General features: G+C 44.9%; 61 protein-coding genes (1 of these 61 only partly in view). 19 read left to right on the top strand and 42 right to left on the bottom strand.

Features of this window, described 5'->3' with window-relative positions; translation table 11 throughout:
• Window positions 1-926: 926 nt before the first annotated feature.
• On the bottom strand, window positions 927-1,826 hold the full coding sequence (locus tag R7O03_RS13895) for a LysR family transcriptional regulator (RefSeq protein ID WP_318131777.1): 900 nt from the start codon (window positions 1,824-1,826) through the stop codon (window positions 927-929).
• Between the two features lie 112 nt (window positions 1,827-1,938).
• Here R7O03_RS13895 and eamB point away from each other — a divergent pair, with 112 nt between their 5' ends.
• The 3 genes from eamB (at window position 1,939) to queC (ending at window position 3,897) form a co-directional block, all read left to right on the top strand.
• Complete coding sequence (gene eamB, locus R7O03_RS13890; protein WP_005388201.1) at window positions 1,939-2,523, top strand: cysteine/O-acetylserine transporter; 585 nt, start codon at window positions 1,939-1,941, stop codon at window positions 2,521-2,523.
• A 308-nt stretch (window positions 2,524-2,831) separates the two neighbouring features.
• A complete protein-coding gene (locus tag R7O03_RS13885) occupies window positions 2,832-3,173 on the top strand; it encodes a helix-turn-helix domain-containing protein (protein WP_025768136.1) in 342 nt (113 codons plus the stop codon).
• A gap of 67 nt (window positions 3,174-3,240) precedes the next feature.
• Window positions 3,241-3,897, top strand: a complete 657-nt coding sequence (gene queC / locus R7O03_RS13880; RefSeq protein ID WP_005377298.1) for a 7-cyano-7-deazaguanine synthase QueC — start codon at window positions 3,241-3,243, stop codon at window positions 3,895-3,897.
• Between the two features lie 310 nt (window positions 3,898-4,207).
• Here queC and queE read toward each other — a convergent pair whose 3' ends face one another.
• Window positions 4,208-4,858: a 7-carboxy-7-deazaguanine synthase QueE gene (queE, locus tag R7O03_RS13875; protein ID WP_318131776.1), complete on the bottom strand. Its 651-nt coding sequence runs from the start codon at window positions 4,856-4,858 to the stop codon at window positions 4,208-4,210.
• Between the two features lie 216 nt (window positions 4,859-5,074).
• Here queE and R7O03_RS13870 point away from each other — a divergent pair, with 216 nt between their 5' ends.
• Window positions 5,075-5,884: a Cof-type HAD-IIB family hydrolase gene (locus R7O03_RS13870; RefSeq protein ID WP_017821691.1), complete on the top strand. Its 810-nt coding sequence runs from the start codon at window positions 5,075-5,077 to the stop codon at window positions 5,882-5,884.
• Between the two features lie 160 nt (window positions 5,885-6,044).
• Here the strand turns inward: R7O03_RS13870 and R7O03_RS13865 are convergent, their stop codons facing one another.
• From R7O03_RS13865 to R7O03_RS13820, 10 genes are all read right to left on the bottom strand, one after another.
• Window positions 6,045-7,490, bottom strand: a complete 1,446-nt coding sequence (locus R7O03_RS13865) for a bifunctional NUDIX hydrolase/phosphatase PAP2 family protein (protein WP_005388193.1) — start codon at window positions 7,488-7,490, stop codon at window positions 6,045-6,047.
• A 385-nt stretch (window positions 7,491-7,875) separates the two neighbouring features.
• Window positions 7,876-9,207, bottom strand: a complete 1,332-nt coding sequence (locus R7O03_RS13860) for a trypsin-like serine protease (protein WP_031781180.1) — start codon at window positions 9,205-9,207, stop codon at window positions 7,876-7,878.
• Window positions 9,208-9,398: 191 nt separating this feature from the next.
• On the bottom strand, window positions 9,399-9,878 hold the full coding sequence (locus R7O03_RS13855; RefSeq protein WP_104975347.1) for a GNAT family N-acetyltransferase: 480 nt from the start codon (window positions 9,876-9,878) through the stop codon (window positions 9,399-9,401).
• 189 nt (window positions 9,879-10,067) lie between these two features.
• Window positions 10,068-11,945 (bottom strand): propionyl-CoA synthetase, encoded by a 1,878-nt coding sequence (locus R7O03_RS13850; RefSeq protein ID WP_318131775.1) that lies wholly within the window; start codon window positions 11,943-11,945, stop codon window positions 10,068-10,070.
• 77 nt (window positions 11,946-12,022) lie between these two features.
• Window positions 12,023-13,219, bottom strand: a complete 1,197-nt coding sequence (gene prpF, locus R7O03_RS13845) for a 2-methylaconitate cis-trans isomerase PrpF (protein WP_213904041.1) — start codon at window positions 13,217-13,219, stop codon at window positions 12,023-12,025.
• Between the two features lie 9 nt (window positions 13,220-13,228).
• Window positions 13,229-15,820, bottom strand: coding sequence for a Fe/S-dependent 2-methylisocitrate dehydratase AcnD (gene acnD / locus R7O03_RS13840; protein WP_318131774.1), 2,592 nt, complete (start codon window positions 15,818-15,820; stop codon window positions 13,229-13,231).
• A 156-nt stretch (window positions 15,821-15,976) separates the two neighbouring features.
• Window positions 15,977-17,119: a 2-methylcitrate synthase gene (gene prpC / locus R7O03_RS13835; protein ID WP_005377283.1), complete on the bottom strand. Its 1,143-nt coding sequence runs from the start codon at window positions 17,117-17,119 to the stop codon at window positions 15,977-15,979.
• Window positions 17,120-17,251: 132 nt separating this feature from the next.
• The gene (gene prpB / locus R7O03_RS13830) at window positions 17,252-18,148 is read right to left on the bottom strand and encodes a methylisocitrate lyase (RefSeq protein ID WP_172563240.1); all 897 of its coding nucleotides are present in this window, start codon (window positions 18,146-18,148) and stop codon (window positions 17,252-17,254) included.
• A gap of 12 nt (window positions 18,149-18,160) precedes the next feature.
• Window positions 18,161-18,874, bottom strand: coding sequence for a GntR family transcriptional regulator (locus tag R7O03_RS13825; protein ID WP_005377279.1), 714 nt, complete (start codon window positions 18,872-18,874; stop codon window positions 18,161-18,163).
• Between the two features lie 264 nt (window positions 18,875-19,138).
• On the bottom strand, window positions 19,139-19,537 hold the full coding sequence (locus R7O03_RS13820; RefSeq protein WP_017633774.1) for a GFA family protein: 399 nt from the start codon (window positions 19,535-19,537) through the stop codon (window positions 19,139-19,141).
• Window positions 19,538-19,802: 265 nt separating this feature from the next.
• Between R7O03_RS13820 and R7O03_RS13815 the strand changes: the two genes are divergently transcribed.
• The 5 genes from R7O03_RS13815 to R7O03_RS13795 all read left to right on the top strand — a co-directional run bounded on the left by R7O03_RS13815 (window position 19,803) and on the right by R7O03_RS13795 (window position 24,700).
• Window positions 19,803-20,774: a tripartite tricarboxylate transporter substrate binding protein gene (locus R7O03_RS13815; RefSeq protein ID WP_005388181.1), complete on the top strand. Its 972-nt coding sequence runs from the start codon at window positions 19,803-19,805 to the stop codon at window positions 20,772-20,774.
• A gap of 238 nt (window positions 20,775-21,012) precedes the next feature.
• A complete protein-coding gene (locus tag R7O03_RS13810) occupies window positions 21,013-21,507 on the top strand; it encodes a tripartite tricarboxylate transporter TctB family protein (RefSeq protein WP_005388179.1) in 495 nt (164 codons plus the stop codon).
• Between the two features lie 19 nt (window positions 21,508-21,526).
• Window positions 21,527-23,053 (top strand): tripartite tricarboxylate transporter permease, encoded by a 1,527-nt coding sequence (locus R7O03_RS13805; RefSeq protein WP_318131773.1) that lies wholly within the window; start codon window positions 21,527-21,529, stop codon window positions 23,051-23,053.
• Window positions 23,054-23,332: 279 nt separating this feature from the next.
• On the top strand, window positions 23,333-23,848 hold the full coding sequence (locus R7O03_RS13800; RefSeq protein ID WP_149192504.1) for an adenylate kinase: 516 nt from the start codon (window positions 23,333-23,335) through the stop codon (window positions 23,846-23,848).
• 81 nt (window positions 23,849-23,929) lie between these two features.
• Window positions 23,930-24,700, top strand: coding sequence for a sulfite exporter TauE/SafE family protein (locus R7O03_RS13795; RefSeq protein ID WP_005388172.1), 771 nt, complete (start codon window positions 23,930-23,932; stop codon window positions 24,698-24,700).
• A 293-nt stretch (window positions 24,701-24,993) separates the two neighbouring features.
• Here the strand turns inward: R7O03_RS13795 and R7O03_RS13790 are convergent, their stop codons facing one another.
• The 13 genes from R7O03_RS13790 to sctW all read right to left on the bottom strand — a co-directional run bounded on the left by R7O03_RS13790 (window position 24,994) and on the right by sctW (window position 35,833).
• Complete coding sequence (locus tag R7O03_RS13790) at window positions 24,994-25,965, bottom strand: TAXI family TRAP transporter solute-binding subunit (RefSeq protein WP_005388171.1); 972 nt, start codon at window positions 25,963-25,965, stop codon at window positions 24,994-24,996.
• 205 nt (window positions 25,966-26,170) lie between these two features.
• Window positions 26,171-27,175: a type III secretion system translocon subunit VopD gene (gene vopD, locus R7O03_RS13785; protein WP_213973406.1), complete on the bottom strand. Its 1,005-nt coding sequence runs from the start codon at window positions 27,173-27,175 to the stop codon at window positions 26,171-26,173.
• A 10-nt stretch (window positions 27,176-27,185) separates the two neighbouring features.
• The gene (gene vopB, locus R7O03_RS13780) at window positions 27,186-28,385 is read right to left on the bottom strand and encodes a type III secretion system translocon subunit VopB (RefSeq protein ID WP_149192505.1); all 1,200 of its coding nucleotides are present in this window, start codon (window positions 28,383-28,385) and stop codon (window positions 27,186-27,188) included.
• Window positions 28,386-28,392: 7 nt separating this feature from the next.
• On the bottom strand, window positions 28,393-28,878 hold the full coding sequence (vcrH, locus tag R7O03_RS13775; RefSeq protein WP_005377258.1) for a SycD/LcrH family type III secretion system chaperone VcrH: 486 nt from the start codon (window positions 28,876-28,878) through the stop codon (window positions 28,393-28,395).
• Window positions 28,879-28,890: 12 nt separating this feature from the next.
• The gene (locus R7O03_RS13770) at window positions 28,891-30,714 is read right to left on the bottom strand and encodes a virulence-associated V antigen (RefSeq protein WP_154204546.1); all 1,824 of its coding nucleotides are present in this window, start codon (window positions 30,712-30,714) and stop codon (window positions 28,891-28,893) included.
• A 10-nt stretch (window positions 30,715-30,724) separates the two neighbouring features.
• Window positions 30,725-31,009 (bottom strand): LcrG family type III secretion system chaperone, encoded by a 285-nt coding sequence (locus tag R7O03_RS13765; RefSeq protein ID WP_005395092.1) that lies wholly within the window; start codon window positions 31,007-31,009, stop codon window positions 30,725-30,727.
• Between the two features lie 60 nt (window positions 31,010-31,069).
• Entirely contained in the window at window positions 31,070-31,483 is a 414-nt protein-coding gene (locus R7O03_RS13760; protein WP_054575029.1) for an LcrR family type III secretion system chaperone, read from the bottom strand.
• Window positions 31,483-33,609 (bottom strand): SctV family type III secretion system export apparatus subunit VcrD, encoded by a 2,127-nt coding sequence (vcrD, locus tag R7O03_RS13755; protein ID WP_086013006.1) that lies wholly within the window; start codon window positions 33,607-33,609, stop codon window positions 31,483-31,485. Before vcrD ends, R7O03_RS13760 begins: the two co-directional genes overlap by 1 nt.
• Window positions 33,593-33,934, bottom strand: a complete 342-nt coding sequence (gene vscY / locus R7O03_RS13750) for a type III secretion system chaperone VscY (RefSeq protein ID WP_158156522.1) — start codon at window positions 33,932-33,934, stop codon at window positions 33,593-33,595. Before vscY ends, vcrD begins: the two co-directional genes overlap by 17 nt.
• 5 nt (window positions 33,935-33,939) lie before the next feature.
• Window positions 33,940-34,317, bottom strand: coding sequence for a type III secretion system protein VscX (gene vscX, locus R7O03_RS13745; RefSeq protein ID WP_064368455.1), 378 nt, complete (start codon window positions 34,315-34,317; stop codon window positions 33,940-33,942).
• Window positions 34,314-34,688 (bottom strand): type III secretion chaperone SycN, encoded by a 375-nt coding sequence (gene sycN, locus R7O03_RS13740; RefSeq protein ID WP_005388159.1) that lies wholly within the window; start codon window positions 34,686-34,688, stop codon window positions 34,314-34,316. The genes vscX and sycN overlap by 4 nt, the downstream gene beginning before the upstream one ends.
• On the bottom strand, window positions 34,675-34,959 hold the full coding sequence (locus R7O03_RS13735) for a TyeA family type III secretion system gatekeeper subunit (RefSeq protein WP_005377239.1): 285 nt from the start codon (window positions 34,957-34,959) through the stop codon (window positions 34,675-34,677). The genes sycN and R7O03_RS13735 overlap by 14 nt, the downstream gene beginning before the upstream one ends.
• A complete protein-coding gene (sctW, locus tag R7O03_RS13730; RefSeq protein ID WP_005388156.1) occupies window positions 34,940-35,833 on the bottom strand; it encodes a type III secretion system gatekeeper subunit SctW in 894 nt (297 codons plus the stop codon). Before sctW ends, R7O03_RS13735 begins: the two co-directional genes overlap by 20 nt.
• A 185-nt stretch (window positions 35,834-36,018) precedes the next feature.
• Here sctW and vscN point away from each other — a divergent pair, with 185 nt between their 5' ends.
• From vscN to R7O03_RS13680, 10 genes are all read left to right on the top strand, one after another.
• Complete coding sequence (gene vscN, locus R7O03_RS13725; RefSeq protein ID WP_086046788.1) at window positions 36,019-37,341, top strand: SctN family type III secretion system ATPase VscN; 1,323 nt, start codon at window positions 36,019-36,021, stop codon at window positions 37,339-37,341.
• Window positions 37,338-37,799, top strand: a complete 462-nt coding sequence (locus tag R7O03_RS13720) for a type III secretion protein (protein ID WP_042523778.1) — start codon at window positions 37,338-37,340, stop codon at window positions 37,797-37,799. The genes vscN and R7O03_RS13720 overlap by 4 nt, the downstream gene beginning before the upstream one ends.
• A gap of 9 nt (window positions 37,800-37,808) precedes the next feature.
• The gene (locus tag R7O03_RS13715; RefSeq protein WP_086046789.1) at window positions 37,809-39,020 is read left to right on the top strand and encodes a type III secretion system needle length determinant; all 1,212 of its coding nucleotides are present in this window, start codon (window positions 37,809-37,811) and stop codon (window positions 39,018-39,020) included.
• Window positions 39,017-39,985, top strand: coding sequence for a SctQ family type III secretion system cytoplasmic ring protein VscQ (vscQ, locus tag R7O03_RS13710; RefSeq protein ID WP_086046790.1), 969 nt, complete (start codon window positions 39,017-39,019; stop codon window positions 39,983-39,985). The genes R7O03_RS13715 and vscQ overlap by 4 nt, the downstream gene beginning before the upstream one ends.
• Window positions 39,982-40,632 (top strand): SctR family type III secretion system export apparatus subunit VscR, encoded by a 651-nt coding sequence (vscR, locus tag R7O03_RS13705; protein WP_005377232.1) that lies wholly within the window; start codon window positions 39,982-39,984, stop codon window positions 40,630-40,632. The genes vscQ and vscR overlap by 4 nt, the downstream gene beginning before the upstream one ends.
• 13 nt (window positions 40,633-40,645) lie before the next feature.
• Window positions 40,646-40,912 carry a SctS family type III secretion system export apparatus subunit VscS gene (gene vscS, locus R7O03_RS13700; RefSeq protein WP_005377227.1) on the top strand — a complete coding sequence of 89 codons (267 nt, stop codon included), beginning with the start codon at window positions 40,646-40,648 and terminating at the stop codon, window positions 40,910-40,912.
• Complete coding sequence (gene sctT / locus R7O03_RS13695) at window positions 40,909-41,694, top strand: type III secretion system export apparatus subunit SctT (protein ID WP_086046791.1); 786 nt, start codon at window positions 40,909-40,911, stop codon at window positions 41,692-41,694. Before vscS ends, sctT begins: the two co-directional genes overlap by 4 nt.
• 15 nt (window positions 41,695-41,709) lie before the next feature.
• Window positions 41,710-42,759, top strand: coding sequence for a SctU family type III secretion system export apparatus subunit VscU (gene vscU, locus R7O03_RS13690; protein WP_005387129.1), 1,050 nt, complete (start codon window positions 41,710-41,712; stop codon window positions 42,757-42,759).
• Window positions 42,760-42,861: 102 nt separating this feature from the next.
• On the top strand, window positions 42,862-43,572 hold the full coding sequence (locus R7O03_RS13685; RefSeq protein ID WP_158156528.1) for an AraC family transcriptional regulator: 711 nt from the start codon (window positions 42,862-42,864) through the stop codon (window positions 43,570-43,572).
• 106 nt (window positions 43,573-43,678) lie between these two features.
• Window positions 43,679-44,581, top strand: coding sequence for a DMT family transporter (locus R7O03_RS13680; RefSeq protein ID WP_373921550.1), 903 nt, complete (start codon window positions 43,679-43,681; stop codon window positions 44,579-44,581).
• An 89-nt stretch (window positions 44,582-44,670) separates the two neighbouring features.
• On the opposite strand, the gene R7O03_RS13675 is transcribed toward R7O03_RS13680, so the two are convergent.
• From R7O03_RS13675 to R7O03_RS13595, 17 genes are all read right to left on the bottom strand, one after another.
• The gene (locus R7O03_RS13675) at window positions 44,671-46,149 is read right to left on the bottom strand and encodes a hypothetical protein (RefSeq protein ID WP_005387135.1); all 1,479 of its coding nucleotides are present in this window, start codon (window positions 46,147-46,149) and stop codon (window positions 44,671-44,673) included.
• Window positions 46,150-46,158: 9 nt separating this feature from the next.
• Window positions 46,159-46,617 (bottom strand): CesT family type III secretion system chaperone, encoded by a 459-nt coding sequence (locus R7O03_RS13670; protein ID WP_158156532.1) that lies wholly within the window; start codon window positions 46,615-46,617, stop codon window positions 46,159-46,161.
• A gap of 230 nt (window positions 46,618-46,847) precedes the next feature.
• The gene (gene vopR, locus R7O03_RS13665) at window positions 46,848-47,825 is read right to left on the bottom strand and encodes a type III secretion system effector VopR (RefSeq protein WP_086046794.1); all 978 of its coding nucleotides are present in this window, start codon (window positions 47,823-47,825) and stop codon (window positions 46,848-46,850) included.
• Between the two features lie 10 nt (window positions 47,826-47,835).
• Complete coding sequence (locus tag R7O03_RS13660) at window positions 47,836-48,282, bottom strand: type III secretion system chaperone (RefSeq protein ID WP_250158388.1); 447 nt, start codon at window positions 48,280-48,282, stop codon at window positions 47,836-47,838.
• A 255-nt stretch (window positions 48,283-48,537) separates the two neighbouring features.
• Window positions 48,538-49,701 (bottom strand): VopS family T3SS effector adenosine monophosphate-protein transferase, encoded by a 1,164-nt coding sequence (locus R7O03_RS13655; protein ID WP_025768118.1) that lies wholly within the window; start codon window positions 49,699-49,701, stop codon window positions 48,538-48,540.
• Between the two features lie 3 nt (window positions 49,702-49,704).
• Complete coding sequence (locus R7O03_RS13650) at window positions 49,705-50,136, bottom strand: type III secretion system chaperone (RefSeq protein ID WP_158156536.1); 432 nt, start codon at window positions 50,134-50,136, stop codon at window positions 49,705-49,707.
• A gap of 182 nt (window positions 50,137-50,318) precedes the next feature.
• Complete coding sequence (locus tag R7O03_RS13645; RefSeq protein WP_005387146.1) at window positions 50,319-50,957, bottom strand: HrpE/YscL family type III secretion apparatus protein; 639 nt, start codon at window positions 50,955-50,957, stop codon at window positions 50,319-50,321.
• The gene (gene vscK / locus R7O03_RS13640; protein ID WP_115386029.1) at window positions 50,936-51,601 is read right to left on the bottom strand and encodes a SctK family type III secretion system sorting platform protein VscK; all 666 of its coding nucleotides are present in this window, start codon (window positions 51,599-51,601) and stop codon (window positions 50,936-50,938) included. Before vscK ends, R7O03_RS13645 begins: the two co-directional genes overlap by 22 nt.
• The gene (gene sctJ, locus R7O03_RS13635; protein WP_086012989.1) at window positions 51,594-52,340 is read right to left on the bottom strand and encodes a type III secretion system inner membrane ring lipoprotein SctJ; all 747 of its coding nucleotides are present in this window, start codon (window positions 52,338-52,340) and stop codon (window positions 51,594-51,596) included. The genes vscK and sctJ overlap by 8 nt, the downstream gene beginning before the upstream one ends.
• Complete coding sequence (gene sctI / locus R7O03_RS13630) at window positions 52,340-52,684, bottom strand: type III secretion system inner rod subunit SctI (RefSeq protein ID WP_005387149.1); 345 nt, start codon at window positions 52,682-52,684, stop codon at window positions 52,340-52,342. Before sctI ends, sctJ begins: the two co-directional genes overlap by 1 nt.
• Before the next feature lie 8 nt (window positions 52,685-52,692).
• Window positions 52,693-53,328 (bottom strand): YopR family T3SS polymerization control protein, encoded by a 636-nt coding sequence (locus tag R7O03_RS13625; protein WP_158156538.1) that lies wholly within the window; start codon window positions 53,326-53,328, stop codon window positions 52,693-52,695.
• The gene (locus R7O03_RS13620) at window positions 53,325-53,684 is read right to left on the bottom strand and encodes a YscG family type III secretion system chaperone (protein ID WP_005377200.1); all 360 of its coding nucleotides are present in this window, start codon (window positions 53,682-53,684) and stop codon (window positions 53,325-53,327) included. The genes R7O03_RS13625 and R7O03_RS13620 overlap by 4 nt, the downstream gene beginning before the upstream one ends.
• 3 nt (window positions 53,685-53,687) lie before the next feature.
• Window positions 53,688-53,936, bottom strand: coding sequence for a type III secretion system needle filament subunit SctF (sctF, locus tag R7O03_RS13615; protein WP_005377199.1), 249 nt, complete (start codon window positions 53,934-53,936; stop codon window positions 53,688-53,690).
• 18 nt (window positions 53,937-53,954) lie between these two features.
• Window positions 53,955-54,158 carry an EscE/YscE/SsaE family type III secretion system needle protein co-chaperone gene (locus R7O03_RS13610; protein ID WP_005377198.1) on the bottom strand — a complete coding sequence of 68 codons (204 nt, stop codon included), beginning with the start codon at window positions 54,156-54,158 and terminating at the stop codon, window positions 53,955-53,957.
• Window positions 54,145-55,446: a type III secretion system inner membrane ring subunit SctD gene (gene sctD / locus R7O03_RS13605; RefSeq protein ID WP_318131772.1), complete on the bottom strand. Its 1,302-nt coding sequence runs from the start codon at window positions 55,444-55,446 to the stop codon at window positions 54,145-54,147. The genes R7O03_RS13610 and sctD overlap by 14 nt, the downstream gene beginning before the upstream one ends.
• A 5-nt stretch (window positions 55,447-55,451) precedes the next feature.
• A complete protein-coding gene (gene sctC / locus R7O03_RS13600) occupies window positions 55,452-57,326 on the bottom strand; it encodes a type III secretion system outer membrane ring subunit SctC (RefSeq protein ID WP_065274579.1) in 1,875 nt (624 codons plus the stop codon).
• On the bottom strand, window positions 57,323-57,371 hold the final stretch of the coding sequence (locus R7O03_RS13595) for a YscB family type III secretion system chaperone (protein WP_053307002.1). The gene runs 380 nt beyond the window's last position; only the last 49 of its 429 coding nucleotides appear in the window; its start codon lies beyond the right edge, outside the window — the gene reads right to left on this strand; the stop codon is at window positions 57,323-57,325. Before R7O03_RS13595 ends, sctC begins: the two co-directional genes overlap by 4 nt.

Raw genomic sequence — 57,371 nt, 5'->3', positions numbered from 1 at the left:
ACAAAAGCACATCGGAGAACTCTCTTATAGAAATGACTCAAATAGCATTTGTGCTTTTTTCATCGTTAATGTGTTTGTATAAATCTAAGGAATATCTTGAACTCAAACACATATTAGTAATAATGTCTTCATTTTTTATGGTTATATTCGTTAGAGAAATGGACTACCACATAGAGCAGTATTTCTCTCACGGTTCATGGAAGTACCCTGCTTGGATTATAATAGTCTCGGTCTGTTATTTTTGTTTTAATAACATAGTTAACATAAAAAATGAGGTCAAACTTTTCATTTCTCATTCTAGCTTCACGACATTAACGATTGGCTTTTTCATTGTTTTCTTATTCTCACGCTTTGCAGGGTATGGTGATTTTTGGGTCGAGTTCATGGGGAACTCATACAATAGAGACGTGAAAAACTTGGTCGAAGAAAGCTTAGAGTTACTAGGTTACGCGATACTTTTAAACGGTGTTTTACTTATTAAAGTAGAAAACCACTAAGTATAAACAAAAGTTCAGAGCTTGTAGTTCAAGCTTTGAACTTTTTTTTGGTTAAAAAAAAGCAGCAAATATAATTTGCTGCAAATGATGAAAAAAACAATATGCGTAAGTTAACTTCCTAGCAATGGATGCGTTAACGAGTTAATAATAACGAACCGTAACAATTAAGTCTCGTTGAAAATAATCCATAAAGAATGGCATTTATTACACTGTTAATTATGTAACCTTATCTAATCTAGTTATCACACGCCGTCGTTTTTATATCTTATCTCTTTCTGTCAATAAATAGCTCTTCACATCAGATCTTATCTATCATCCAAAATTAGTCGACTGTAAAATAAAACACCAAAAATCAATTAATTAGAATCAACCACTTAAAAAATAAAAAGGAGTAAAAACGAAACTATGTCAGATAGAACATATTAAAGATCACCGACTCTGAGTAGAAAACCGTTCATACTCGTTACGCATACAATCAATAAAGACTTCCATCGCCGGCGTCACACACTTCCCAGCATGATAAGCGCAGAGTGGCTTGATCATCTGTGAAAATTCGGTGAACTCAAGCTCTTGTAAACTGCCCTCTTGCAACTCTTTTTCAACCGTAAAACGAGGTAAGTAAGAGATACCAATATTACTCTCAACGCAATTTTTGATCGTATTAATACTGCTAAGTTCGATCATGTTGTCGATGCTAATATCACGCTCTTGAATAATGCTCTCAAACATCTGTCGAAAAAGGCACTTAGGGCCATTGCTTATAAACCCTAAATCAATATGTTGCTCTCTCTTCTTTAAATCTAGCCCTTTTAAAAGCGGTGAAGCAACCAATACCAGTGGCTCCTGCTCAAACTCGTGCACCTTGAGTGTATCGTCATTACCTACTCGATAAAACACACCTAAATCAGCTTTATCCTCTATCAACTCATCTCGAATCTGATAGCAATTTTGTGATTGCAGAGAGAGTCTGACATTGGGCGCTCTGATCCTGAACTCTTTTAAAACATTAGCCATCTTATAAGCAAGTTGAGTCTCAGCAATCAGCACTTTCAATTCACCGGTCGGCTCCGAGTTTTCTTGCTTTGCTGTTCCCTCAATATTTTCCATCACTCGCGCCAGTTCATAGACGTAAGGCAGTATCTTTTCTCCTGCTTGAGTCAAAACCATCTTACGCCCTATTTTTTCGAACAGCTGCAAAGACAGATCTTGTTCCAACTGCTTGATTTGAAAGGTGACGGTTGATTGCGTGCAATAAAGCTTCTGTGACGCTTTTAGAAACGATCCTTCTTCAACAATAGCTTTAAAAGTAAGAAAGCGTTTTAGATTCATGACTAGACTCCACAACCAACAGTTCAATAAATTAAAAGTCTAAGTTTTAATTTATTCAATTTTTTAATCAATTGTAGCGAAGTATAGTGCAGTAAAAACAGGAGAGATAGAGATGACCGCCATCTACACCGCATTTTTTACTTACGTAATCATTACTTCAATTACACCAGGGCCAAACAACATTTTATCGCTCAGCATCGCGACGCAATATGGACTAAAACGCTCAACAAAAGTGATTTCGGGGATGTTTTGTGGCTATGTTGTTTTGATGCTACTTTGTGGCGCTTTCACGTATAACATGATCAGCCTCTTGCCCGTGATTACACCTTGGCTAACATGGATTGGAGCAGCTTATATTGTTTGGTTGGCTTGGGGGCTTGCTACGAGTGAGATCAAAACTTCATCGGATAATTCTAAAGGTATCAGTTTCTTAACAGGTTTCGGTTTGCAGTTCGTTAATGTGAAAATCATTCTTTATGGAATTACCTCTATTTCTACGTTCGTACTGCCCCACACTCAGAATATCTACTGGATCTTAGCGACTAGCCTCATTCTTGCTTTGATCGCACTCCTTAGCAACGTAGTCTGGGCCGTTGCAGGAAAGCTACTTCAATCGCAATTCCAGAGATATGGCAAAGTCATCAATATGAGCTTAGCAGCAGCTCTGATCTATTGTGCGACACAGTTATTTACTTAAGTATATAGTTGATCATCAAGAACAATATTGCTCTTCAACTTAGACGACTACGTTTATGTGAAGAGCAAGTTCTGCTCTACAAATCGCTGCGGTTTCTCGTGCCCTTACTCGCTCTTCCCGCTCCTCCATACGGCAGTTTTTGAAGAAGTAGATTCAACGTCACTTAATCAACCTAAAGAGACGAAATCTTGTTTAGCTATACATACACGGCCTTGGCGACCTCGGTAATAACTAAGTATTACTTAGTATACACAAATCAGAAAAACTAAGATAATCTTAGTCATCCAAGTCCTTCGTATGAACTTTAAGTGTTGTTTAATAACCCACTCCCAGCCCGCCTTAAGCATGCGCGTAAACAAGCGAATCTGTCCCAAAAAGCACTGGGCATCCGTATCGGCATGGATGATAGTTCTGCAAGTGCAAGGATGAATCAATACGAAAGGGAGCGCCATACTCCCGACGTAAAAACGCTCAAACTTATCGCAGATGAGCTAAACGTGCCTCTAAACTATTTTTTTTGTGAAGATGAAATCACCGCTGAACTTGCTGTTAATCTCCACAAGCTGTCAAATGATGACAAGCAAAGAGTGCTTGAGAGCACAGCCCAGTTGATTGCGGACGCAATCGCCACGAACAAGTCGAGTACGTAATAGGGATTAAACGCCTAAGAATACGTATCAATACCAAAGAATCAAAGAGCATAACTAAGGGTTCAACATGGCTACAACAAAAGCACTTGTGGTTTTTTCCGGTGGGCAGGACTCTACGACCTGCTTAATCGATGCATTAAATACATATGATGAAGTTCATGCTATAACGTTTGATTATGGCCAGCGTCATTCAGATGAAATAGATATCGCTATCGAATTAGGTAAGCAACTTAACATCAAAAGCCACAAAGTCCTGGATGTAAAATCAATTAATGAGTTAGCGATAAGCTCTCTGACAAGAGACAACATTCCGGTATCTAATGACTTAAGCGACGCTAACGTACCCAATACATTCGTTCCAGGGAGAAACATTCTCTTTCTTACTTACGCATGTATCCATGCTTACCAGCTTGGCATTCAAGACATCATTACGGGAGTCTGCGAAACAGACTTTAGTGGTTACCCTGACTGCCGAGACAACTTTATTCGCTCTCTAAATCTCTCTTGCAATTTAGGTATGGATAAAGCCTTCAACATTAAGACTCCTTTAATGTGGCTTACTAAAGCCGAGACCTGGGCTCTAGCTGATAAGCACAATATGTTGGAGTTTGTCCAAAACAATACTTTAACATGTTACAACGGAATCGTTGGTAAAGGCTGTGGTGAATGCCCAGCGTGCCTACTGCGACAAAGCGGCTTAGAAGAATACTTAGCGAGCAAATAGTCTTTGTTAGCGGTAATAGCGCTGGGATAAAACCTTTTGCGTTAGCTTCTAAACGTTTTATCTCAGCGTGAAACTCCAGCCAACAGAGCTTCATTTTGATGCCGCCAGATTGGTGGCATCAATTAAATGCGAAACGATTGTCGAACCAAAGATAGCACCACACCACAACAGCCAACACTTCTTAGCTTTTACAACGCTATAAATTGTTTAGATATATCGACAATGTTTCGATAGCAAAGCTACCAACGGCATTACTCGCGAAACCGGGATTAGATAGAAAAGCCACTTCGAATGATGACGAGCCTCTCGTCTAAGCAATACTCAAATATTTATGAGTTTGAACAGACAAACGCCAATTGCGGGCAATACACGTATCAATACACAATTGCGTAGCACGAGGCTTCTGGCTAATTGGTTGTAGTGCAATGATAGTCTCAGCCGCTACGTTCGCATTTGCTAAAAGGTCATCAAGGTGGTCGATGTCTTTCTGGGTGCCGACTGGATGCTTAATCTCATTTGCCCGCTCTAACGCGCTATTAAGCACTGGCAGTTTACCTTTCATTGCTACTTTTGGTGACAGTGTCACCCACGTATTTTCTGAAGTAATCACTTCTGATGTGCCACTGGTTTCAATTTGGCATTGGCACCCCATATCTTCAAACGCCTTTGTTAAAGGGCGCAGATCATAAATACAAGGCTCTCCACCAGTAATCACGATATGCTTAGCATTAAAGCCTTGCTGTTGATATTGCTCTACGATGTTCTCGGCAGATGCAACACACCACGTCGGAGAGTCTTCCGTTTTCACCAGAATATCGCCTATTTGACGTTGGTCATTCTCATCTGCATACCACGTTTGTTTGGTATCGCACCATGAGCAACCAACCGGACACTCTTGAAGCCGAACAAAAACAGCAGGGACTCCAGTGAAAACCCCTTCCCCTTGGATGGTTTCAAACATCTCATTTAGCTTATACAACGCAGAACTCACTCAACTCATAACATTTCGAGGCGAAGACCATAATGGACACGCGTGTCTAGGTCAATTTAAACCAAAAATTAATTGTTAAAATAGACCATTTTGTAGTTTCATAGCGTAATGAATATAGGTTTCTGGTTAACGTTAAACCAAGCCTTATTCACTGACAGCTCCCAAAAAACTTTAAGGTAAGAAATGATGTATAAACTGATCGCACTAGATATGGATGGCACGCTACTCAATAGTGATAAAGCCATTTCTGAAGAAAACAAACAAGCGATCGCAAAAGCTCGAGAAGCAGGCGTTACTGTCGTTCTCGCTTCTGGTCGCCCATTAGAAGGAATGCAAGACAAGCTCGACGAACTGAATATCCATTCCGATCGAGATTTTGTTCTTTACTACAACGGTTCGATGGTCAAGAACGTAGGCACAAACGACATCATCCACCAGCAAATCATAGATGGTAAAGCTGCAAAATTGGTGGCGCGAAAAGCCGAAGAGCTAGGTGCGTACGTCCATGCTTTTAGTCAAGTTCATGGTTTAATCACCAACGAACACAACCCTTACACCGATATTGAAGCAAAGATAAATGGCTTAAATGTCACCGAGATGAACTTCGAATCACTAGAAGACGATCATCCAATCATCAAAGCTATGATGGTTGCAGAGCCAAGCAAACTAACAGAAGTTATAGCAGCACTGCCAGCTGAAATGCGCGAAGCGTTTACGGTTGTTCAAAGCGCTCCGTTTTTCCTTGAGTTTCTTAACCCTGCGAGCAACAAAGGTATTGGTGTTGCCGCAATTGCCGAGTATCTGGGAATTAAACCTGAAGAAGTTATCTGTATGGGTGACGCAGAAAATGACCACCACATGCTGAAATACGCTGGCCTTGGTATCGCGATGGCAAATGCAATGGAAGAAACCAAGCAAATCGCTGACTACATTACGGCAAGTAATGATGAGCACGGTGTCGCTAAAGCTATAGAAAAGTTCGTGCTCAATGCATAGCCCTTTCCGCCATGTCTGTTGCGTTAAGCTTCTTACGTTTAACACCCCTAGCCGTCCAAGATAGGCAAGCGGCGTTGTTCGTAGACTAAACGTGTAAAAGCCTTGCTGTAATGCAAGGCTTTGTTTTTACTCAAATACTAATAGATAACAAATACAGCCATCAATCTAGCAACGTTTTGCTCGGTTGGTTTTCACAAGTCAGCTTCCTTGCAAGCAGCATAAATAACAACATTAATAATGGATAATGTAACGTCGACAAGACTAATGACCACAAACCGCTAAACGATACGATATTAGCCGAGTACAAATAGAGTTGATCAACAAGCAACAATGCCAGCGTTACAAAGATCATCTGCCGAGTATCTAAATGTGCTTTCGACTCTTTAAATGTCATGACCAACGCTGATGCAGTGATTAAAATTGCTAGCCAGCGACCAAACACAGGTAATGGCCAGATGACAGAGATGACCGATGTTGCCGCAGTCATAATGAACCAGACGCCTTTTGAGCTTAGAACTTTATCAACGTTCACATCTTGATTTGTCTCCAGTCGAAGAACATGCCAAGCCACCAAGCTGCCTAACAGCGCGCCAAATAACATATCTAAAATAAAGGCACTGCCGAGGAAAAACTTACCTAACACCACAGTAAGAGTGATGAACACGAAGACTGCCGTTGTTCCATTCAAACCAAAATACTGGGTTCTATGAAACAAGAACGTCAGCACACAAAACCACACAGCGATAGGCAAGCTAGGAAAACTAAAGCCAAAGCTGTGCGTTAACTCCATCATTGGTATATAGACATGTGGGCGCGGTAGCGAAAAGCCTTGTTGAGCGACAAGCACCATAAGCGACGTTGCACTAATTGCGAAAAAGAGTCGGTACACAAACCGGCTACCAAAGCGCATCATGGCTAAAGGAAATAGAAAGAGTAGTACCGTCGGTTCTGTCAGATCTATAACGAGTTTCGAGATCTGACTAGCTACCTCGTAACTCGTTTCTGACAACGCCCCTACCCAACTCTGTAAATCTATCAGCCACGCCAATTCAACCTGACGAAATGAAGGCGCGGATTCGATCAACTGAGTCACATAAGATACTGATTGCTTGGTAGCTTGATCAAAAAACTGAGTGGCTTGTGGCCATTGCTCAGGATAACGATATAAAGATGATGGTAATTCAGATGGGCTAAGCAACATCGCTGACGCAACTTCTACTCCATAATGAGGGGCAAACCAAATAGGCAGTTCATTTCCACCTAAAGAATTATTCATAGAAAAAGCGATAATGTCAGAGTCTGATATACAGTCGTAAAAAACCGCAGTGTCCGTTCTGCCAAGCTCCTCTCCAACCGTAACCACTATACCGGTTTCTTCCCACGTTTCTCGTTGAGCAGCAACTTGTGGAGACTCACCATCAATGATGGTTCCGCCAGGTAGAGAAATCTTATCCGTTAATACTTCATGAACTAGCACTAACTTGTCATCAGCGCGAACAATACAGAGCGCTCCTTTAACTTCGCTCGCAGTGGCTTTAGCCGTAGAGATCGGTGAAACAGGTAACAAAATAAAACAAAGGATGAGTAATAACAGCTGTCTCAACACAAAATATGACCTTAAATAAACATAATGATAACCAATGAATCATGGCAGTTAATCTTATCTTTTTCGACAAAAATTAAGTAACGAGTTATGCCAAACTGAGTTGATCGCGTAAAACCCGATCTCAACGCTCACTGGAGAATAATTTAATGCAAACCTGACAAAGATCAGACAAAACATAAAATGTTGATCGCAATTCTGCCAGTTATATAAAGATAACGTCAGGACAAAGTCATACACATTTTGTGGGTTCTCATAGTTGACACAATAAAAAAGGGCTTATTATTTGCAAACAATAAACCCCAGTTATAATAACTATGTACTGATCGTTGAAACCAAGAATGAATCTTATCTCATGGTCAACGAATCAAATTCACTGGCCCGATCGTTAGTTAGACTTGCAATTCGCATCGCCTACTTTTTGCCAAACACCCCAAGGCCCTGAGTCTGCTGGATTATCACCTTGAGTCCACCACTGCGCTTGCCAAACTTTACCATTCCAAGTAACCGTATCTCCTTTGAGATACACTAAGCTGGCTTGCCATACAGTTGTACAGCTATCTGTGGGAGGCGTTGTCACCGTTTTCGCTTGAGCGGATACTAACGCTTGGTATTGTGTGCTGGTCTTATCAACGTTGAAGTTCAAAGCCACTCTTGCTTCTCCGCTCTGAGTAGCACCAAATTCAACATCAACACGACAACTTGCATTCATTGCTAACGTCGCCTGAGAGCACTGATCATTGGCAATAACAGCTGCATCAGTAACACCCGAAGCAAACGCGCGAACATTTTCCACAGTGAACGTGGTGCTCCCTGAATTCTGGATAACAAAGCTATGTTGCTGTAACTCCCCAACATTAAATGATGCCAGTGTCTGTTCGGTGGTGTATCCAACAGAAACATTCTCTTTTGGTGGTGTTGCTGTTCCGATAACACCATCGACAAAATTGCGCATAGCAGCGATATCGCTATAAACCCCATACATACCAGGACGAGCACAACCTATTCCCCAACTGACCACACCAAGTTGAGTAATTACACCACTGCGATTAATGACGATTGGACCACCACTATCTCCCTGACAAGAATCTATTCCACCTTGAGGAATACCCGCACAGAATGACACTTCTCCAACCGTTGTGTAGTTGCCACCGGCTTGACGGCAAGTCATATCCGATACAAGTGGGACGTCAACCTCTTGCAATCGAGACGGAGAGCTTCCTCCTTCAGAAGTTCGCCCTAAGCCAGCAACACTAAGCCAATCTCCGATGCTCGCGTATTGCGTTAGACTACCATTCGCAATCTCAACTGAAGAAACACCTTGAGGCACAGAGTCGAGCTTCAATACCGCGAGGTCATGAGAAAGCGTCGCGCGGCGATATGCCGGGTGCATATGGATCTCACTGACGTTTGCACGAACACCGTCACTACCGTTATAAACAACGCCACCGATTTTAACCGCTATCTGATTCGGAGAATCTCCCTCAACACAATGCGCAGCAGTCAGGACGTAACCATTCCCGATATAACTGGCCCCACAATATGATCGGTTACCATAACGACTAACAATTTGGGTGTAGAATTTCCAGTCACGTGGGTCGGCAGTTACTCCGCCTACGATCTGGGGTTGGATAGTATGATTTTGCGTCTGTGACAAATCATCAGCACTTGCGAACATTGGCAAAACGGCTAAAGCAAGTAACGATTTTGTTAGTTTCAAAATATTGTCCTCTTGTTTTTGTAAGCACGATCCTCGTGCTACTAATAAACAAGCAGACAAAAACGCCGATACCAATGTGGGTGCATATCAATTTGTTAACATTGCGAGCAACTTATAGAGAAAAGTCTATTGACGAACTGAATGATTTCAATTCGATAGAACCTAAATCACAATATTAAAGTTAAATACGATTATTCGTTCAGCGGTTTTCTTAAATAGTGGATATGATGTGCAAATCCTTGTTTTTCATACAAAGATATTGCGCCCTGGTTAAAATGCCATACTTCAACAAACATCTGTTTTGCACCGTAATCAGAGAACGTTGACTCAATTTTATTAATCAATGCCTGCGCCGTACCTTGTTTTCGATATTCAGGCAGCACATAGAGCTCATCCACACTTCCCATCATAACTGGCTGGCTGACGGTAGAAATAAGTTCACAGAAGTGACCAGAGATAAAGCCAATAATTTCATCTCCTTGTTTTGCTAGGTAAACAAGGCACTCAGGGTCGTCAATATATCGAGCAATGCTTTTTTCTTGTTCTATCTCCTCTGCCGTTTTGAAAAGTTCAGGAGATTGAAGATGATGCTCATCATGAAGCTCGAACATAAGATCGTTGAGCAACTCTAGGTCGCTAAAACACGCAGGTTTAATCGCAAACGTGGTCATACAAAGGGTCACTAAAAATGGAATGGCTGTAGTTTGTGAGGAAAACGTCGTATTGGCAAGTCACAAATGCTTTCACGATACGTTTGTACTGTTTGAACAACAAAAAGGCCCCTGCACTTAATAAACGTACAGAGGCAGAACCAACCAACAGAGTTCGAGGATCAGGGGTTAGTTAGAATTGAGTTTTTCTCAGCGTCGTAGCACTCGCTCAATTTCGTTCAAGCTACTTGGGTCATCAATCGTTGACGGAACGGTGTATTTTTCACCATCAGCTATTTGACGTATAGTTCGACGCAAAATTTTACCTGAACGTGTTTTCGGTAAACGGTCTACAACCAACGCATGCTTGAAGCAAGCAACTGCACCTATCTCACTACGCACTTTGCCAACAAGCTCACCTTCAAGGTCTAGCTCATCCACTTTGACGCCGTCTTTCAGTACAACAAAACCAAGTGGAAGCTGACCTTTTAGATCATCGTGGATACCAACCACCGCACATTCTGCAATCGCTGGGTGGCCTCCTACTATTTCTTCCATTTCACCTGTCGACAATCGATGTCCCGCGACATTAATCACGTCATCAATACGTCCCATAATAAACAGGTAACCGTCTTCATCCAGATAGCCACCATCACCTGACACGTAGTAGCCTGGGAATTGGCTAAGATAACCAGTTTCAAAACGGTCATGATTACGCCAAACCGTTGGCAGACAACTTGGTGGTAGCGGACGTTTTAATGCGACAAAGCCTTGTTGGTTAGGCCCGACAGCCTCTCCAAGTTCATTCAGAATCTCGACCTGATAACCCGGAATGGGCTTCGTCGAAGAACCAGCTTTAACTGGCATCATTTCGACACCTGTCGGGTTGCCCGCGATGGCCCAGCCCGTCTCGGTTTGCCACCAGTGGTCAATAACGGGCTTGTCCGCTTTGCTCTGAACCCACTCCAGTGTCGGAGGGTCGAGGCGTTCTCCCGCCATAAAGATGGTTTTCAGATTCGACAAGTCGTACTGTTTTAAGTGCTCACCTTCCGGGTCCTCTTTCTTAATCGCACGAAACGCCGTTGGTGCAGAGAACAACGCATCTACTTTATATTCATCACACACTCGCCAAAATGCGCCAGGATCCGGTGTTCGAACAGGCTTGCCTTCGAATAGGATGGTAGTGCAACCGTGAATCAGTGGAGCGTAAACAATGTAAGAGTGCCCTACTACCCAGCCCACATCAGATGCCGCCCAAAAGACGCCATCTTGAGGAATGTTATAGATTGCGCTCATGGAGTACTTCATCGCGACAGCATGGCCACCGTTATCACGCACAACGCCTTTCGGCTTACCTGTCGTACCTGATGTATAAAGTATGTAGAGCGAATCGGTTGCTAACACCGGAACACAACCATGTGGCAGCGCTTGTTTGTACTCTCGCTGCCAATCTAAGTCTCTTTCTTGGTTTAGCTCAGCGTCGCACTCTGGACGTTGGAAAACAAACACTTTCTCAGGCTTCCAACGGCTGTCCATAATGGCTTTGTCTACCATTGGTTTGTATGGAATGACTTTGTTGATCTCAATCCCGCACGACGCCGTCATGATCACTTTCGGCTCTGCATCTTCAATTCGTACAGCAAGCTCATTAGGTGCAAAACCACCGAATACTACGGAATGAATCGCCCCCAAACGCGCGCAGGCAAGCATCGCCATTGCGGCTTCTGGGATCATCGGCATATAAATAACGACTCGGTCGCCTTTTTCAACACCTTGAGCAGACAGCATGCCAGCAATTTTTGCTACTTGGTCACGTAGGTCGCTATAGGTGTACGTGGCTTTACGACCTGTCACTGGCGAGTCATAAATGAGTGCAGTATTATCACCGCGTCCTTGCTCGCAATGGTAATCTAATGCTAACCAGCACGTATTCATTACACCATCTGGAAACCAACGTTCTATGCCGTTTTCATCAGATTTCAAGATAGTTTTAGGAGATTCGAACCAATCGAGATTCTCCGCTTGAGCGCGCCAAAAACTCTCCGGTTCATTCTTCGCCCATAAGTATTCTTTTTCGTATGAAGACATATTGCTTCCTCCAGTATGTCCTGACATTGCTCTCGTTCTACTCAAAGATCGCTATTTTAATCCAAAGATCGTCTCTTTTAATCGAAGACATAGAAGGGTACACGCACAAATCCCTCCATCAGTATTCTCGCACTTCGGCTCATAATGGCTTTTTGCACCACCCAGCCCTGCTCAGTTTGCTTCGCTTGTGCCCCAACTTTTAACGTTCCTGACGGGTGACCAAAAGTCACGGACTCTTTTTCACCGCCACCAGCGGCTAAATTCACTAACGTTCCGGGCACACACGCAGCAGAAGCGATAGCAACGGCTGCTGTTCCCATCATTGCATGGTGAAGCTTGCCCATCGACAGCGCGCGAACAAGCACATCAATATCCGACTCATTTACGGCTTTACCACTTGAAGAAAGGTAACTTCTCGGTTTAGAAACAAATGCTATTTTCGGCGTATGTTGGCGTGTTTGAGCTTCTTCTAAATCAGAAATCAGGCCCATTTTTAACGCGCCATATGCACGGATGGATTCGAACATCGCTAATGCTGTGTCATCGTTGTTGATATCGTCTTGCAGCTCGGTGCCCTGATATCCAATCGATTCAGCATCAATAAAAATGGTTGGTATGCCCGCGTTAATAAAGGTCGCGTTGAACGTACCCACATCCGGCACCACCAAATCATCAACTAAGTTGCCCGTTGGGAACATACTTCCTTCGCCATCGGAAGGATCAACAAAATCCACTTGAATCTCTGCCGCTGGAAACGTGACACCATCGAGTTCAAACTCTCCGGTTTCTTGGACGAAACCATTGACGATTGGCACGTGAATCAAAATCGTTTTGCTGATGTTCACTTGCCAAACACGCACCGTCACAATGCCATTTTCTGGAATGCGGCCTTGTGGGATCAGACCAGCATGAATGGCGAAAGGACCGACAGCGGCAGACAAGTTGCCGCAGTTACCACTCCAATCGACGAATGGTTTGTCGATCGACACTTGGCCAAATAAGTAGTCAACATCGTGATCGGCTCTGCTGCTGCGCGAAACAATCACTGTTTTACTGGTGCTTGACGTCGCGCCCCCCATGCCATCAATTTGCTTCGCGTAAGGATCAGGGCTGCCAATAACGCGTAGCAACAGTTTGTCACGTGCGGCTCCAGCCACTTGCGCTTCTTGAGGTAAATCCTCTAGGTTGAAAAAGACACCTTTACTCGTGCCGCCACGCATGTACGTCGCGGGCACTTTTATTTGGCTTGTTTGATTCGGAGTATTATTTGACATACGCACTCCTTATTGTGCCAAGAAATCTTGCGCGAAACGCTGCAAAACACCGCCTGCGTTGTACACGTGAACTTCGTCAGCGGTATCTAAGCGACAAGTAACCGGAACATCGACTCTATCGCCGTTGCTGCGTGTGATAACCAGCGCTAAATCAGCACCCGGCTTGATTTCACCAACCACGTCATACAGTTCAGTACCATCCAGTTCTAATGTATTGCGATTAACACCCGGCTTAAATTGCAGTGGTAACACGCCCATGCCAACCAAGTTAGTTCGGTGAATACGCTCAAAGCCTTCTGCAACGATTGCTTCTACACCAGCCAATCGAACGCCTTTTGCTGCCCAGTCACGAGATGAACCCTGACCATAGTCAGCACCTGCAACAACAATCAGTGGTTGCTTGCGGTTCATGTAGGTCTCAATCGCTTCCCACATGCGTACAACCTGACCTTCCGGCTCGATTCGCGCCAGAGAACCCTGAACCACTTCACCGTTCTCTTTCACCATTTCGTTAAATAGTTTCGGGTTAGCAAAGGTCGCGCGTTGCGCCGTTAAGTGGTCACCACGGTGAGTCGCGTAAGAGTTGAAATCTTCTTCTGGCACACCCATTTTCGCTAAGTATTCACCTGCTGCGCTGCTTGCGAGAATCGCGTTGGATGGTGATAAGTGATCAGTGGTGATGTTGTCGCCCAGAATCGCCAATGGACGCATACCAGACAATGTTCTTTCTCCCGCTAGCGCACCTTCCCAGTACGGTGGTCGGCGGATATAGGTACTCATCGGACGCCAGTCGTACAGCGGGTTGGGATTTTGCTCTTGATCATTCAGCTTAAACATCTGAATGTAAACTTGCTTAAACTGCTCTGGTTTAACATGAGTACCGACAACTGCATCGATCTCTTCATCGCTTGGCCACAAATCATTGAGATAAATTGGTTTGCCGTTTTGGTCCGTGCCAAGCGCATCGCGCTCGATATCAAAACGAATGGTACCGGCTAGTGCATAAGCGACAACCAATGGTGGTGAAGCCAAGAAAGCTTGTTTGGCGTACGGATGGATTCGACCATCAAAGTTACGGTTACCAGAAAGCACCGCTGTTGCATATAAATCACGGTCGATGATCTCTTGTTGGATTTTTGGATCCAGCGCACCACTCATACCGTTACAAGTTGTACATGCGTAACCAACAATGCCAAAGCCAAGCTTCTCTAGCTCTGGTAATAAGCCCGCTTCTTCCAGATACAAGCGTGCAACTTTAGAACCCGGAGCAAAAGACGATTTCACCCACGGTTTACGTACAAGACCAAGTTCGTTGGCTTTCTTCGCCACAAGGCCAGCAGCAACCACGTTTCTTGGGTTACTGGTATTCGTACATGAGGTAATAGCAGCGATGATCACTGCACCATCTGGCAACTCGCCTTCTTTCTCTTCCCACGCTCCAGAAATGCCGCGCTGTGCCAACTCAGAAGTTGGTAAACGACGATGAGGGTTTGACGGACCTGCCAAGTTACGGCTAACTGATGATAAATCGAACTCAAGTACTCGCTCGTAAACTGCGCTATCAAGATCGTCTGCCCAAAGACCGGTTTGTTTTGCGTAATTTTCTACTAAAGCAACTTGTTCTTCATCTCGACCAGTTAGTTTCAAGTAATTGATGGTCTGCTCATCAATATAAAACATGCCAGCTGTTGCGCCGTATTCTGGTGTCATGTTTGAAATCGTTGCGCGGTCTCCGATCGTTAGATCACGTGCGCCTTCTCCGAAGAATTCAAGATATGAAGATACCACACGCTCATTACGCAGAAACTCAGTAATCGCGAGGACAATATCCGTTGCGGTAATGCCCGGTTGACGTTTACCCGTCAGTTTGACACCGACAATATCTGGTAGACGCATCATTGATGGTCGGCCAAGCATGACGGTTTCTGCTTCCAGACCACCGACACCTATCGCAATAACACCAAGAGCGTCTACGTGAGGTGTGTGACTGTCCGTACCCACACAGGTGTCTGGGTAGGCAATGCCCTGCTTTGCTTGTACCACAGGAGACATTTTTTCCAAGTTGATTTGGTGCATGATGCCATTCCCAGCTGGAATCACGCTGACGTTTTCAAACGCCGTTTTACACCACTCGATAAAGTGGAATCGGTCTTCATTACGGCGCTCTTCAATCGCGCGGTTTTTGTCGAAGGCATCAGGGTCAAAGCCCGCATGTTCAACCGCTAAAGAGTGGTCAACGATCAATTGTGTCTCAACCACTGGGTTCACTTTTGCAGGGTCGCCGCCCTGATCTGAAATGGCATCGCGCAGACCCGCTAAGTCGACTAGAGCGGTCTGACCAAGAATGTCATGACAAACAACGCGTGCTGGATACCAAGGAAAATCAAGATCGCGTTTGCGTTCGATTAACTGTTTCAGGCTATCTGTCAATGTGTTCGGGTCACAGCGACGGACCAGTTGCTCAGCTAGCACGCGAGAGGTATAAGGGAGTGTTTCATAGGCTCCAGGAGAAATGGCATTGACGGCTTCGCGTGCATCAAAATAATCCAGTTGAGTTCCCGGAAGCGGCTTACGATATTGGGTATTAATATTTGTGTTCATGGTTTGCTTCCATTCAGTCTTTACATCTTGCCTTCATCAAGGTTTTCCATTGCTCCAGAAACACAGTGATGAGAGGTTCTCCTTCCTCTGTTAGAGAGAATGACAAAGGAAGGAGGTGGTCAACCAAAGCATATAATGCCCTCGTTGACCTTCGCGCTAGCGATTCTCGATAGGCACCCATTCTTGATGATCTGGGCCCGTATAATCGGCACTTGGGCGAATAATACGGTTATTGGCACGCTGTTCATAAACGTGTGCAGCCCAGCCCGTTAAACGACTCATCACAAAGATTGGGGTGAATAGTTTGGTTGGAATGTCCATGAAGTGGTAAGCCGATGCATGGAAGAAGTCCGCATTACAGAACAGACCTTTCTCTCGCTTCATCACTGATTCAACACGCTCAGAAACCGCATATAGATGTGTATCACCAACTTGTTTCGATAGCTCTTTGGACCAGCGTTTTATTAAGGCGTTGCGAGGGTCACTTTCACGATAAATCGCATGACCAAAGCCCATGATCTTGTCTTTATTGGCTAGCATTTTCATGATGTTCGCTTCCGCCTCATCGGGCGTTTGCCAATCTTCAATCATTTCCATCGCCGCTTCGTTCGCACCGCCGTGAAGTGGTCCACGAAGCGTACCGATTGCAGCCGTGATACAAGAATGGATGTCTGACAACGTTGATGCACAAACGCGTGCCGCGAATGTAGAAGCATTAAACTCATGTTCAGCATAAAGAATGAGCGAGCAATGCATCACTTGTTTGTGCAGCGCAGATGGCGCTTTGTCTGTAAGTAATCGCAAGAAGTAACCACCGATGCAATCTTCAGTCTGATCCTCGGTGTTGATACGCACTCCATCATGACTAAAGCGGTACCAGTAACAGATGATGGCAGGGAACAAGGCTAGCATACGTTCGGTTGCTTTCAGTTGCTCCTCAAAGCTCATTTCCTGCTCTAGGTTACCCAATACAGAACAACCCGTGCGCATTACGTCCATTGGGTGTGCGCTTGCAGGAATTAACTCTAAAGCTTGTTTTAGCTCGGCTGGCAAACCTCTAAGGCTGAGTAGGTGTGTCTTGTACGCATCAAGTTCTTGTTGATTTGGCAAGTGACCGCGTAACAGAAGGTGAGCCACTTCTTCAAACTGTGCGTTGTTCGCAAGATCAGTAATATCGTATCCACGATAAGTTAAACCAGTTCCCGTTTTTCCGACAGTACATAAAGCTGTGCTTCCTGCGCTTTGACCACGAAGGCCTGCGCCACCTAATTCTGCTTTCTTTTCTGCAGTTTGAGACATTGTTTGAACTCCTTTTCTGTCTGACTTTTCCCTCTCTGGGGTGTTTTTAGCCAAACGAATTTCACGTTATTAGATGAGATAAATTCCGATTATCTTTTTCTTGGGCTTCCGTTTATTTTTGCTTTTCCCCCGCTATTTCCCTTCAGAGAATAACTGGTCAAGTTTGTCTTCGTAGTCGTGGTAATTCAGGTGCTGATACAACTCTTTACGTGTTTGCATCGAATCAACCAGTGCTTCCTGATTACCCACTTCTAGCAAATGTTTGTAGACCGTTTCAGCAGCTTTGTTCATGGCACGGAACGCACTTAATGGATAAAGCACCATGTCCACTTGTGCTTTCGCTAGCTCATCGCAGCCATACAGCGGTGTCGCGCCAAATTCTGTAATATTCGCCAGAATAGGAACGTGCTTTCCGGTCGCTTGCTCAAGCGCATTTGAAAACTGAAGGTACTGTTCCAGCTTGTTCATCGCTTCTGGGAAGATCATGTCTGCGCCAGCTTCCACACACGCAATCGCGCGCTCGATTGCGCTGTCCATGCCTTCAACAGCTAACGCGTCAGTACGAGCCATAATCACGAAACTTTCATCATTGCGTGCATCAACCGCGGCTTTTACACGATCAACCATCTCTTGCTGGCTGACTATTGCTTTGTTCGGACGATGACCACAACGTTTCTGTGCGACTTGGTCTTCCATGTGCACCGCTGCCGCGCCCGCTTTTTCCATCGCTTTGATCGTGCGAGCAATGTTAAATGCACCGCCAAAACCCGTGTCGATATCAACCAAAAGAGGCAAATCACATGCGTTAGTGATCCGGTCAACGTCAACCAAAACGTCGTTTAATGTTGTGATACCGAGATCCGGCAATCCGTATGACGCATTTGCGATACCGCCACCAGACAAGTAAATCGCTTGGTGACCCAAGTTTTTTGCCATCATGGCGCAATACGGGTTTATAGTGCCGACAATTTGTAGTGGATTATTTTGTTCAATGGCGAGTCTGAATTTCGCTCCCGGTGTTAAGCTCATGACGAATTCCTTCTAGTCTTTGTCTAAACTTTCTGTATGTATAATTTGAGATTGGATGAGCTTTCGACTTCCTGATATGTGTCTTCTCATCAACATTTCTGCAAGCTCTTCATCGCGATTGCGAATGGCTTCCAAAATGAATTTGTGTTCGGTGAGCGCCTCATTCGGGCGAGATTGCGCACGTGGCGACTGGTAACGATACATCCGTAATAAGTGATAGAGTTCATCACACAGCAGAGATATTAACTTACTGTTTCTGCTCGCTTGGATGATGCGATAGTGAAAATCAAAGTCACCATGTTGATGGAAGTAAGACGCGCCTTCCATTTGGTCTATATGCTTGGAATGTGTCGACAATAGCATTTCCAAGCTTAAGAGCTCTTCTTGCGTAATGTGTCGCGCAGCTAACCTTGCTGCCATGCCTTCCAATGCTTCTCGAACGGCATAAAGTTCTATCAGCTTTTCCGGAGAAAAAGTGGTCACTCTGGCCCCAACATGAGGAATTCGCTCGATGAGCCCTAGCCCCTCTAAGCGCATCAATGCTTCACGCAAAGGCCCACGACTGACTTGATATTTCTTTGCTAGCTCAGGCTCTGATATCTTATGGCCAGGCTTCACATCGCCATTAACAATGACTTCAATCAGTGTTTCGGTCAGCGTTTCGGATTTGGTGTGTTCTTTCTCAGAACCCAGCACTTTATAACGAGCTTTCAACTCAGAGTTCATATTCAGATACTCTTGTTACCGACATCGAAATGTCTACAATTTCTTAACCTGAATATAAAGTAGTCGATCAAAGTGTCGACAATCAAGTAAATTGTCGACAATTTAGACTAAGGTCGTAGTTTAAATGGGCCTAAAATGCCCATTAAGTGCCTTTTTTAGCAGAAATAAAGAATGGTGAGTTCATATTGTCGACAACTTATAAACCTTTAAGCTTATGATCTAAAAACTAAAAGCTCAGCTGTCGAACAATAATCGGATAAAAAACTATTCTTTAGGTACAAATTGATCAAAAACTTGTTGCGAAGTCATCTTTTGTGAAGCGGAATTGAGGTCATAATAAGCTGGCTTTTCATCGGTAAAAATCTCTAAAGTGAGTTTGAAATCTGGGTTATCGAACAAACCAGCGGAAAGAATGTACTCACCTGTCGGCAACAAATGGTAGAAAAGGTTTGTGCCACACTCACCGCAAAACCCCCTCACTCCCCAGTCTGACGACTGATAACGTTTAGGTTCGCCACCTTTAAACGTCACGTTAGGCCCACAATGCACCGCATGAAGTGCGCCACTCGACCATTTTCGACACATAGAGCAATGGCACAGGCTAACCTCATTTTTAACCTCAGCGATGACTTCAATTGCGCCGCACAAACACGTTCCTTTCATTCTCTTTTCCTCGTTCATTTCCGTCATTTTATTATGGCCTACCAAAGCGTAAAGCCGCGTGACCTAACACCAACTTCTCGCCGTGAACTTTATGAACAAAATAACCGAAATGCTCAATATTCTCTTTATATCTCTTTTACAGACAGATATTTAACACTTAATTAACCTTTACACCAAGTTCAGCTTTAACGCTTACAAGGCATGACAACTGAGCAAAAACAATAAGGCTCAACTAAATAGAGTCGCCAACATAAGGAACGTGAACATGTTAAAGGTACTCAAACCAACGCTCGCCGCTTCAATCATCGCAGCTTCATTTTCATTCAACGCTCTTGCTGCAGATATTGAAAAAATGCACTTTCTTATCCCTGGAGGTGCCGGTGGCGGTTGGGACATGACCGCCCGAGGTACTGGTGATGTATTAATAAAGTCGGACATCGTCGAAACCGTATCATTTCAAAACCTATCTGGTGGTGGCGGTGGCAAAGCAATCGCACATTTGATTGAAACGGCTGATCGTCAAGAAGATACACTCATGGTGAACTCAACACCGATCGTCGTTCGCTCGCTCAGTGGGATCTTCCCACAATCTTTCCGCGACTTGACTCCTGTTGCCGCAACGGTTGCCGATTATGGCGCCATTGTTACATCAGCCGATTCTCCTTACAGCTCTTGGGAAGATGTCGTTAAAGCTTTTAAAGAAAACCCACGTAAGGTGAAGGTTGCTGGTGGCTCTGCTCGTGGTTCTATGGATCATTTGGTTATAGCAGCAGCTTTCAAAGGTGAAGGTTTTGATGCGCGTAAAGTTCGTTACATTGCCTATGATGCAGGTGGAAAAGCCATGGCAGCCCTACTTTCAGGCGAAACACAACTGCTCTCTACAGGGCTAGGTGAAGTACTCGAAATGTCTAAGTCTGGGCAAGTGAAAGTGTTAGCGATTACAGCACCAAAACGTTTAGAAGCTGCGCCTAACATTCCAACTCTCACCGAATATGGTAATGAAACTGTCTTTGCTAACTGGCGTGGATTCTTTGCAGCACCAGGCACAAGCCAAGAAAAGCTAGATGAATGGAATGCCGCATTTACTAAAATGTATAACACCGACGAATGGCAAGTCGTTCGAGACCGCAATGGTTGGATCGACAACTATAAAGCGGATAAAGCATTCTTCGCGTTTCTTGAAGATCAAGAGCAGCAGATGGGTGACTTAATGCGCGAGTTAGGCTTCCTGAAGTAACAATCGAATTGGGGTCCCTCAGATACCAACCTCAATGAATAACGTAGGTTGGTATTTCCCCATTGTATTTGCACTCTAAGTTTCACCGCATATGGACATTGTCGACAATCGACATGCACACTCCTTTGTTTATATACCCAAAGCGGCTCGACTAGCAGCGAAATGCTTAATTGTTAATGGTTTAGTTTATTCATTGACGTCCATATGCGGTCTTTTTTACTTTTGTTAGGAGTTGAATATGCCTCGTTCAACCAACTTTTTCACCAAAGAGTATTTGCTCTGTCGTGACCGCGTCGGCGCAATGATCTTTCTACTTTTCTGTCTTTGCTACGGTTATCAAACCTCGCAGATTCCATTGTTTCCAGGTGATGAGTATGAACCATTCACCGCACGTACTCTGCCAACCATCCTGACTTACGTTGGTGTCGGCCTTTCTTTGCTATTGCTGGTGACAGGACAACCAGATAAACAAAGTGGCGCAGTGCTGACCTTCAATTGGAAGTTACTGATTGCCTTTTTAATTTTAATGGCGCTCTACGGCGTGGGCCTGACTTACTTAGGTTTTGTGATAGCTACTGGCTTCTTTTTATTGGCTGGCTTTTATCTGCTCGGGGAAAGACGTAAACCCGTTCTGTTTGGCGCGTCGTTTCCATTCGTGATCGCGTTCTACTTATTACTCACTCAAGGTTTGGACATCTATCTCGAACCAGGTTTGATTTTCACCATCTGGTAGTCAAAGAAAGGACTGAATTATGTTAGATGGAATTCTACAAGGTTTATCCACCGCAGTAATGCCAATGAACATTATGATGGTGATCGTTGGTTGCTTCGTCGGTACATTTATCGGCATGTTACCTGGACTTGGGCCGATCTCAGCCATTGCTTTGATGATCCCAATTACTTATGGCCTAGAGCCCTCCTCGGGCCTTATTTTAATGGCGGGTGTTTATTACGGTGCGGTATTTGGTGGTTCTACATCGTCGATTTTAATTAATGCGCCGGGTTGTTCTTCAACCGTGGTGACAGCATTCGACGGCTACCCAATGGCCCAAAAAGGCCAAGCAGGTAAAGCATTAGCTTTGGCAGCTTATTCATCTTTCACTGGCGGAACGCTATCTGCCATTATGTTGCTTGTTGCCGCACCAGCATTGGCTAGCGTCTCCCTTAGCTTCCAATCGTCGGACTATTTTGCGTTGATGCTACTTGGGTTATCAGCAGTCGCGGCTTTTGCGGGGAAAGGTCAGGTAATCAAAGCGTGGATGATGACCATTCTTGGTTTGATGCTATCTACAGTTGGAATCGATAAAGGCGTAGGCGTTGAACGCTTTACCTTCGGTTTAACGGATTTAATGGATGGCTTTAGCTTCTTGTTGCTTGCAATGGCGACATTCGCACTGGGTGAGACACTGATGGGCATCCTTAAACCATCAAAAGACACCAGCGATGAAGAACAAGAAAAGCTGAGCAACATTGGCTCAATGAAAGTGACCAAGGAAGAAATCAAAGATGTTGCGCCTGTTTCAATTCGCTCTTCAATATTAGGTTTCTTCACTGGCGTTCTTCCTGGCGCAGGGGCAACCATTGCTGCTTTTTTAAGCTATGGTATGGAGCGCAACCTCGCACCTAAAGAGAAAAAGGATGAGTTCGGTAAAGGCAGTATCCGTGGTTTGGTTGCGCCAGAGTCTGCGAACAATGCAGCATCTAGTGGTTCATTTGTACCGCTATTAACGCTTGGTATTCCGGGCTCTGGTACAACAGCAATAATGCTCGGTGCGCTGATCGCTTATGGTATTCAACCTGGCCCTCGCCTATTTGTTGAACACCCAGATGTGTTCTGGTCAGTGATCATTTCCATGTACTTCGGCAACATCGTACTTGTGATCATGAACTTACCGTTGATTCCGTACATTTCAAAGCTTTTGGCGGTTCCAAGAACGGTGCTTCTACCGATGATTTTATTCTTCTCAATCACCGGGGTTTATTTGGTCTCTTTTAACACTATGGATGTGTTCGTGATGCTGATTGTGGCTATGGCTGCCATTGCACTTCGGCTCGCTAACTTCCCGCTCGCACCTTTATTGCTGGGCTTCATCCTTGGAGGATTAATGGAAGAGAACTTACGCCGCGCATTAATGATTTCAGATGGAGAACTGAGTTTCCTATGGGAGCGTCCTATTACCCTTACCTTTACTGTTTTAGCTGTATTGGTATTGGCAAGTCCACTAATCGTAAAGCTGATTCAAAAGTTTAAAGCACAGCCAGTCAGCGTTGAGCAGTAATCGCTGTCTCTTTCAACCTAGATAAAGCCATCCATCGTGATGGCTTTATCTTCCGCCCTCCAAATCGTTCGCTTATTGTGCAGATGGTATTGACAAATCACTGTCGTTATATGAAGGTGATTGTATGAACACACACTTAGCGCAACTTAACCAACGAATTATCATCATTCCATAGGAATGGTGGGATTTTTTGATGCGCTCAGTATTTATCGAACCCACCCATAGCGGTGGGTTTTCTGTCTCTACCGTATGGGAAAAGCTCTCTTGGAGGCGGTCACAATGCAAAAAATAGCAGTTTTTGGTAAACCCGGCAGTGGAAAATCGACGGTAAGTAAAGCAATCGCGTCTGCTACCGGTCTTCCTCTTCATCAATTAGATTCAATAGTCTATAAACCAAACGGTGATCCCGTTGAGCGTAGCGTTTTTGATGAAGCTCATAGCAATATACTAAGCTCAGATCGTTGGATTATAGATGGCCTTGGACCGATCAGCTCTTTCAACGCTCGTTTAGATGCAGCCGATACTCTCATTTATATTGATCTACCATACTCAGTAAGCTATTGGTTTGTGACGAAACGTCTCCTTAAAGGACTATTCATTAAACCTGAAGGTTGGCCTGATGGTAGTTCGGTACTTAAAGGAACGTTACAAAGCTACAAAGTTCTTCAGCAATGCCCTGCATTCTGGAATGATGACTTTATGTCTCGCCTCGAGGGGTACTCTCAAACTAAAGCCGTTCATGTCATCAAAAACGTTACAGAACTGAACAATTTTGTTTTAGAGCGGGTAAAGTAAACCTCATATCAGAACGTTAGAGCATGTGGGTTAGATCATCTGAAGCTCTAACAATGAAAAAGAACATAACAAGGATTGCTTATGCTTTTAGAACTAGCACTTTTATTCGTTGCTGGCGTAATTGGTGGGATCATTAACTCCATAGCGGGAGGCGGAAGCTTTATTACTTTTCCGGCTCTATTGGCAGTAGGTGTTCCTCCTATTATGGCTAACGCAACAAACACGTATGCTTCATGTGCGGGTTACATTAGCGGAGCCGTCGGGTTCAGAGAAGAGATCATGAAGAACAAGCATGAACTGCTGTTCACAGTCTCATTCAGTTTAGTCGGCGGCGCTGTCGGAGCATATCTGTTGCTCAACACGCCAGAATCGCTATTTATGGAAGCTATCCCTTGGTTACTCTTATTTGCCACCGTGCTTTTTCTCACCGGTTCTCGTTTAACAATGCTAATCAAAACTGTCGCGAAAGAGCACAAACATGCTGGCATACTCGGAGCAATCGCGTTGGGTTTATTACTTGTTGGTGTCTCTGCTTACGGTGGTTTTTTCAACGCAGGTTTAGGGGTTATTGTTCTGAGCTATCTGGTAGTAGCGGGCCACCAAGACATTAATTTAATGAACGGTTTGAAATTGCTCGTATCTACGTGTGTTTCACTCATTGCTATCGTGATTTTTGTTGCCAATGGCTCCATTGACTGGCACACAGGTAGTGTTGTTTTGGTCGGTACGTTGGTAGGTGGGTATCTTGCAGCTCGTGTCTCTCGTCAACTGAATCCCAATCATGTTAAAGGGTTTGTTGCTCTTTCTTCTATTCTCATCACTATCTACTTTTTCATTGATGTTTATGTTTAAGCAAAACTTGTACAAGTGGATAACAATCCTACAAAAACACCAGCGCGAAAGATTAATGCAGATAGCTTAACGATTTTTTGTGTCACTCCAGCGAGGTTAGGAATCTAATAGCACTACACTGAGCGGCTAATGAAACCATTTTAATCACAAAGTGCTCGGATGGAAGATCCTGTATCACGCTCCTTCGTCGCTGTACAGGATGACGAGAGATAGAAATATGCCACTCGCAGTTAAACGAGTGGCATTGATCGAGAAAGATGGCGTTTTACATCAATAATAAGCGAAAGCAACGCTTACTTAATCAGCCCTACTTCTTTGTAGTATTTGAGCGCACCTGGGTGAAGAGGCGCAGATAAACCGTCTTTTACCATTTCCTCTTTCTTCAAGTTTGCAAACGCTGGGTGGAGACGGCGGAAATCATCGAAGTTTTCAAATACCGCTTTAACCACGTTATAAACCACATCTTCTGGTACAGCAGTAGAGGAAACAAACGTCGCGCCCACACCAAAGGTTTGAACATCACTATCTGTGCCACGATACATACCACCCGGGACATTTGCGACACGATAGAAGCTGTTGTCTGCAACCAGTTTTTCTACATTAGGTCCAGCTACCGTTACGATATTACTATCACACGACGTAGTGGCTTCTTTAATCGCTCCACTTGGGTGACCAACGGTATAAATCATCGCATCAATTTTGTTATCACAAAGTGCTTTTGATTGCTCTGCTGCTTTTAACTCAGAGACAAGCTTAAAGTCGTCGTTACTCCAACCATACTGGTTCATTAGCACTTCCATAGTACCTCGCTGACCAGAACCAGGATTACCAATGTTAACGCGCTTACCTTTCAAATCATCAAAAGTTTTGATGTTCGCGTCTTTACGTGCAACGACAGTAAACGGTTCTGGATGAACGGAGAATACGGCGCGCAGCTCTTTAAAAGGCCCGCTTTCTTCAAACTTACTGGTTCCTTTGTAAGCATGATACTGCCAGTCTGATTGCGCGATACCGAGGTCCAATTCACCAGCACGAATAGTGTTGATGTTATAAATCGACCCCCCAGTACTTTCTACCGAACAACGGATACCGTGATCTTCTCGCGATTTGTTAACCAAGCGACAAATAGCGCCACCAGTCGGATAATAAACCCCTGTTACGCCACCGGTACCAATCGTGACAAACGTTTCCTCCGCAGACGCAGAAAAGCCTGTTGTGAGTGCCGCTAAAGAAGCAGCAAGTGCGATTTGCTTAAACTTAAACATTGAACATCCCTTTTACCTGTGTTGATGACCGTTTAAGTATAGCAACCGTTAACAATTTGATAACGTTTGAGTTCTCATCCTTGGAGGTTGATTTATAGATATATACTTTTTTATCAACTTAACCTACTGATAAATAGCATTTAGACTTGAATCCCATAAAAAAAGCGTTGTATAAACAACGCTTTGTAGTTAGTGAAACGGATGGTTACACCGTTGGGACTGACGCTCGCCACGCTTGGTTCTGGCTATCTGAGATAGATCGGAACAAGTCACGTAGCTCTTTCAATAAACCTTCTTGGAAACCAATGTTTTCATCGGCTTTCTGTTTGGCTGCTTGTGCGCGAGTCGCTTGTACTTCATCATCTTTGCTGCGCGCTTGCGCTTTGGTTTGCTCTACATTCGATGCTGAGTTTGCCATCTGGCCCAAAGCTTGAAGAATCGCGTTCTTTGCTTGGTTTGAGCTCATCAACTTATCGAACTTACGGCCACCACTTGTCAGCTGCGCTGTCGTGTCTGCGATATTGTCTTTCGCTAGTGAGTGCGCACGCTTAACCTGATCTTGCTGAGTTTTAGACAAGCTATTGTTATTTAATAACTCTTCTGCTTGATCGAAGCCAGCTTTTTGCGTTTTCAGTACATTATTGCTCGCCATTTCATTCTTGATTTCTTTCCCTGCTTTGAAAGAACCAAGGGCACCAATAATTGCGGTAGCACCCGCTAATACACCCGAAACGACTGCCATCGCGATCATTGCGCTTGCCGAGTTGTTTAGTTCTGCCGCTTGGCTTTCTAAACTCGCGACGTTTGCTTCAACAGCAATTTCACGTTGTAGCACTTGCTGCTCACGGCTCAGCTTTGATACTTGATACAACAATGTTAATAGCGTTAACGATTGTGATACCGCATCTGATGGTGACTTGATCACCTCCTCACCGTTAAGCGCTTTCATCGTTGTGCTCATTAATGAGTTCACCGTCGGCGCAAGAGCACTCATTAAGTTTGCAACAACTTGAGCTTGGTTACTCACTGTGGGAGCTTTAGGTGTCTCTAACTGGTAGCGTGCTGCACCAGAAACACCTGACTCACTTTGGCTTTTAACGGCACCCGCTTCAAGCTTTGTTTCCGGCGCTTTTTCTGCTTTGTTGGTTTTAATGGTATCGCCTAAACCGTATAGTTCACCACGACCCGTTCCGCCTACTTTATCTAGCATAATAAACTCCTTATACCGTTGCAGGACGGCTTAACACCGTTTGCATAGTTTCACTTTTCGCTTGAATCATTTGCATGATGAGGCTCATCAGCTCTTGGAAGTCTTCCATCAACTTACCAATCTCTTCTTTGAGCTTATCAATGACAGCCTGGCTTAACGTCATTTTGGCTCGAAGGTCTGTGATATCAGCCTGAATCTCTGTTACGTGAGCATTGTTAGCAGCATGGACACTGTCCGTTGCGCCTTTACCCACGTTGACGGCAAGATCGACGGTTTCTGCACCATAACGAATCGCTTTCGCTGTTGTTGTCGCAGCTTTTGTGCCCATATCCGCCACTTTCGCCATGTTTGCAGCGGCTTTCGTAGCGATTTCCGTGACCTTTTGAGCTACCTTACCAGCACCTTTTGCTGCAAGTTTCGCGATACCGCCAGCTGCTGCACCACCAAACGTCACAACAGCTCCGATAACCGCGACGGCGATTTCTAATGCCATTACGACTTTGTTTAGCACATCGACATTTACGCCCGCTTCTTTTAGCGCATCTTGAACGGCTGGCTCTTGCAGCGCCATGCTCACTGCTCCCATGACGCCACCAGCGATCATAAGAGCACCGGCTGCTGCACCAACACCCGTCGCCACCATTACGGCACCAACAACAATAGAAACCACCGCACTGATCCAACCAAAGATCTTCGCTGCTAAGCCTGATTTTTGGGCTTCTTTTGCAGCGGCTTCCGATTCTTTGATTTTGTCTTGGTTTTCCACCATCTCTTTTTCGTGCTTAGCTTTTGCGACCTTCACTTCCTGAATTTTCAGCTCGTTTTGAGCACTTTTCAGTTTATCCGTGATAGCAGCAAGCTCTACTTCAAAATCATCAGCAGATCCTGCGATGATTTTGACGGCAATCGAACCTGTTTGGTCTGCAACTGCATGGAGAGATTTTGCAATGGTATCGACGATCTTTTGCAGCTGTGCCATGGCTTTTAGCGTCAAATCATTCACTTTGTCATTAACAGCTGCGTTAGGTGCATCTAACTGAACTTTTACTTTTCCGGTGTTCAGTACATCTGCATCTTTACTCTTCACGTTTTCTACCGTCACAGAAGGCGTCGCTGTAGACGCCGTTTTCTGCACGTTATCTAACGTGGCTTGGCCAGATTCAGGGCTATAAACCTGTGTCTGGATGCGGTCAAGTGCAATAGAACTCATAGTCTAATTACTCCTTTTTATTTCTCACCGCTTCTAACATGATGCCTGCACGCTCATGCAAATCTGCATATTGTGATTTTCCGGCAGACATCTCCTTCGCGCTATAAAACCCACTCTCTGCTTCTGTCAGTTGTTCCAGTTTCAGGTGACATTCAGCAGAGTGAAAAGGTGGGCGTGGATCATTTACGTCCACTAGCGCTGCGTAGCTGTAGGCGTCTATTGCCTGCAGATACTCACCCAACTCCTGACGAGCCGCGCCAAGGCCAATGAAAAATCGCGCCTGATAATGATCAAGCATGCTGAGTAATTGAAATACTTTCGCTGCTTGCTCAATCTTTCCCGATTGGAAAAAGTTGTAACCTACGGCATAAATGTGTTCGATGGTGTCCTGAGACACATCGTGCAACATTTTTAGCGTGCCTCCCTCTTCCAGAAAAGACAGCAGCTCCTCTGCTTGCATTTGGGATGGATCGGTCGCGTTTGTTTTAGTCATGGTTGGTTATCCTTAAATGGCTCGTAGGATTTCTTGTAAAATACTGTGGTACTTCTGAACAAACTTGTTCATCGCTTCAACGGTCGAGTTGTATTGAGAACTGGTGTCGTTCAGCTCAGTGGTTTTGATTTGCACTTCATCGTTAAGCAACTTGGATTTAGCGCTGACAGAACTAGAAAAATTAGACAGTTTTTTCGACTTCTCTTCGTCTTGGTACGACGCACCATCACCGATAGTAATACCTTGTGTTTGAAGGAAGTCTCGATGGTTTGTTATCTTATTATCCGTCAAATACTTGTACTCAGGTGAAGCTTCAAAATCCGTTTGATTGCTGTAGTTAAAGTCACTCGCTTTGAAGTTACTTTCTGGATATCCCGGTTTATAAACCCCATCAACACTTTGCGTAGAGTGAATTTTTGATTGCACAACACCAAAAACTTTAAGCTGTATTGTGAGATCCTCTAATGCCTCTTTCTGGTCATTACGTTTCTCTAAACGGTTAACACGACGCTCATTTAGTGCAAGCAGCACTTGCTCATCAAAACGGTCTCCAATGCTGGACTCAACAACGGCCAACAAATCACGAGCCGTTAGAGAGTGCTCTGCTCTCACCTCGCGATCCGCTTTCTCTTTGTCGGTGATATTGAGTAGACGCTCTTTCAATGCTCCTAAGTTCTTGCGCAATGCCTCGTATCGCTCAGTAAATGAAGCCCCGGTAGATTCACCTTTTACTATTTTTTCAAACTGTAATCGGATATCTCGTTCGGTGTTTTCTTTGATCAAATTAACTTGAGCTGCCGTTATTTGTGTCTTTTGGACATCGGCTATCGCGCTGTCCTGGTAAAAGTCGTCGATTTCTATATTTGTTAAACTCACCGCGAAGTTGGCGAACAGACTAGAAAGGGTCAAAGGCTCAGTTCCACCAATGACAGTATTAAGTGCTGCTTTTAGATTGTTCGTTCCACTCGCCTCACCATAAGCTGCGCTATATTGGCCTTTCACTTGAGCGGCCATTTCATCTAACGCTTCTTTAAGCTGCTGTTTAGAAATACCAGGAGTCCAGGTAATTCTGCTAGCTAGCGCACTTGCGTCATCGGTGCTTAAAGTAATACCGATGCCTTGAAAACTACTTTTTAATTGAGCTGAGACTTGAAGAGCGAAACTCTCTTTAGTCAACAGAAAATCCGAGCTCTTCAGTTGCGCGAGATTAGCGGAACCTAAGCTACTAAAGGCATTGCGAAGAAAAGAAATAGAAGCATCTCTCACTTCACGGGAGCCCATTTGATTAGCAAGCTCTGCAACAAAAAGAGAAATTTCTTTGGTGGCATTAGCCAGACCTGTCTCAGAGAGGTTGGCGATCTGCTCCGCTTGGTTACTCTGAGTGCCCAGATTAAATTGACTAACAAACTCAGTAGACAACGAGCTATCTACATTGTCCGTCAGTAACTTACTAAACCAAGCCTGAAACTGATTTGATAGCGTTTGGTTTGTTTGAGCATTAAACTCGGCTGCGGTTAATTCGCCATCTGAGTTAGAACTTTGTAGCGACTTTATCCAGACAGATGCGGTGTCGGTCAATGATATACCAGCAAACGCGTTATTTTTCGCTTTTAGGCTTTCAAGTGTATCAACATAAAGCGCGATGCTTTGTGATTCCGTTTGTCCCGAGATAGTTGGCAATGAAGAGATTAGAGAGGCAAGTTGCTGAGTCTCTGCTTCACCCAGTACAGGGGTAAATGCCTCTATCAAGTTTTGTTGGAAAGTGGGTAATGGTGCACTACTCGCAGCTGTGTCTGTTGCTCCTGTCGTAGAGCCAGTCGTTTTCATATTCGTCATTTCCAAACCTCTAAATCATCATGCCGCGCATCACTGTGGGACGCTTTCTGCGTTTACCTGACGTACCTTGTAGCTGATTTTGTTGTTGCCGGCGGCGCTGGACTTCGTCTATTAGCTCTTGCTCTGCACGTTTCATGGTATCTACTGGTGCTTTTATGCCGCCAAGTAAAACATCACCCGCAACAGGACCAACACCTAAGCCTTCCAATAGCTCGTTAAAAATATCGGTTCTGTCTTCAGCTTTTCTAATGGCAAGCTCAGCGTTCTCAATCGCATCGGTAAACGGTTGCTTCATCTTGATTCCTATCTTAAAGCGGGTCATCTCATCGGTGCTGTCAGTAACAGTCGTGAGTTTTTACTTTTTCAACTTTTTCAAAGGTCTATAATCTGCTAGGCATAAACAGTACCAGTCGTCTAGCTCATCATGGCTTGCACCGCATGCTTTTAGATAGAATTGTGCCAATCGCTGGCTGCTCATGTTGCTACCACGTAACACATCGACGTTGCCGCGAATGACCCAATCGGAGGGATAAAGTTGAATGGCATGTTCAGCCAAGAGAAATAAGCCGGCAAAGGGGTTACTCAACCCCAATTTTGGACGAACGCGTTTCAGAAGAACGATGATGATTTCACCGTCCTCCACCCGAAAAACGAGCTCTAAGCCCTCAACTTCAATTCGATAACCAAGTTGAATTTCACTTTGTTGCCAAAAGTATGGCGTCACTTCGATCCCCGCTTGCGCCAGCGAGAGTATTAGTTTTGTTTTCATTACATCCCCACCCTTCCAAGTGGCTGAATATTGATTTGCTGGGTTAGTTCTTGAAATGACAAAACGGGCAGATCGTAGTATTCCGATTCAATAAGCTTTCGCACATATCGGCGTACATCCATAGACACAACTAGCACAGGTTTATTCGGCATGCGGCTTAAGTCACCAATGGTCTGTTTCACATCACTGACAAATTGTTGCGTTACTGACGGGTCTAACGCCAAGTAACTCCCTGCTGAGGTTTGACGAATACCGCTGCGTATTGTGTCTTCGAGATTTTGATCCAATAAGTAAGCGGGCAACATGTTTTGTCCGCTTGCGTATTTGTAGCAAATGTAACGTTTTAAGCTGGAACGAATGTACTCCGTCAGCTGTACAACATCTTTCTCTTTTTGGCCCCACTCAACCATCGCTTCCAAGATCACGCGAAGGTTTCGGATAGAAATGTCTTCAGAAACCAAGCGTTGCAAGATTTCCGTCATTTTTTGCAACGGAACAATACGCTGGGCCTCTTTGACTAGCTCCGAATAACTGCCTTCCATCTGCTCCAACAGATAACGCGTCTCCTGAATACCAATAAAGTCTTGTGCGTACTCCTTGAGAACATGAGACAAGTGGTACGTTAAAATTCTGTCGGGTGTGAGAAAACCTACATGACTGGCTACGAGTTTTTGCTCATAACTCTGTGCCACCCAAATGCTAGAAATACCAGGTAGAAAATCTTCATCTTGCTCATAAGGCACGCCTAATAAATCGATCTGTTCATTCCCTTCTGTCACCAAGAGTTGATCTTTAACAATTCGTCCTCGTGCAACCGGGACTTCTTGTAACTGAATTAAGTACTCGCCATTTTGCATCCCCTCGTTAAAGCGCAGGTGGATGCCTGGGAAAGGCACGCCTAGGTCAAGATATAGTGCGCGTCTAACCCTTGCTAGCTCTTCATTTAATGCGACCGCTTCCAAGCTTTCCTGAAGGCTCGCGTCAAGATCAATCAACAGCGGGACCGTCATGGCGAACTCTTCTTGCTCACCTAACTTACCTTTACTGTTTCTAGAAGGCGTGGGTTTGCTTGGCTTCGCTGCTGGCGAACCGGCCCCTTGCGAAACAAAGCTTGATAAGTCGGTGCTATCTGATTCCGCTTGTTTTTTCTGTTGATAGAAAAGGAAGAAACCACCACCACCAACCACGGCGGCCAAGACCAGAAAAGTGATTTTTGGAAACCCAGGGATGAGCGCGAACAGCACCAAAAGCACACCACCAATAAGAAGCGCACGTGGCTGAGCAATCACCTGCCCACCAATATCCGATCCAAGATCAGAAGAGTCTTCATGAGAAACACGCGTCACGATAATACCGGCGGTAATCGCGATAAAGAGTGCCGGGATCTGCGACACCAAACCATCACCAACGGTCAAAATCGCAAATAACTCAAGTGCTTCAGAAGCACTCATGCCTTTTTGCGTTACCCCGATCGTGACGCCACCTAAGATGTTGACCACAATGATGACCAGACCCGCAATGGAGTCGCCTTTAACGAACTTCATCGCGCCATCCATCGAGCCATACATTTGGCTTTCTTTTTCAATCAGTGATCGTCGGTGCCTAGCTTCGTGTACGTCAATTACTCCAGCACGCATGTCACCGTCAATACTCATCTGCTTACCAGGCATCGCATCGAGTGAGAAGCGCGCACTAACTTCTGCTACCCTTTCTGAGCCTTTGGTGATCACCATAAACTGAACAATGGTAATGATCAGGAACACAACAATACCGACCACTAAGTTACCGCCCACAACGAAGTTACCGAATGTATAAACGATTTGACCAGCATCGCCTTGTAGCAAGATCAAGCGGGTTGTCGTGATAGATAAAGACAGACGAAACAATGTCGTGATCAATAGCACCGCAGGAAATGCAGAGAACTCAAGTGGCGTGGTGATGTAAATCGCTAACATAAGCAGCACCACCGCAATGCTCATGTTGGTGCCAATCAGCACATCCACCAGTGCGGTAGGAAGTGGCAATATCATCATAAAGACGATCGCGAGTAACATCACCGCAAGCATGATGTCTTTGCGTTGCCCTACTTTGTTTAGAATATCGATCAACTTATTCATGTGATTCACTATTTAAAGATTGCAGATAGCGTCGGTGCGCTTGGCGTGCCCCATCGACGTCATTTTGTTTCCAACGCGCTTGGCTTAAACAAAACCAGAGTCCTGCCGAGTCAGGATGAAGGTCAGATTTTAATAAGTGCTCACACACCTCAATCGTCCGGGTATATCGACCACTTTGTAAACACGCCACAGCAAGTGTTTGCATCGCCTCTTTGTGATGCGGTTCTATTTCTAGAACCGCATCGAGAATAGAAATGGCATGCTCTGGCTTTTGGTATTGAACTTGTAGCGCAGCGTGAACAAGTAAGAGTTCAATGTCTTTGGATCTCAACATGTTGGTTAGACCTGAATAAGGAGATTGAGCGCCATAGTAAGGTAACGCTGATCAAGTTGTGTACTTTGTAGCGTTTCGGATGCTTTGATAAAAGAAACGGAGCCTGAGTCCTGTGCAAGAACTTGCAGCTGAGCCAACGTTTCATCGAACTGTTGGCGGTACTTTTCTGGACGCAACAATTCTGAGTGCAACAATTTTGGCTTGGTTAACGCGATTAGGTATTGGTCTGAAGGCCTGAGGTCATAGAGCTTCTCTAAATGCGTAGCGACCGCCTGTCCATCCGGAAGTAATTGAAACCGTTCAGGGAAATCGGCCTTAACCTCACTATGAGTAACATGCGTGAAGGCTTCTATGCCTACGTTTAAAGTGCTAACTCGAGTCATGAGCCTGCCACATCGTTATGTAGACGAGCCAAAAGCGTAAACGCTTGCTCTAAGGTCGGAAGTGTTACTTCTTCTCCTTTTAGCCTTGCTGAAAAAACCAGAGTTTGCTCATCTAACAAGCCGGTTTTAATTTCGAAAGGCCAGCCTTGATCGGCATGACACAAACACAGTGCACTTTGAATCATGTCACTGGTTTGATGCCAAGATAACGCTCGAGACAACATCAAGAATAACTGCTCACCCTGTCGCTCAATATGCAGCGTACCACTTTGCTCAAAATCCAGCTGCACCCGTCCAGCTGATGAGAAATCGACGGCATCGAGCCCCATTCCTCGGCAAAATTCATCGACGGATGCATCAATCCAACTCATCTTCCCACGCTTCCTCTTCTTCTATATCAATGGCTTCGTCTAGCGCCTTTTGTACCGCTTGGATTAAATTCTGTCGTTGTTCTTCATCGGCGAATACGTCAATTGGGATTGCGCGAACTAACTTATGGAACTCTCGAAAAAAATCGATTTTTTGTTCTACCGCCGTCAATTCCATTGCGTTGGCGACTTTCCATATCTCATCACTGCTTACCCATCGCTGCTCTACCAACGCAATCACATCAGCCATCAAATTAGAAACTTGATAAGCCATAATTCGTCCTTTCCGGTTTAAACATTTGGAACAGCTGATTCACACGATCTTGCAACGTATTTAGAGTTTTGAGTTTTTGCATATCGGACATCAACCACTGCAACTTAACCGAATCGATACTGCTACCTTGAACACTAAGATCTGCACTCATGCCTTGCAGCATAAAGTCAACAGCAGTCGATACCTCCTGCTCACCAAAGCGCGCCACTACATCTTGATAAGCCGCGCCGAGCCCTTGATAACTATGAACGGTATCGCGGTAGAAGCCGCGCAGCTGATGCAAAGAGCTAAACTCTTGCTCTTGGCTGTATTCATCAGCAAAATTTGAGACACGGATTTCCGTATCAATTTGAGACCATGTATCTGGGTTTTGCTCGATTCTTAGAAGTGCTTGGTCAATCAGCGCTAGTAGGTGTTTACTTTCTGGACTCGCACTCAAAAACTTTTTAACGGCTTTTAGGGCGAGGTATTGATGGCTTTTCTCCTCGGAAAACCCATTCAAGTAGGCTTGTAATTGCGCGATGGTCGAGATATTTCCTCCCGCCATTTTTGTAGCCAAATCTTTGATCTTTTGATTCTTTTCAAGATCAGGGACTTTTCTTAAATAGTCCGAAACGAGTTCATGTGCTTCATTAACTCGAACACCACTGTCTTTCACTTTGCGCTTGGTCAGATCTTTCTCTGCTTTTTCGGAACCGAGTGAAGTGAGTTCTTCCATCGCATCAAAAAGTGATTGTGTGGCATTGTGAACACGGACGGTTTCACCGCGATAATTGCCTTTTTGTGAAACGTCGGGGCGAGACGATTCCAACCCGTTTTGGATAGACGCATCAAACTTTGGATTTGTTGCGATATGATTGTTGATAATACTCATTCACTTGCACTCCTTCCGCACAATACAGGCGAATTATAGGAAGTGCGCTTTTTTGAAGCTGTCAAAATCAGACGTGTTTTTTTAGTGCGCTTTCAGTTTTCTAAAAACTCCCGACTGATATTCACTATAAATTGATTCTTATACTTTCTATCCTCTCAGCATCAATCATTGCGCATATTTTTACCTTGAACGATTTCTCATACATCACTGATATCCAACAATCTGCGATTAAACACACGCGTTTGATCCAAATTCGCGGGCGCGTTACACAAGTCACCGGCACCATTATCAAAGCTGTCGTCCCTGGCGTTCGTGTAGGTGAACTGTGTGAGTTGCGTAATCCCGATCAAACTCTGTCTTTGTTAGCGGAAGTGGTTGGCTTCCAGCAGCATCACGCTCTGCTCACCCCGTTAGGAAATATGTTTGGGATTTCCTCAAATACAGAAGTAAGCCCAATGGGCAAAATGCACGAAGTGGGTGTTGGCGACCACCTGTTAGGTACAACGCTTGACGGGCTTGGACGTCCTTTCGATGGTACGCAGAGTCAGGAACCAAGTGCTTGGTATCCTGTTTATCGCGATGCGCCACCACCAATGCAACGTAAACTAATTGAAAAGCCAATCTCTCTTGGCGTTCGATCCATTGATGGGCTACTGACCTGTGGTGAAGGTCAGCGCATGGGTATTTTTGCAGCGGCTGGCGGGGGTAAAAGTACCCTACTGGCAAAACTGATTCGCTCCGCAGAAGTTGACGTGACCGTTCTCGCCTTAATTGGTGAACGCGGACGCGAAGTGCGCGAGTTTATTGAGCATGACCTAGGCGAAGAAGGAATGGCCAAATCGGTTTTAGTGGTCGCTACCTCTGATCGCCCAGCAATGGAGCGCGCCAAAGCCGCCTTTGTTGCCACTTCTATCGCAGAATATTTTCGTGACCAAGGTAAACGCGTGCTACTGCTGATGGATTCGGTGACGCGTTTCGCCCGCGCACAGAGGGAGATTGGACTAGCCGCAGGCGAGCCACCAACACGACGTGGCTATCCGCCTTCTGTTTTTGCCGCTTTGCCAAAGCTGATGGAACGAGCTGGACAATCAGACAAAGGATCAATTACAGCACTGTACACCGTGTTGGTGGAAGGTGACGACATGACGGAGCCTGTCGCGGATGAAACTCGCTCAATTCTAGACGGGCACATCATTCTCTCGCGCAAACTTGCGGCAATGAACCATTACCCCGCCATTGATGTACTTCGGTCAGCAAGCCGAGTGATGAATCAAATCGTTGAACCCGATCATCAGGCGTCTGCTGCTCATATTCGCGAAATGTTAGCTAAGTATGAAGAAGTTGAGCTGCTAATCAAAATTGGCGAATACCAACATGGCGCAGATAGTCGAGCGGATTTGGCCATTGCACAAAGTGATGATATACGCACCTTTTTACGCCAAGGCACTCATGAACCAAGCGATCTTGATGGCGCTATCGCTCAACTTAAAGGGATGGCGAAACAATGATAGAACGCTTATTAGAAATCAAAAAAATTCGCGCTGAACGTGCGGATAAAGCCGTCAAGCGTCAAGAATACCGAGTGTCAAACGCCGCAGCACAGGTTCAAAAGGCCGAACGTTCTGTCGCGGACTATCACGTTTGGCGCCAGGAAGAAGAAGAGCGACGTTTTGCTAAAGCAAAACAACAAACACTCGTTCTCAAAGAGCTAGAAACATTAAGACAAGAAATCGCGTTGTTAAGAGAGAGAGAAGCCGAACTTAAACAACGTGTGGCCGAGTCAAAAAAAGCGCTTGAAATCGAACGCTCGGCACTTAAAGAAAAGCAAAAAGAGGCGCGACAAGCCCATAAAACCAAAGAAAAATTCGTTCAGTTGCAGCAACAAGAAGTCGCGGAAAAATCGCGAGAAAGGCAATACCAAGAAGAACTCGAACAGGAAGAGTTTCGCACTGTCGACATTATCTAAAGGTTCACTATGCGCATTACCCCAACAACTGAAACATCGAATACGCTGCACAAATCAACGCCGGAACAAGCGCCTCTCGAGAAGGAGGCCGAGCTTCAATCACAATTCGAGCATGCAATGACGAAGAAGCCTAGCAAGGGAAAGGAGTCTATCGTTGCGAATCCCCAAAAAAATCATACTGGCGAAGAAGACATACCGCTAAGGCATAAGACATCTCAAGGTCTAGATAAGAAACTTAACCTATCGAACCAAGAAGCCAACGCTGACAAAAACATCTCCACTTTAAAAGGTCAAAGTGACGTCGTCAGTAAGAGAGATATAGAGAAATCGCAAGACGACGCAGCAAATAGCGAAGAAATAATTAGCAAAAACAATAAATTGCTTAAACATGATGGAAAAAGCGATGGCGACACAGTTCTAAGTTCCCCTTCTACCGAGCGTGTTGATCCTCACTTTCAAGCTCAAGCTCATTTGAAAGATGATAAACCGACGCCGATGGATCAACGTATCTCACCGGATTGTCTCTCTACGCTTGAATCTGGCTTGCTCCCCCAAAGTGCGACAGCGACAGAGCTCGCTCAAGATGGGATTAACATTGTTGGCTTAACGAAAAAGCAAACTGAAAAAACGCACAATAAGCGTGCAACTCCGCCGCTACAGAATACAGGCAAACGACCAGACCAAACTGGTGGCCTGCCTGAAACCAAGCCTCTTGAAAAAATCGTGACGAAAAGCGCACTAGTCGCCGTTAAAACGGATGAAGAAAAAGTGCCTTCTCAACCCTTTGCAAGTGCGGTAACACAAGGCGATGTCATCCTAAAAAGTGTTGCTTCGCAGGCTCAACCAAGCCCAACGCGAGACGTAAACCAATTACTCCAGCAATTGGTGGACAAAATCTATGTTGCTCTACCAACCGCATCGGACAACAAAGAGGTTCGGCTGTTTCTAAGTGAAGGGCAATTAAAAGGTGGTGAAATCCACATAAAGTTGGACGCTCAAGGGTATAGCGTGACGATTCGACAAGAGCATGCCCTTTCCATTATTAGCCAGCAAGCTAGACAAGATCTTGCTGAACGGCTAAACCGATTCGGCGGTGAGCAGCCACTTCGCTTAGCGATCAGCGAACAAACTCAACAGCTCGATCAACAACAACATGAACAACAACACTCACGCCAACAACGCAGCGTGTATGAAGAATGGCAAGCGGAGAATGACCTATGACGCCGTTAATAATACCCAAAGTGGATGCAGAAAGTATCGCGCTCAGCAATCAACTTTGTGCAAAACAGTGCCACTTCCAAGGGACTGATGGTCAGAGCGTATCGATTACTGTTGCTCAAATCCCTTCATTTGAAGGGTTCCGTTTAACCACGTTGATTGGAGGGCAAACCCTACAAGTAGACTTTTCTCGTGCGCAGCTCCAACATTGGCTGAAATCGACCTTAAATGCTACTGCGTTTGAGTCCCTGCCTAACTCCCTCCAGTTAGCACTTTTGAGCTCACAGATAGAACCGCATAGTGAGGCAATCAAAGCGCTATTTGGTCAGTTACCCATTCTTAGTCAACTACAGCCGTTAGAGGCGAGCCAGGCCCAAGAGCATACTTTAATGTTAACCCTCAATAAGCCTAACGGCTCTCTTTGTTTGTGGGTTAGCGAAGGATCAGACGTGTTGTTGGATGCGCTACCAAACAGCGCTGCTCTACAAGCTCGACACCTCGCTTTACCTGTGTGGTTAAGTCTTGGAAGGACCCATTTGACGTTAAGCGAATTTAATTCGCTCGAGCTGGGAGATGTCATCTTTTTTGACGATGGTTACATCGCCAAGCAACAAGCCATTTTTCAAGTATCTAACCAGAATCTCTGGCGCTGCCAGCTAGATGACCAAACTTTTCACATTATTGAAAAAGAAACCAATATGAATGACGTAAACACTTCAGAAATGTTAACCGACCACCAGCAACTGCCTGTGGAACTCACGTTTGATATCGGCCATCAAACCATCACGCTAGAGCAGCTTAACCAGCTTCAGCCAGGGTACGTATTCGAGCTAAACCAGCCTGTATCTAAGCCGGTAACATTGCGTGCCAACGGCAAAATCATTGGTGAGTGTGAACTGGTTAATGTTAACGAACATTTAGGTGTGCGCGTAGTGGAGCTGTTCGGTGGCACGCAGGAGCCAGCATGATCCAGTTACCCGACGAGCTCAATCTCATTGTCAGCTTAGCACTGCTGGCACTGATCCCATTTATCGCCATGATGGCGACCTCGTTTGTGAAACTCGCCGTTGTATTCTCACTGCTGCGTAACGCTCTCGGTGTACAGCAAATTCCGCCGAATATGGCGCTTTACGGATTGGCTATCATTCTGTCAATTTTCATCATGGCTCCCGTCGGGTTTGAAACCTACGACTACGTAAAGCAGCATGATATCTCCCTTGAAGATTCTGCAAGTGTAGAAGGCCTCATTGAAAGCGGTTTACAGCCTTATCGAGAATTTTTGAAAAAGCATATTCGGGAAACCGAAGCCATATTCTTCACTGATGCTGCACGCACATTGTGGCCACAGAAGTACGTAGACCGTTTAGAGTCGGACAGCTTATTGCTCTTACTGCCCGCATTTACCGTCAGCGAGCTTACTCGCGCTTTTGAAATTGGCTTTCTGTTGTACTTACCGTTCATCGCTATTGACCTAATTGTGTCGAATATCCTACTCGCGATGGGGATGATGATGGTATCGCCAATGACGATTTCCCTCCCCTTCAAATTGTTGCTTTTTGTCTTGCTTGACGGCTGGACAAAGCTCACCCACGGCTTAGTGTTGAGTTACGGTTAATCACGGAGAAAGTATGCATTCTGCTGAAATCATTCATTTCACGACTCAAGCATTAACCCTAGTGTTGTACTTGTCATTACCGCCGATTTTAGTCGCAGCATTGGTTGGTACATTGGTGTCGCTTATTCAGGCGTTAACTCAGGTCCAAGAACAAACGTTAGGCTTTGTGGTCAAGCTTATCGCGGTCATTATTACGCTGTTCGTCACAACGCAATGGCTAGGGGCAGAGCTCCACGCCTTCGCCTCGCTTGCTATGGATAAAATTCCTCAAATACGATGAGTTATCACGACTTACACCAGGCTTTATTTTTGTACAGCCTGACGTTACCTAGGTTAATGGCATGCTTCATCTTTTTGCCTATTTTGAGCAAGCAAATGCTAGGCGGCACCATGGTGAGAAATGGTGTGCTTTGCTCACTCGCACTGTTTGTATTTCCGATGATTAATCAGCAAAGCTTGCCCGCAGAAACCGACGGTATTTGGCTGATAGTGATTTTGGGTAAAGAGGTATTAATTGGGCTATTGATCGGGTTTGTTGCTGCTATCCCCTTTTGGGCAATAGAAGCGGCTGGCTTTCTGGTCGACAACCAACGTGGTGCTGCCATGGCAAGTATGTTTAACCCAACGCTAGGCTCACAATCCACACCAACAGCCGTGTTGCTGACCCAAACGTTGATTACCCTGTTCTTCTCTGGCGGGGGCTTTGTCACTTTTATCTATGCGTTATTCAAAAGCTATACATCTTGGCCGATCGTGGACTTTTTCCCAACCGTTAGCGACGCATGGGTGAGCTTCTTCTACGCGCAATTTGAACAGCTTATGTGGCTTGGTGTGTTGATGTCCGCTCCACTAGTGTTGGCAATGTTTCTTGCTGAGTTTGGTCTGGCGCTTATCAGTCGTTTTGCACCGCAATTGAATGTTTTTTTCCTTGCCATGCCAATAAAAAGTGCCATCGCGAGTGTTTTACTGATCGTGTATCTCGGAATAATGATGGATCACTTTGAAGTACAGTTTTACGGCATTACCCGATTCGCAGAACAACTCAATACCATTTGGCAATAACGCTTAGGATTCTTTATGAGTGCAGAAAAAACAGAGCAACCCACCGCAAAAAAGTTACGCGATGCTCGGCAGAAAGGTCAGGTTGCCAAAAGCCAAGAAATAGTATCGTCTGCATTAATTTTGGCGCTCATAATTGTACTGTTTGCGTTCGCCGATTATTACATGTCGCACATCTCAGCGCTTATTCTCCTACCAAGTAAGCTTGCTTATCAGGGTTTCCAAGATGCGCTAGTCGATGTCGCTATAGCCATCGCAAAAGAAATTGCCTATCTACTCGCTCCGATTATTCTGGTTGCTGCACTCGTCGCCATCTTTTCCAATATGGGGCAGTTCGGATTCCTATTTAGTGGTGAATCCGTTAAACCCGACATCAAAAAGATCAATCCCGTCGAAGGTGCCAAACGCATTTTTTCCCTTAAGAGTGTGATTGAGTTTATCAAGTCGATCCTTAAAGTCTCTCTTCTTTCCTGCATTATCTGGGTGACGTTACGCGGTAACATCAACGCTTTAATGCAAATTCCAACTTGTGGGCTAGAATGTGTCCCGACCATTACTGGCGTCATGATTAAACAATTAATGATTATCTCTTCGGTAGGCTTCATCGTCATCGCTGCCGCAGATTTTGCGTACCAGAAATTTGATCACACGAAAAAGCTCAAAATGAGCAAGGACGAAGTGAAGCGCGAATACAAAGAGATGGAAGGCAGTCCAGAAATAAAAAGCAAACGTCGTCAATTGCACCAAGAGCTACAAGCCTCCAATCAACGCGAAAACGTTAAACGTTCTAATGTATTAGTTACAAACCCAACACATATCGCGGTTGGCCTTTATTACAAGAAAGGCGAAACGCCCCTGCCCGTCATCACTTTGATGGAAACCGATGCGGTAGCCAAACGTATGGTCGCAATCGCTAAAGAGGAAGGCGTGCCTGTGATGCAAAAAGTCCCTCTTGCTCGTGCACTATACGCCGACGGTAACGTCGACCAGTACATCCCAAGCGATCTTATTGAGGCAACTGCGGAAGTGCTTCGTTGGTTGGCTTCGTTAGAGTCCGAGGCGGACTAACAAACCACATCCCATTCAAGATCTGGGCTTACAACTACCCAGCTTTCAACCTCGATACTTTCAACGCTATAATGCGGTATCCTTTAACTGTATGTTGTTTTTATGAAATCTAGCTTAAGCATTCGCTCCTACACGAAACGTATGAGCCGACATACTCATAGTGATTATCATCAACTGGTGCTTCCTCTCCAGGGCAACATACATATTGATATGGATAGCTATGTCGGAAAGGTGGCGATTGGCGACTGCATAGTCATCCCCAAAAGTTGTGCTCACGGTTTTAATGCCGAAGAGTCATCACGCTTTATTGTTGCGGATATGACCACTTTGCCCACTCATTTGATGGATAATAGTGTGGCTGTGTTTTCGATTAGCCCGCCTCTACTGAGCTTTATCCAGTTTGTCGAAAAGCAACTTGAGTATCAGGTTAATGATGAAATTGAAAACTCAATGGTTGCAACCTTCTATCTGTTGCTGGAGCAGCAAAAGCGGTCTCGCTCCGTAGATTCGCGTATTCGAGATGTACAGGTTGTGATCGCCGAGCAGCTTGATCAGCCACTCACCATTGCCTCATTAGCGAATGCCGCTTGCTTGAGTCCGACGCAGTTTAAAAAGCTTTTTAAAGAGCAGCTAAAAGTGAGCGTCCATAAGTACATTACACTACAACGTATGGAAAAAGCCAAAGCACTACTGACTCATACAGACCTTCCAGTTCAGTTGATAGCTGAACGAGTTGGCTATAGTGACCTTTCCGCGTTTAGTCGACGGTTTTCAATGCATTTTGGTATGTCTCCTAGAGAGTTTTCCCGGTAGTCACTAAAATAGTCCTCTGGAACAAGTATTCCGTCTTTTCAGCACAAAAATCTCTATCGCTTTCTTTTATTCTTTCTACCCTAAAACAGCCATTCACTAGGTAGAAATTACAGTGTTAAAAAAACATTTCACCGACTATCAATTAGGAACTTTATCCATACTTTTTGCTTCAACCCTGTGGGGAACGACGGGCACCGCTGCCAGCTTGGCACCGGATGTCAGTGCTCTCGCCATTGGCGCATTTTCTATGGGTATTGGTGGATTTATGCAAGCATGTCTGTCTGCGAAGTCACTGAAGAGAGATTTTCGAAAAGTCGTACATAAGAAGAAAACGTTACTGGTTAGTATTATCGCCTTAGCCACCTACCCACTGGCTTTTTATTCATCAATGCGATTCGCCGGTGTGGCTATTGGTACGGTTATTTCTATCTCCACTGCTCCTTTCTTTTCTGCTTTGTTAGAGTGTCTCTTTAGCCGAAATCAGACCATAACCAAGCGCTGGATGATGAGTTTCGCAATCGGGGTCATTGGCATTACCTTGTTGCTGGCTTCTGAGTCATCCGCAAATAGCTTATTTGATCAGGATATGAAGCATTGGGGTGTATTACTTGGCCTATTGGCAGGTTTGACGTACGCCATTTACTCATGGGGAGTAAAGGCTATGATTGACCACGGCATTGAATCGCAAACGGCCATGGGAAGTGTTTTTGGTATTGGTGGAGTTTTGCTTCTACCAACACTTTTTATCACGGGTGATAATCTATTTGCATCGTCAACTAATACGACGGTCATGCTCTACATGGCCTTGATTCCAATGGGGTTAGGTTACATCGCTTTTGGGTTTGGGCTACGGTTTGTTACAGCCAGTGGAGCTAGTATACTCACGCTATTTGAACCTGTTATCGCAGCAGCACTAGCAGTTGCGATTGTTGGGGAAGAAATTTCTCTCATTGGTTGGGTTGGTATAACGTTGACACTTGTGTGTTTGTTTCTTCAGTCGAAAAATTAAATTCAATGGCGATGAGCCAGCCCCAAAAAGTAACGCTGACGGTAGATAAAGTAAGGAGCAGCACCTACTCCCTACTTTACCATTTGAAATTACACCCAGCCTTCTGCCAAGTACATCAATCGCAATTGACTTGGTGAGCCTAGTTTTTCTAGCGCATCTAATTGGACGTCACTCAGGTTTGGGCATTTATCAAGATAAACCCGTCCGTTTGCTGCATCTAGGGGGAGCTTGTAGGTGAGCTTTTCGTTGATTTTACTTGCTTCCCCTTTATCAATCGCTCGAACAGCTGGCATGAGCCAATCCCAATCTTCTCCTAACAGTTTTTTAAACGCCCCGTTAGCAATAGACTCGGTTTTACTTGGTGCATCCTCTGGGCTTAGCTTCAAGATAGAGTCTACGTCAGGAACCAAGTGCTCACTTGGCTCTGAACCCAACATCTTTTTCAGTGTTAATCGAGCGGCTTCCATCTCTTGTGCCTCTTTAGGCGCTTGAGGAGAAGTCATTGCAGTATTCTCCTTAGGGCCAAGGTACGCCATTAATGCGCGGACAGAAGCCGGATCTTGCATACTGAAGGTAAAGTCTCCTTTTGCATTGGAAACTTCAAGTCTAGGTAAAACACCAGACATTTCGCCTTGCATAAGTTGCTCTTTTACTTCCGTATTTAGCCCGTATGCCCCAGCTTGGTTCGCCACAAAGCCACCGCCACTCATGATAGCAGTCGTTGCCGCAGAACCGATTGCCTCTTTTGCTATCGGTGTGACGCCCACCGTTGCTACAGAGCTAACACCGAACGTGCCCAGGCTCCCCGTCGCCATACCTAACGTAGCTCCAATGCCACCTTCAGCCGACAGTATCGCATGACCTTGAGCCAAGGTTTGCTGCATCGGCATAGAAAGACGTTGATCTCGCCCTGGCAACTGTGAAATTTGTTCTAACTGATGATGGTAAGCCTCAGCATCACCATTTACGGCCGCTTTGTGCAACTCTCGACCTGTAGAAATCAATAAGCCAACGCCAGGTAATGCCAAGTTAATAACGGCGTTAACACCAGAACCTTTTAGCTTTTCTTTGCCCATCTGCAGCAGTTCAGCAGCAAAGCCATCCATTTTTCCCGGATACTGGGCTTCTAAGCTCACCTGCATACGCGGATCTTTGCTGATCGCATCAAACGTATTTTTAAGCTGCTGGTACGTATCGCTGCTCACTTTTATTTCATCCAATAGGCTGACAACTTCTAAGATTTTACGCTCAGTAAGTGGCTCACCGCGATAGCCTGAAGGACTCACTAGGGAGTAAGCCAACAGCGCAACCTCAGGTTTTTCTTGCTTAAGTAGCGCTTGTTTTAAATCAAGGTGAGTTTTGATGTTTTCTTGGAAAAACTTAGTGTATTTGCTTCTCAATACGCCTTCGTGAATAGAAGCAAACTTGTGACCTTTGTGGAATGTGGAAGGTTCTTTTACTTCACCTCTTTTACTGATCACTCGGTCATCTTTTTGCGCAGCAACTGCACGAAACTGCTCTAGATCAGGTACTGGGCTTTGGCTGATTTTTTGTGTTGTATTAACCATTTTTCTCTCCTACACACGAAGTGATTGAACATGAGCTTGTTCATGATTAGAGGTGGTTGGAATCGCTTGATCCAACATTGCGAAACGCGCTTGCCACAGCTCGGCCTGTTCAATAACTTCGTGAAACCAAGCGGTAAGGTTCGTCGTATTTAGATGCTCAAAGGGTTTACGTCCTGCTAAGACAAGCTGTCGACCATTTGGAGCTAAAGCAAGTGCGAGGCTGCCACTACCAATTCCTTGATAGTTAGCATGAGCAAGAAGCTCTAAACCTTTTAGTCGTTGTTCACCGGATTTTTCTAACCCTCCGAACGTTACAGACAACATCAAATCATCCGTATCTGTCGCGATGAAATACAACATGTAGCGATCATCGACCAGTAGCTGACAACGTTCATTTTCTTCAAAATTCAGTTCGGGCAACTCATTGAGTTGGCAAAACTCCAAGAGCAGTTGTTGAATCGTGTTCATAACTTTTTCCTTTTGTTTCAATAACTCTATTGAACAACGATTGCAGATTGAACGATGTCGGTAATGGCTTTATTTTTGTCACTTTTTCGCCTTCATTGTGAGGTTTTCCGCAGAAATCTCGCTCTAAAATCGAGTTGCCAGAGTAATAAAAAAGAGCAGCTCAGAGCTGCTCTTTCAATAAAGGTTAGATGCTTAGCATGGTGTATTTGCTCACTTCTTTTGCAGAGTGACTAACCCAGTTTATGGCTATCAAAAATGACTTCTGTTGGCGGGAACATATTCGAAACAGGTGGTCGTTGTGCATCTCCAAACATTGGTGCACCGAATGCAGATGTCGCCCACGGGTCAACAATTTTCACATCCTTACTCCACGTTGATGGATCTTTTATGTCGCTCCCCTCTTGTCGACCAACCAGTACATAAAGGTGTGTACCTGAATGACCCTTTTTAAACGCAACCACTTCTACTTTGGGTTCACTTTCAGGTGTTCCTGACATGCCTTGAATCATCTCAGCGGCGGCAGCAAAGGCAAATGTAGTACAGCAGCCGGATTTCGCGGTTTGTACTGCCTTAGCAATGTTCTGTAGAGTGCTTAATTGCGGTGCGGTTCCTCTTTGTGCTGCAGCTTGAACTCCGTTTGCGGACATCGTCGCTCTGTGATCTTGCATGATTCGCGCTTGATCCGCGTGAAGCTCTTTTAGTCGTGGCTTTCCTTTTGTTTCATAAAACTGTGACCCCTTAACACCGAACGTATTTAAGTCCGTACAGGCAAAATCACCAAGCTTTTGAAGGTTGGCTTTATGTTCGTTGATAAGCGCGACACTCGATGAGGCTTTATTGGTTTTGGAAGAAGAGGCTGCCGTTTGTGCCGTTGGCCAATTTGAGCTAGGGCCAGACGACAATCTCTCAAGATTTTTCAGGCTCCCAAGCGTTAACTTGTTTTCACCGTTCAACACATTTTTCAGCATGAGCTTCGCAACATCTTTAGGAATACCCTGCTTAGTAAGCAGGTTCACTACAATATCTTTCGCTTTATTCTGGTGGCTAATACGCGCGCTGATACTTTTATTTTTTGGTGCACCCTCTTTAACAAAAATATCTTTGCCGTTGTGTGCTCGAACCTCTTTGTCGTCAGCTTGATTTTGTGTCGCCAAATGTGACGTTAACTGACTCAACGAGTGCATGTGCGATGTATTAATATTGACCATGTGTGATGCCTTAAACTTGAATAAATGCGTGTACGTCTGTTTGGCTAAAATCTACAACCGTGTTGTTTTGAAATAACTGTACCCAAGTATCAACTAATTCATTCAACTGAATGATTAAGTTAGCAATGTTGGTGAGTTCACTTCCAGCCGCGATAGCAACTTGAAGAACAACGTCTTTGCGTGTTGGATTCACACAAAACTGCACACCACCTGTTTCTCGATACAAAAAGTTGTATTCAAGTAAAACTTGAAGTTTATCTAGCGTAATATCATCTTGTTCTATAAGCAGTTTTTTGGAAATCAATAACTCGCCTTTTTCCTCTACGAGCAGAACATCGACACTGTTGTTTTCAGCAAAATGCAGTGACCACATTTGATCGTCATACGCTGTCACGCGCTCAAAGTTCAGCACTTCTCCTAGCTCAGAGAGAAGCATATTAATCTTTCCTGTATCCATGTTGTGTCCTGTCTAATTTATTATAACTAAGTGACATCGATATATTTGTTTCAGCGAAGCCACTTGGGTATAACGGCTCATTTAAATAAGCGAATAAGGATAAAAGAGATTTTATGGCGAGATAGAAACCGACACTTTATTTCAACGTCTCATTTTTATTGCGATTAGCCGTTTTATTGAGAAGAAAAATTAAGGTTAAGCTGGAAAATAAAAGAGCGGCAATCGCCGCTCCAAAAATTAAATAGAAGTAAAAAATCACTTAATACCGTGAAGGCTATTTTCTGCATCCATAGCTAAAGGATTGAACGAGTCGTTACGAAGTTCTGCTATCGCGTATAGCATACGCCCCATGCGACCATTTCCATCGGTAAAGCCATGGTACCCGATAACTCCGGCGAACAAATGTTTACCTAAGTCTTTATCTTCTACAGGATTCTCTTTCAAAAAGCCTTCAATGTGCTGCTTTAACATGCCCTCACCGCCAATACTTGAAGGCAAAGTGCCACCCGAAATATTTGGCCCTCGGTAATCACGCTCAACATTAGGCACCAATCGAGCGTGTAGCTCTTTTAGGTTTTCCATATTCAATAAGTCTTTACCATTAGACGCGTATTCTTTCAGTAAAGACGTAATATTTTCGGCATCGTTTCCTTTAGAGTTAGAAGCATTAATGATCCACGCCGCAGCTCTTTCAACATTATTGGTTACGCCACTTTTGTTAAACGCGTCCTCTGCCAGTCCTTCAGCGTATACACCTTGGCTTAGATCGGTGCTTGCTAGACCTTCGATATGACGTTGCGCCGATTTAAGATGCATCACCTCCATATCAAACACCGCTTGCATTTGATTAATGCTACCTGCCGGGTTTTTCTGCGCTGCAGATACACCACCGCCGTAGTCCTTTACTACACGTCCAGCAAGCGACTTCGCTGCACTTTCGCCAATCAGTGATGTGAGGTTTTTACCAGAATCGGTTTCTAACATTGCCTCTGTCATCGCTCGCTCTGCTAACTGGTTTAGCTCAGCAGAGTTCGACTGAACTGATTTACTGTCTAACTTCGCAAAGGCATTTAAGACATCTGATGCGGTTTTTATGCTTCCATCCTTGAAGAACATTTGTCCATGCTCAACAGAAGAAGCAGCTTGTAAACGCTGAGCTTGTCCTTGCTCATTATCAAATACGGCTTTTGTAAGGGCTTTCGCTACCGATTGTGGGCTACCTTCGCGAAACAGTTTTCCTGTCGCTTCAAAAAATCGCGCTACTGCACCATTCGTAGGATTGGCGCGAGTAAATTCTTGGGTCGCTGCGTTGATTTGGTATTCTTTGCCACCAATACTCAGCTTACCTTCGTTAAGTATCTCGTTACGAGCTTGCGGCATGGCGGCCTGCAACGCGCTAACACTTCCAAAACTGATCATGTTTTAAACCCTTAATGTGGAAAAATGAGTGGTATTCGTTTCCGGTACTTCGATTGTTTTATTGGTTACTTCTTGTGTATTCGCACTTTTTAACCACTCGATGAAATTCGCAAATGACTCATCGAAAAAAGATGCAGTTAGCAGTTGCTGAGGCAGGTGTATGAAACCGATATATCCGGTCTCTTCCTCCCAGCATACCGCTGGAGAGCCTTGCGTTAAGGCACCTTTCATATGTTGATGCAAAATATCAGCACTCGGTTTATTACCTGAAATCAGCCCGATAAGCGTCACACGATCTTCTTGTGCACGAATTGTGATTGCTGTGTTTTGCTCAACGAGTAGATGGCAACAATCATCTTCATCAAAAACCAACGGCTCCAATTGGCAGCGGCTGGCAAAATCTGTCAGTAAAGAAGTTATAAATCCATTAGCCATTCGACTAAATAATCCTATTTTTGTTTTAGAGGCGCTGCTTGGTTGCAACACTTATCAACTAAGCAGCTTTCTTAGGTGTATTCTTAAGGATTTATGGCAGTGAATATTTTAGAAATGGTCGGATTTTTTTTGTTTAAAGGCATTAAAATGAAAAAACTCAGCAAGTGCTGAGTTTTTGAGGTTTATTCATGAATCGTAATTTTACGCTCGCTGAGCTGCTTCACCATGGCTTGCTTTAATGCATGCAGCTGTCCATCAATACTGGCGTCGATGATCCCAACTTCTGTTTCCAAAATGCAGCCTCCATTTTTCAAGCGCGCATCTGCTACCACGTCAACGTAACCGACTTCAGGGAAATCACTTAATACACCAGCCACCTTTTCTCTCACCTCAACAACCTGCTCTGGGTGGACATGTAAAATGACCTGCTTTTGGTTACTCACCAGTTGCAACGCTTCTCGAACTACACTCACCGTGGTATCGACATCATCGAAGGTATCGATGATCTTACGTACTGCTTCTAACACCACACCTGTCATTTTTTCTTCGACTTGCTGATAGTAGTCATTACAACGTGCTAAGGTTTCAACCATCGTTTGCGCATTTTCAATCTTGGCTTGTGCAAGGCCATCTTGATAACCACGTTGTTTTTCGGTTTCGTAGGCTTGTTGGGCATTAGCAATGATGCTTTCAGCTTTGGAGTTCGCGGCTTCAACTAAGTGTTGCGAATCCAGATAACTGGCATAATCTTTCGCTTTCAGCACCTTTAAGCCAGGTGCCAGCTGCAAATTGTCTGTTTTTATTTCAACAAATGAAACCATTGAGGAATAACCTGTTTTGCGATTTTTTTTGTGAGTCGATACGCCAGATCTCGTTGATCCGCTTCCAACCAGTTAGCTGTTTCCGCGTTTTCGCTAAGTTGCTTTTCCAATTTGAATTGCCAACGAAGAACAACATCTTCCGGTGAGTTAATCAAAATAAACCTCATCCAAAAATATCCCAGCGCCCTCATGCTTGCTTCAACAGACCTTTCATCCAGTAGTTCTGGTAACGAACGCTGCCAGCCTTGCGGCCAGCTGGATAACAGCATCGGCCCGTTTTGAATTAAGAACCGAGCGCCTTCCAAACCAAAAACGTTGTTCAGAACCTGTTTCGGGTGTTTTAAGACAACGCTTCGCATCGCAACGCAATGCAAAGCTCCACCCACCATCAATACGAGTTGATTCAACGCGTCTGTCGGGAGCAATGCCAAACTATGACAAGGTCTGTTAAAAGCCATCTCAGGAACGGGAGATAACGCCCACTCATTGATACACCATTGGTTGAACATGGGGTTATCTCTCCAGCCTTCGATATTTAGTAACCAAGGCTGCTTTTGCTCTATCCAACTTCTATGGATGTACTGGCAAGGCGCATAGTTAAACTGGTGTTGTACCTGCGCGAGTGGTGTTTCTGGTTTAACCACGCTTCGTGTTCCTACGACACCATGTAAAAGTAGCGATATTCGAGCCGATGAGTGCCGCTACCAAGAACACCAAAATGGCGATAAGATTATTCGCCGTCTCTTTGGTGACCTGAACCGACAAAATGCTTTTAAATTGATTGTTTTGAGTAGCAACTCGAACCTCTGATGAGGGTACCATCACTACGCTGATTCGATCGTAGTTCAGCCCCTCAATACTATTGTTCACTAATAATTTGATCTGCGGAACATATGAATCAAGCGCAATATCTGCTGCGTGTTTAATAAATACGGAGGCAGAAGCTGGGGTTGGGCGCTCTCCTGGACGCAGATCTTGATCTTCCAAAACAACATGAACACGTGCCACTAGCACGCCATCAATCTGAGATAAGGTTGAGGAGAGCTCTTGAGATTTCGCGTATACCAAACGTGCTCGTTCTGCTAATGGTGACGAGATCAAATCGTCTTTGGGAAACACTTCTTTCAGTGTGGAAAACTGCTCTCTTGGATAACCTTTTCGCTTTAGCGCGTCTACCGCGAAGGCGATTTGGGAACTGTCTACCATTAACTTGACGGTGTTGTCTTTGTCAGGCTCTTTTGTTGCAACGACACCTTCGGATAGTAAGATCGACAACATCTCATTACCCTCTTTCTGAGTAACGTTGGTGTATAGCTCGGTCTGACAACCTACCAGAAACAACGTGAGCATGATGAAAACTGCTCTCATTTTATTCATCATCACTATTGTGCCTTCAATAAGGTTTCTACGTTTTGTGTGGTTTTACCCACGGTTTTCGCGATCAGCTCTTCTTGAAAAGTAATACGTGTCAGCGCCCACTGCATTTGCAGTAATTGCGCCGGATCATCACCCACCATCTTCATGTTGTCTTGCAAGTTACTTTTCGCGTTATCGATAGTGTTTTTCAACTCGCTGATGTTTTCTAGCAAACCTCCCTCCAGGCCATTACTTGCCTCGGGAACCGACATGGCTTGCTCAAAACGTTCGCTTAAACCGTCTTCGACTTGCGCATCCTGTAACTTATCAATGTTGGTTTGCATCACCTCGGTGTACTGCGTGTTTATCATATGTACTCCTAAGATAAATCTAACTTGTGACTGTGAGTCATGATGTTTTTCACCATCGCATTTTTTTGGATCATGAAGCTAAGTTCATCACGAACCATGTCCAGTGTTGATGCCATACCAGGTAACGACTTCAACTCTGCCCAGCAATGCCATAAGGCTTGTTCTTTCTGGGCACCCAGTGGAAAATGCTGCGCTAGCATTGCTTTTAGTGCTGTTTTATCAGCAGGTGGTTCGGCAATAAGCTGTCCCGAAAAATTCCCTAGTAACTCCTGCTTCAACACCTTTAACAAATCAGATTGTGGCTGTTCGTTGCCTTTTGCACTCTTCGCCTCATGAAAGGCGTACCACATTGCCTCTCGTTTAACTTGAGGGTCGGAGAACGCTTCATTTAACGATGATAAGACACTTTGTTTACTGACAACCTCTGCGTCTTTTAATGATTCGTACCACGCTTTAATCTCCGCCAGTTTGGCTTCTGTTTTCTCTAGCGTCTCTTTTGGAGAAACATGTGAAACTTTCTCTTGCTTGTCACTTCGCTCCATGAGTGCTTTCATCTTGTCTTCATCGCTCCGCTCATAATGGCGCGACTCCGACTGACGCAAAGATTGGTGTTGAAGACTTAGGTTGCTTGAATCAATGATCATCCAAGATTCCTAATGTCCTGAGAAAAGCTCGCAGCAAATGCTTGGCTTTCTTCGCTTCCTTGTGACGCAAGTTCTACCCAGCTTTCCGCTTTGCTCAGTAAACCGGCTTTGGCAGAAGCAAGAGCCGCTAAGCTGATCAGATCTGGATAGGCGTTACAAAGTGGTTCGAGTAATTGATGAGCCTCTTCATACAAGCCTTTATTCATGAGGCTCATTGCACGAATCATCGCAACGGTCTCTTCAGAACCTGAGCTTGCTTCAAGGCCGTCTGCAATCGTGTTGGCTTCTTGATGACGATGCATACCTGTTGCCATCAGTGCGATTTCAGCCAGCAGTTGGCGCGTTTCTCGTTCCATGCTTTACACCTTCTGGAGAATCGACTGCATCACATCTTTAATCGCACGAGTCGTGGTCGCATTGATATTGTAAACAACAGACCATTTGTTGATCGCGTGCTGAAGCTCGGCAAGCTTTGATGGATCATCGGCATTGGTTTCTAGGTTCTTGATGGCTGCCGTCACTTCTGTGTTGGCATCTTTCGCTTGTTGTTCTAACTTAGCTTTAACATCATCAAGGTTTACACTGTTACTAGCATCGTAAAATGACATAAGACTTCCTCGTATTTTTTAGTTAGCTTCGTATGATTCAACGACCGCATGGGCGGCTGTGTAAGCTTCATACTGTTTGAGTAGCAATTGGTACTGCTGTGGTGAGCACCCTAAATCCAACTGACGTTTCACCACCGCTTGTGCTTCTAAGAGCTTGCTCTTAATCTTGTGCACTTCCGCACCGTTTGTGTCGTTATTTAAAATTTGTTCAAGATTTGTCATTGTTCGTCTCACCTTCATATCCAAGTTCTATTGTTATCACCCGCCCGCCTTTAACCAACTCAATACCAGCAGGTGTAACACTGGATATTCGGTAGCCCTGAGGCGTTCTTGCACCGACCATATAGCGAACGTTATCGGTCAGAATCACATATGGAACCTGGCCAAAGTTAACGCTACGAAACGGGAAATCGATGTTGGTGCCTTTACTCACCTTAGGTATGGATTTCAAAACTAAGTACGGTTTCTCACCATATTGTTCCCGGAAGTCTCGGGTCACACCGTAAAATCGAGTCGTTTCGATATCATCAAGCTCACCACGAACTTCGATGCGATCACCGCTGGTGACCAACTGGACTTTTTTCAGTAGCTCCGCATCCGTCAATAACGCTTTTAGCGTATCCATGTAGGCACCCGCTCGCTGCAGTTCAACCTTCCACGCAACAAGACCAGGCACGTCTCGCTCCAAAATTTGTTCAACTTGGTTCCAGCGGCTGGCATCATCGATATAGCCCGTCAGCAGCAGTGTGCCGGTCTCATCGCCATTTTCGACTTTCACTTGGTGATAGCCGAGGTTGCGCAAAATAAATCGAACCCCGCGACGGATTTCTTCCATCGTTCTTAAGTCACTTTTGTAATTGATGCCCAATACATCAATTCGACCAAGCAGATCGAGTTTCTGTGTTCGGTCTTCAACATAGCCCTCTAAGACTGCTTGGCGTGCGGCGGCATTCCATTCCACGCGAACGTCGCTAAGTTTGAGCTCGCCTAAGATGTTACGTACCAAAACAATGGGTTCTGCTTCTGTAACAATTTCATTGTTGTTTCCGTTAGCTTGGCTGTACCACATACCGGCAAAAATGACACTCGGGACAAAACTACAAAGCAAAGCGATGAGCGTTGTTTTTTTCCAGCTAGAGCGTTGCACAGCAACCACAGGTGTATTCTGTTGGCTAGATTCGTCGCTGACGTTACTCACAATTAACGCATCTTCCGCGTATCCCAGAGCGAACTTCACAACGCCGACCGAGACAACAGCATGGCGTGACAACTCGATACCATCACCTGCAACAGCGATGTCTTCACTGTTAATATTTGCCTCTTCGCAGCCTCGTAAAATGACCGAGTCTTGCTGGCAAACGAGGGTGAAATGGTTCGCTTCGACCCCAGCATCAGACAGTACAAGATCAGCAATAAAGTCGTCACAGCCAAGCACGAGAGCACCTTCAGGTAAGGTGACTTCTACTCCGGTATGCACGCCTGATAAAATACGAATTTTCCATTGCTGCATCGCGGTTAAGACTCCTCTGAAGGGCGCACACACTCACTTTGTGAGTCATCACATTCCAATACTTTCACCCGCCAACCCTTTTGCCCTGTTGGTAATCGGCACTGCGTTAATTGAGACGACTTTTGCTGTGACAATAAGTCTTGTTGATAGCGCTCGGCTTGAACCCTCGATGTGCAGCTATATACTTCCACTACCGATTTAAATTCAGCGCTATTGTTGGAGATGTTGTTAAGCTTGCCGATACTTGGTCGCAAGTCATATTCGTTGCCAATCAACACACTATCGCCAATACCATCCACAACAATTCGAGGTTCTAAAATAAACATTCGTACTGTGCGGCGCTTAGTATTGGTATTACTTCTAAACAGCGCGCCTAAATATGGGATGTCTCCTAGCAATGGCACTTTACGTAACTGATGGCTCACTTCATCTCGGTACACACCACCGATAAGTAAGCTTTGCCCTTGTTTAACCGTCGCTAAGGTGCTGATTTCAGTTTTACGAACGGAAGGAAGATCATCGACGCCACCATCAGCGATCTTTGCACCGTCTTCGAGATGAAGGCTCAGGTTAATTTCAGGTCGTGCAGCAAATCTATCACCAACGATACGTGGGACAATTCTCAGTAACGTGCCATACGTGACCTCTTCCAGCGCTGCGGTTTCTTTACCAACCAGCTTGACGTAAAACGTGCTGCTGTTGTTCAGTACCGCTTCGACATTTTCCTGAGTTAACAATGTTGGTCTTGAAACCACTTGAGCACTGCCTTTGGATTCCAATAAACGAATTTGAGCCAGCAAGTAATTTAGGTTGGTTGAATCAAGCAAGGACTTAAAGTTCTGTCCACTGCCGAGCGTCACATCCCCCGAATTCACATCCCCTGTTGTTTTGATATCGACAATGCGGTTGTTTCCGACAGACACTCCCGCTCGCCAATCCACGCCTAACTGACTTAAATCGTTGGCACTGATATCGACAATCGATAGCGCGACTTCAATTCTTGATTGCGGCTGGTCTAATTGCGCGACCAGTTTACGATAGAGCGGTAATCGTGCTTGAGTATCACGAACGATAATCGCATTAAGGCCCGGCTCTGCTTCAACTGTTGCGCCACCATGAACTGAGGCGGTTTTATTACTTTTTACAGGCTTATCTGAACTGGTAACTTCTTTGCTAGACGCACTCGTCACTTGCGTTTGAACACCAGACACGACCCGTTTTAACACCGATGCGATGCCAGGGACCGTAATTGTCTGATCTCGATATGCAATTTCTCTATCCGTTGCAGAAGCGTACTTCAAAGGAATTATCTCAACGAATAATTCGTCGGTTGAATTCGATTTCTGCAGCAAGCGCGTTTCCAATGCCTCCGCCGTTTGTACCACTAAGTCGACATAACGTGGAGGACCCGCAAGATAGACTAACCCTTTGCTCTCAGCGGCTCTCCAACCATAACGAGAATCCCAAACGCCGGTGGAAATTAACGTACTGCGTAGCTCTCTAGCCGTAAGTAATTCCAATTGAAGTAAACGTGAGCGAGTTTCTGTCGCCTTATAGACATGTAAGACGGCACCATCGAAATACCACATCAAGTTGTACACTTGCGATAAGTAATCGAGGAATTCCGCCGGATCTTCAGGGGTAAAACGCCCATTCACTCGATCGTTGACTTTGTCACTAACAGAAACCGAGACACGATAATTTGCACCGAAGTTATTCAACAACTCTTTTAATGAGTCGTTATCTGCATAGTAGCGGAACGGTTGTTCGGGCCAGTGTAAGTCTGTTGCTTGCGCATATCCCAAAGGAACAACACTCACTGCGCATAACAATGCCTTTGTTGCAGCACGTCTAATGTTGGGAAAGATTTTTAGCATCATGGTAACCACACTGTATGGTTGATTGTGTGGTTCACACGTTCTTGT

Origin of the sequence: Vibrio sp. Vb2960 (assembly GCF_033337665.1) — a bacterium.
Classification (GTDB): domain Bacteria; phylum Pseudomonadota; class Gammaproteobacteria; order Enterobacterales; family Vibrionaceae; genus Vibrio; species Vibrio alginolyticus.
The sequence above is the reverse complement of the archived record's forward strand: the minus strand, read 5'-3'. Positions and strand labels throughout refer to the sequence as shown.

Coding starts and splice junctions, on each gene's coding strand:
- R7O03_RS13895 (WP_318131777.1), bottom strand. CDS start 1,826: ATGAATCTAAAACGCTTTCTTACTTTTAAAGCTATTGTTGAAGAAGGA.
- eamB (WP_005388201.1), top strand. CDS start 1,939: ATGACCGCCATCTACACCGCATTTTTTACTTACGTAATCATTACTTCA.
- queC (WP_005377298.1), top strand. CDS start 3,241: ATGGCTACAACAAAAGCACTTGTGGTTTTTTCCGGTGGGCAGGACTCT.
- queE (WP_318131776.1), bottom strand. CDS start 4,858: ATGTTTGAAACCATCCAAGGGGAAGGGGTTTTCACTGGAGTCCCTGCT.
- R7O03_RS13870 (WP_017821691.1), top strand. CDS start 5,075: ATGTATAAACTGATCGCACTAGATATGGATGGCACGCTACTCAATAGT.
- R7O03_RS13855 (WP_104975347.1), bottom strand. CDS start 9,878: ATGACCACGTTTGCGATTAAACCTGCGTGTTTTAGCGACCTAGAGTTG.
- R7O03_RS13850 (WP_318131775.1), bottom strand. CDS start 11,945: ATGTCTTCATACGAAAAAGAATACTTATGGGCGAAGAATGAACCGGAG.
- prpF (WP_213904041.1), bottom strand. CDS start 13,219: ATGTCAAATAATACTCCGAATCAAACAAGCCAAATAAAAGTGCCCGCG.
- acnD (WP_318131774.1), bottom strand. CDS start 15,820: ATGAACACAAATATTAATACCCAATATCGTAAGCCGCTTCCGGGAACT.
- prpC (WP_005377283.1), bottom strand. CDS start 17,119: ATGTCTCAAACTGCAGAAAAGAAAGCAGAATTAGGTGGCGCAGGCCTT.
- prpB (WP_172563240.1), bottom strand. CDS start 18,148: ATGAGCTTAACACCGGGAGCGAAATTCAGACTCGCCATTGAACAAAAT.
- R7O03_RS13825 (WP_005377279.1), bottom strand. CDS start 18,874: ATGAACTCTGAGTTGAAAGCTCGTTATAAAGTGCTGGGTTCTGAGAAA.
- R7O03_RS13820 (WP_017633774.1), bottom strand. CDS start 19,537: ATGAAAGGAACGTGTTTGTGCGGCGCAATTGAAGTCATCGCTGAGGTT.
- R7O03_RS13815 (WP_005388181.1), top strand. CDS start 19,803: ATGTTAAAGGTACTCAAACCAACGCTCGCCGCTTCAATCATCGCAGCT.
- R7O03_RS13810 (WP_005388179.1), top strand. CDS start 21,013: ATGCCTCGTTCAACCAACTTTTTCACCAAAGAGTATTTGCTCTGTCGT.
- R7O03_RS13805 (WP_318131773.1), top strand. CDS start 21,527: ATGTTAGATGGAATTCTACAAGGTTTATCCACCGCAGTAATGCCAATG.
- R7O03_RS13800 (WP_149192504.1), top strand. CDS start 23,333: ATGCAAAAAATAGCAGTTTTTGGTAAACCCGGCAGTGGAAAATCGACG.
- R7O03_RS13795 (WP_005388172.1), top strand. CDS start 23,930: ATGCTTTTAGAACTAGCACTTTTATTCGTTGCTGGCGTAATTGGTGGG.
- R7O03_RS13790 (WP_005388171.1), bottom strand. CDS start 25,965: ATGTTTAAGTTTAAGCAAATCGCACTTGCTGCTTCTTTAGCGGCACTC.
- vopD (WP_213973406.1), bottom strand. CDS start 27,175: ATGCTAGATAAAGTAGGCGGAACGGGTCGTGGTGAACTATACGGTTTA.
- vopB (WP_149192505.1), bottom strand. CDS start 28,385: ATGAGTTCTATTGCACTTGACCGCATCCAGACACAGGTTTATAGCCCT.
- vcrH (WP_005377258.1), bottom strand. CDS start 28,878: ATGACTAAAACAAACGCGACCGATCCATCCCAAATGCAAGCAGAGGAG.
- R7O03_RS13770 (WP_154204546.1), bottom strand. CDS start 30,714: ATGACGAATATGAAAACGACTGGCTCTACGACAGGAGCAACAGACACA.
- R7O03_RS13765 (WP_005395092.1), bottom strand. CDS start 31,009: ATGAAGCAACCGTTTACCGATGCGATTGAGAACGCTGAGCTTGCCATT.
- R7O03_RS13760 (WP_054575029.1), bottom strand. CDS start 31,483: ATGAAAACAAAACTAATACTCTCGCTGGCGCAAGCGGGGATCGAAGTG.
- vscY (WP_158156522.1), bottom strand. CDS start 33,934: ATGTTGAGATCCAAAGACATTGAACTCTTACTTGTTCACGCTGCGCTA.
- vscX (WP_064368455.1), bottom strand. CDS start 34,317: ATGACTCGAGTTAGCACTTTAAACGTAGGCATAGAAGCCTTCACGCAT.
- sycN (WP_005388159.1), bottom strand. CDS start 34,688: ATGAGTTGGATTGATGCATCCGTCGATGAATTTTGCCGAGGAATGGGG.
- R7O03_RS13735 (WP_005377239.1), bottom strand. CDS start 34,959: ATGGCTTATCAAGTTTCTAATTTGATGGCTGATGTGATTGCGTTGGTA.
- sctW (WP_005388156.1), bottom strand. CDS start 35,833: ATGAGTATTATCAACAATCATATCGCAACAAATCCAAAGTTTGATGCG.
- R7O03_RS13720 (WP_042523778.1), top strand. CDS start 37,338: ATGATAGAACGCTTATTAGAAATCAAAAAAATTCGCGCTGAACGTGCG.
- R7O03_RS13715 (WP_086046789.1), top strand. CDS start 37,809: ATGCGCATTACCCCAACAACTGAAACATCGAATACGCTGCACAAATCA.
- vscQ (WP_086046790.1), top strand. CDS start 39,017: ATGACGCCGTTAATAATACCCAAAGTGGATGCAGAAAGTATCGCGCTC.
- vscR (WP_005377232.1), top strand. CDS start 39,982: ATGATCCAGTTACCCGACGAGCTCAATCTCATTGTCAGCTTAGCACTG.
- vscS (WP_005377227.1), top strand. CDS start 40,646: ATGCATTCTGCTGAAATCATTCATTTCACGACTCAAGCATTAACCCTA.
- sctT (WP_086046791.1), top strand. CDS start 40,909: ATGAGTTATCACGACTTACACCAGGCTTTATTTTTGTACAGCCTGACG.
- vscU (WP_005387129.1), top strand. CDS start 41,710: ATGAGTGCAGAAAAAACAGAGCAACCCACCGCAAAAAAGTTACGCGAT.
- R7O03_RS13685 (WP_158156528.1), top strand. CDS start 42,862: ATGAAATCTAGCTTAAGCATTCGCTCCTACACGAAACGTATGAGCCGA.
- R7O03_RS13675 (WP_005387135.1), bottom strand. CDS start 46,149: ATGGTTAATACAACACAAAAAATCAGCCAAAGCCCAGTACCTGATCTA.
- R7O03_RS13670 (WP_158156532.1), bottom strand. CDS start 46,617: ATGAACACGATTCAACAACTGCTCTTGGAGTTTTGCCAACTCAATGAG.
- vopR (WP_086046794.1), bottom strand. CDS start 47,825: ATGGTCAATATTAATACATCGCACATGCACTCGTTGAGTCAGTTAACG.
- R7O03_RS13660 (WP_250158388.1), bottom strand. CDS start 48,282: ATGGATACAGGAAAGATTAATATGCTTCTCTCTGAGCTAGGAGAAGTG.
- R7O03_RS13655 (WP_025768118.1), bottom strand. CDS start 49,701: ATGATCAGTTTTGGAAGTGTTAGCGCGTTGCAGGCCGCCATGCCGCAA.
- R7O03_RS13650 (WP_158156536.1), bottom strand. CDS start 50,136: ATGGCTAATGGATTTATAACTTCTTTACTGACAGATTTTGCCAGCCGC.
- R7O03_RS13645 (WP_005387146.1), bottom strand. CDS start 50,957: ATGGTTTCATTTGTTGAAATAAAAACAGACAATTTGCAGCTGGCACCT.
- sctI (WP_005387149.1), bottom strand. CDS start 52,684: ATGATAAACACGCAGTACACCGAGGTGATGCAAACCAACATTGATAAG.
- R7O03_RS13625 (WP_158156538.1), bottom strand. CDS start 53,328: ATGATCATTGATTCAAGCAACCTAAGTCTTCAACACCAATCTTTGCGT.
- R7O03_RS13620 (WP_005377200.1), bottom strand. CDS start 53,684: ATGGAACGAGAAACGCGCCAACTGCTGGCTGAAATCGCACTGATGGCA.
- sctF (WP_005377199.1), bottom strand. CDS start 53,936: ATGTCATTTTACGATGCTAGTAACAGTGTAAACCTTGATGATGTTAAA.
- R7O03_RS13610 (WP_005377198.1), bottom strand. CDS start 54,158: ATGACAAATCTTGAACAAATTTTAAATAACGACACAAACGGTGCGGAA.
- sctD (WP_318131772.1), bottom strand. CDS start 55,446: ATGCAGCAATGGAAAATTCGTATTTTATCAGGCGTGCATACCGGAGTA.
- sctC (WP_065274579.1), bottom strand. CDS start 57,326: ATGATGCTAAAAATCTTTCCCAACATTAGACGTGCTGCAACAAAGGCA.